This window comes from Corynebacterium zhongnanshanii (assembly GCF_014490575.1).
GTDB classification, from domain to species: domain Bacteria; phylum Actinomycetota; class Actinomycetes; order Mycobacteriales; family Mycobacteriaceae; genus Corynebacterium; species Corynebacterium zhongnanshanii.
This window is the reverse complement of the sequence record NZ_CP061033.1, coordinates 980,156-1,037,826: the sequence shown is the minus strand read 5'-3', so window position 1 is coordinate 1,037,826 and position 57,671 is coordinate 980,156. Positions and strand designations below refer to the sequence as shown.

Sequence of the window (57,671 nt, the reverse complement as noted above, 5' to 3'; positions counted from 1 at the left end):
CGGTGTGATCGTCCAGTTGGGTGGACAGACTCCTCTGGGCTTGGCGCAGCGTCTGGCGGATGCGGGCGTTCCTGTGGTGGGCACGTCTCCTGAGGCCATTAACCTGGCCGAGGATCGTGGTGAGTTCGGCAAGGTGCTGGAGGCTGCGAAGCTTCCTGCTCCGGAGTTCGGTACCGCCACCTCCTTCCAGGAGGCCAAGGATGTCGCCGATCGCATCAGCTACCCCGTGCTGGTTCGTCCGTCCTACGTGCTGGGTGGCCGTGGCATGGAGATTGTCTACGACGAGGCCTCCCTGGAGGACTACATCACGCGTGCCACGGAGATCACCAGCGATCACCCCGTGCTGGTGGACCGTTTCCTGGACTCTGCCATCGAGATCGACGTGGACGCCCTGTGCGATGGGGAAGAGGTCTACCTCGCCGGCGTGATGGAACACATCGAGGAGGCCGGTATCCACTCCGGTGACTCCGCATGTGCCCTGCCACCCATGACCCTGGGTGACGAGGACATCGACAAGGTGCGCAAGTCCACGGCCGCCCTGGCGCATGGCATTGGTGTGAAGGGCCTGATGAACGTCCAGTTCGCCTTGAAGGACGACATTCTGTACGTGATCGAGGCCAACCCTCGTGCCTCCCGCACGGTGCCGTTCGTCTCCAAGGCCACGGGTGTGCCGCTGGCAAAGGCTGCCGCCCGCATCATGCTGGGTGCCACCATCGCGGAGTTGAAGACGGAGGGCATGCTGCCGAAGAACCAGGACGGCGGCTCCCTGCCGATGGGTCACCCGATCGCGGTGAAGGAAGCGGTCATGCCGTTCAACCGCTTCCGCACGGCGGAGGGCAAGGTGCTGGATTCTCTGCTGAGCCCGGAGATGAAGTCCACCGGCGAGGTCATGGGTCTGGATCTGGACTTCGGTTCAGCCTTCGCGAAGTCCCAGCTGGGTGCCTTTGGCACGCTGCCAACCTCCGGCACGGTGTTCGTCTCCGTGGCCAACCGGGACAAGCGCACCCTCATCCTGCCGATCCAGCGTCTGGCGTCCCTCGGATTCAAGATCCTGGCGACGTCCGGTACCGCGAACATGCTGCGCCGCAACGGTGTGGAATGTGAGGTCGTGGCCAAGGTCAGCCAGGCTGCCAACCAGCGCACAGTGGTGGACTGCATTAAGGATGGGGAAGTGGACCTGATCCTGAACACCCCAGCCGGTTCCGCTGGAGCCCGTCACGACGGCTACGACATCCGCGCCGCCGCAGTCACCATGGGCGTTCCATGTGTGACGACGGTTCAGGGCACGGTCGCCGCAGTCCAGGGTATCGAGGCGCTGCAGAGCCACGAGACCAGCCTGCTGCCGATCCAGGATCTGGAGCACTAGACGTGAGTAACCAGGCAACCGCCGCAGCACCGACGTTTGGCCAGCGCTTCCTGGAGCGCGCCGAGCGCTTCGGACCGCTGTGTGTGGGTATGGACCCGCACGCGGGCATCCTTGAGCAGTGGAGCCTTCCGAACACTGTGGAGGGGCTGCGTGCCTTCTCCGAGATCTGTGTGGAGGCGTTTTCGGACCGCGCGTGCGTGGTTAAGCCACAGGTGGCGTTTTATGAGGCCTTCGGCTCTGCTGGATTTGCCGTGCTGGAGGAGTCCATTCGTGCGTTGCGCGAGGCCGGAGTACTCGTGATTGCCGACGCCAAGCGCGGTGACATCGGGACCACCATGGCGGGATACGCCGCGGCGTGGTTGCGGCCGGGTTCCCCGCTGGAGGTGGATGCCGTCACCGTGTCTCCGTACCTTGGTTTCGATTCCTTGCACCCCGTCTTCGAGCTGGCTGAGGAACACGGCAAGGGTGCAATTGTCCTGGCAGCAACCTCTAATCCGGAGGCCCCCTCTCTCCAGGCAGGGGTAGTGGAGGGTATCCGCGGTGAGCGAGTGAGTGTAGCCCAGGACATCGTGGACCGGGCGTCGGACATTAATAGGCACCATGAGCGGGCGGGCAACATCGGCGTGGTGATCGGCGCGACCCTCACCGAAGCACCCGACTTGTCGCAGGTCAACGGCATGATTCTCATGCCCGGCGTGGGTGCACAAGGTGGCACGGTCCAGGACGTCAAACGACTCACCGGCACCAGCTACCCGTTAGTGTCCCCTAACGTGTCTCGATCGGTGCTTCGCACGGGTCCTGACATCGCTGACCTGCGGGTGGCGATCGACACGCAATCTGCCGAGCTGTTGAAATAGCAGGCCACCATAGTGCTAGACTATCTGGAGTTATTTCGCGTCAGCCCCCGGACGCACTGCGCTTCCACGCGAGAAATATCTCCGGGGCCTGCACGTTTAAGGCAACAACTGCCCTTAAGCCGCGAAACCTAACTCGCATAATTAGTACATACCGATTTTGATACAACGGAGGATCCCGTGGCACTTCCCCAGCTGACCCCGGAACAGCGCGCAGAAGCATTGAAGAAGGCAGCAGAGGCACGTAAGGCACGTGCTGAACTGCGTGAGAAGCTCAAGCGCGGTGGAACCGACCTGAAGCAGGTTCTGAAGGACGCTGAGACCGACCCGATCCTGGGCAAGATGAAGGTGTCCGCTCTGCTGGTTTCTCTGCCAAAGGTGGGAAAGGTCAAGGCTGAGGAGATCATGAACCAGCTGGAGATCGCTCCAACCCGCCGTCTGCGTGGCCTGGGTGACCGTCAGCGTCGTGCTCTGCTCGAGCACTTCGGCTTCGAGGCTTAATCTTGAGCGAGTCTCTGAACAACGGATGCGCGGTCGTTCTTGCGGGGCCTGCGGGAGTGGGAAAGTCCACGATCGTGAGCCGGTTGCGCAATGAGGTCCCTGATCTGTTTTTCAGCGTGTCCATGACCACTCGCGATCCGCGCCCCGGCGAGGTGCACGGTAGGGATTACCTGTACGTCACCCGGGAGGAGTTCCAGGGGCATATCGACGCCGGCGAGATGTTGGAATGGGCTGAGATCCATGGCGGATTGCAGCTCTCCGGCACTCCCCGTATCCCTGTGGAGGAGGCGTTGTCCGCGTCCCGCCCGGTGCTCATCGAGGTGGATGTGGTGGGCGCACGCAATGTGAAGAAGCTTCTGCCCGAGGTGCGGACTGTGTTCCTGGCGCCTCCCTCGTGGGAGGTGCTCGTGGAGCGCCTTACCGGCAGAGGTACTGAATCCCAAGAGATCATTGATCGTCGCCTGGAAACAGCTAAGGTGGAGATGGACGCACGTTCAGAGTTTGATCACATTGTGGTCAACGATGATCTCGATAAGACCGTTGCGGATATCACCGCGTTGTTGATGCCGCAGTCTTCGACGCACTAGCAAAGCAATAGAAAAGAAGGAATATCTGTGGAAAACCACGGCACTAATCCGAACGCTATGGTGTTTGACCCACCAGTGGGCATTACCAACCCGCCCATTGATGATCTACTCACCAAGGTGTCCTCGAAGTACGCATTGGCGATTTTCGCTGCTAAGCGTGCGCGCCAGATCAACGACTACTACCAAACTGTCGATGAAGGCGTGTTTGAGTTCGTGGGACCACTGGTGACTCCTGACGTTCACGAGAAGCCACTCTCCATCGCTATGCGTGAGATCAACCGCGATCTTCTGGAGCACACTGAGGGCTAGACTCTCACATTCGCGGCCGTCGCCGGATCATTCCTGATCCGGTGGCGGCCGTTCACATGTGTGTAGGTCCTGGCGGGTATGGTGGGTGATTGTGAATCAAACCTCTGAGCACTCCCACACTTCTTTGTCCGTGATCGTTGGCGTTTCCGGTGGCATTGCTGCCTACAAGGCCGCGCATCTCGTGCGCTTCTTTAAAGAGCAGGGCCACGACGTGCGCGTGATTCCCACGGACGCAGCGCTGAACTTTGTGGGGGCGGCGACCTTCGAGGCGCTCAGCGGTAACCCGGTGGATACGCACGTGTTCGAGGCGGTGGACGAGGTTCAGCACGTCCGGCTGGGCCAGGAGGCGGATCTGATTGTTATTGCGCCGGCCACGGCCGATTGCATGGCGCGTATCGCTCAAGGACGGGCTGACGATTTGCTGACCGCGAGCGTGCTGGTGGCGACGTGCCCGGTGGTGCTGGCGCCGGCGATGCACACGGAGATGTGGCTCAATCCTGCAACGCAGGACAATGTGGCGACCTTGCGGCGTCATGGAAAGATCGTGTTGGAGCCCGCCCACGGGCGTTTGACGGGGGCCGACTCGGGCCCTGGACGGATGCCGGAGCCGGCGCATATCGGTCGCTTGGCCGAGGCGGTGGTGGACAACCCTGAGGTGTTCCGTCGGGATCTGGAGGGCACACGGGTTCTCATCAGTGCTGGAGGTACGCACGAGGCACTGGATCCTGTTCGCTTCCTCGGCAATGCCTCCAGCGGCAAGCAGGGATTTGCGTTGGCGGATGTGGCGGCTCAGCGCGGGGCAGAGGTAACGATCGTTGCCGGGGTGACGGAGGATCTGGATGTTCCATCCGGCGCGGACATCATCAGGGTGCGCAGCGCTCTGGAGATGAAGGAGGCGATGGACGCACGCGCTCAGGATGCCGATGTGGTCATCATGGCCGCTGCGGTGGCTGATTATCGCCCGGCGTCGGTGGCGGAGGCCAAGCTCAAGAAGGGATCAGAAACGGCGCTGGATACGCTGCAGCTGGTGGAGAACCCGGATATTCTGGCCGGATTGGTGCAGGCACGCCACGATGGGCAGATTTCAGCGTCCACGGCAATTGTGGGCTTTGCGGCGGAGACCGGCGATGACTCCGCGTCTCCTCTGGATCATGGGATCGCGAAGTTTCAGCATAAAGGCTGTGACCTGTTGATGTGCAATGCCGTGGGCGATGGCAAGGTGTTTGGGCAGGATCACTCGCAGGGGTGGATCATTTCTCGCGGGGAGGAGGACACGGGGTCCGCTCCTCATGTGGTGGAGGTGGATGCCGGCACGAAGCTCCACGTCGCGGCGCGTATATGGGATGAGATCCACCGACTCACCCGCGCTTAGATGACAAACATAGACAGCTTGGTCTAGTATGAACCTCAATATTGTTTAACCAGGATAGGACACCCCTTGTCTCCACGACTTTTTACCAGTGAATCGGTCACCGAGGGCCACCCGGATAAGATTTGCGACGCCATCAGCGATACCATCTTGGACGCGTTGCTGAGCAAGGACCCCGAATCCCGCGTGGCCGTGGAAACTGTGGTCACCACAGGGCTCGTTCACGTGGTCGGCGAAATCCGCACCACCGCGTACGTAGAAATCCCTCAGCTCGTCCGCGAGACGCTGCGCCGCATCGGCTTCACCAGCTCCGAGGTGGGATTCGACGGCACCACCTGTGGTGTGTCCGTCTCCGTAGGCGAGCAGTCGATGGAGATCGCTGAGGGTGTGGACTCCTCCTGGGAATCCCGCAACGCCGAGGGTGGCGCCGTCGACGATGAGGATATGCTGGGCGCCGGCGACCAGGGCCTGATGTTCGGCTACGCCACCAACGAGACCCCGGAGCTCATGCCGCTGCCGATCTCCCTGGCTCACCGTTTGGCCCAGCGTCTCACCTTCGTACGCAAGCAGGGTATCGTGTTGGATCTTCGCCCCGACGGCAAGACCCAGGTCACCCTGGAGTACGACGAGAACGGCAAGCCCACCCGCATTGACACGATCGTCATCTCCACGCAGCACGACCGGGATGTGAACGCTGATGAGCTCGCCGAGGCGCTGCGCGAACACGTGGTGGACTTCGTGCTGGAGGACTCTGGTGTGAAGGACATCCTGCGCACCGACGACTTCACCCTGCTGGTCAACCCGTCTGGCTCTTTTGTCCTCGGCGGACCTGCCGGCGATGCGGGCCTGACCGGCCGCAAGATCATCGTGGACACCTACGGTGGCATGGCTCGACACGGTGGCGGCGCCTTCTCCGGCAAGGACCCCAGCAAGGTGGACCGCTCCGGTGCCTACGCTATGCGCTGGGTTGCGAAGAACATCGTCGCCGCTGGCCTCGCGGAGCGCGCCGAGGTGCAGGTGGCCTACGCCATTGGCCGTGCACGCCCCGTGGGCCTGTACGTCGAAACCTTCGGCACGGAAACCGTTCCCGTGGAGGACATCCAAACCGCCGTCACCGAGGTCTTTGACCTGCGTCCGCACGCGATTCTGCGCGACCTGGACCTGAAGCGTCCGCTGTACGCACAGACCGCAGCCTACGGCCACTTCGGCCGCACGGACGTGGACCTTCCATGGGAGCGCACGGACCGCGTGGAGGAACTCCAGGCGGCTGTGAAGGCCACCCAGAAGTAGGCGCTGAGAAGCCCCTACCCATGGATGCACCGATAGCCCGAGTTCTGCCGCTAGTGGGCGTGCCCCACCTCGACCGGCTCTTTGACTACTCGGTGCCCGAGAAACTGGACGCGCAGGCCCAGCCGGGCGTGCGTGTCCGCGTGCGCTTTTCTGGCCGCTTGATCGATGCGTTTGTGATTGAACGACGCCGACAGTCCGCGCACACCGGGGCTCTCTCACCCCTGGAGAGAGTCATTTCTCCCCAGGTGGTGTTGCCCACCTACCTGTGGGAGCTGGTCAATACCCTGGCCACCAGAAGTGCCGGAACCCGCGGGGATATACTGCGCTCGTTCATCCCCTCCCGCCACGCCACCGCCGAAAAAGCAGGGCTGTTTCACAATGGCCGGCCCTGGCCGGACCTCGTGGGCTCGCTGGTCAACACGGATGAGCTCACGGAGCACGCACGGCACAATGCTTACGAGGCCGTGGACGCGTTCAGGCATGGGCGCGCCTACCTGGATGCTGTGCTGGCGGGCAAGCCGGCGCGCGCCTCGATGATGGTGCCCCCGGGCCGCTCCATCCCCGAGTTGGTGGGGCACATAACGAGCGCTGTGGCGTGGGTGAGCCGGGCGTCGGTTCTTATTATCGCCCCGAACGGCCGCACCGTGGATCGGGTGACCGAGGCGCTGAAGACGTCCATGTCCGCCGCGCAGGTGACGGAGATGACGGCAGCGCACGGCCCTTCGGCACGCTACCGGCGGTATCTCTCGATTCTTCAGGGGCAGGCGCGCGTGGTGGTGGGCACGCGTGCGGCCGCGCTGGCGCCGCTGAAAGACCTGCGGCTGATCATCGTGCTGGGGGAGTCCGATGATTCTCTGGTGGATCCACGCGCGCCCTATCTGCATGCCCGCGAGATCGCACGCGTGCGCTCCGAGCAGCAAGGTTGCGCGCTGCTGCTGCCGCACGTGCATCGCTCGGCGGAGGTGCAGCAGTGGATGGAGGAGGGCTTCATCCATCCGCTGGAAATGCCGCGGCCGGCACTCGAGGCGTATCTGCCGACGATGAGTGGACTCGCGGAGGATGATCTGGCGGTAGAGCGAGAGCTGCACTCGCCGGGTTCGCGTGTGCCCGGGATCGCGTTTCAAGCCCTCCGTGAGGCACTCGCTGAAGACCACCCAGTGCTGGTGCAGGTGCCGCGCAGGGGTTATGCACCAGGGCTGGCGTGCGCTCGCTGCCGAACCTCCGCGCGCTGCCGGAAGTGCAACGGTCCGCTGGAGTTGCCCAGCAGCACCGGCGACGCGCACAACCACCCGCAGGTGCAGAGCCCGCGGTGCCGGTGGTGCGGCCACACGGCAGGGCACTTCACCTGCACCTCCTGCGGCAATCACACACTGCGCATGACGGTGATCGGCCAGGATCGCACCGCAGAGGAGCTAGGCCGCGCCTTCCCCGGGGTTCCCGTGATCACCTCCGGCGGGAACACTATCCATCCCACCGTCCCGGATTCCCGGGGCCTGGTCATCGCCACCCCGGGCTCCGAGCCGATGGTGGACGGGGGCCTGTACGGCGCAGCACTGCTCATGGACCCCTGGATCACGTTGAACCGCGCGGACCTGAGGGCACAGGAGCACGCGCTGCGACAATGGCTGGAGGCTGCCGCCCTGGTGCACAGCGCCGAGCAGGGCGGACACGTGGTGATCGTGGCAGATGCTCATCTGCTTCCGGTGCGCGATCTGTTGACCTGGAATCCGGCCGCAGCTGCGCGGCGCGAGCTGCAGTCCCGCGCGGAGGCTGCCCTGCCGCCGGCGGTGTCCGTGGCGGCGATTGACGGCACGTCCTCGTCCATCGAGGGGCTTCTGGATTCCTGGGAGCGTCCCGAGAGCGTGGAGTTGCTGGGCCCGGTGGAGCTGCCCGAGGGCATCCGCCTACCCGCCGGCCTGGAGCCGCACCGCGCGTCCGAGGCGCGTCGCATGATCGCGCGCATTCCCCGCGCGGAGATGGACTCCTTCGGCGCCAGTTTGAAGACCGCGCAATCGGTGCGGTCCAGCCAGTCGCGGTCGGTGGGCTCCGGACCGCTACGCGTTGTGATTGATCCCGTGCGCATCGGCTAGGCTGTTGGGCATGACTGTCCTTCAGATGCGCTATTTCGGTGACCCTGTCCTGCGAACCGTCGCCGACGAGATTCCGGCTGACCAGGTGGGCGACCAGACGCTCCGCACGCTGGTCGACGACATGTTGGAAACGATGGATGCCTACGGCGGCGTGGGGCTGGCGGCCAACCAGGTGGGCATCACCCGTCGTGTGTTCGTGTACGACTGCGAGGGCGATCGCGGGCACATCATCAACCCCGAATGGGAGGCACTGGGGGAGGAGACTCAGACGGGCCCGGAGGGGTGCCTGTCCGTGCCGGGCGTGGGCGGGGAGGTGACCCGTGCGCAGCGCGTGCGGGTCACTGGCGTGACGGTGGATGGCGAGCCGGTGGATCGCGAGGTCACGGATCTGCTGGCGCGGTGCGTGCAGCATGAAACGGACCACCTCGATGGGATCATGTTCCTGCAGCATCTCAGCAGCGAGCAGCGCAAGGAGGCCATGAAGGCCATCCGCACGTCCGAGTGGTTTAAGTAGGCCGCTTGTGAAAATCATCTTTGCTGGAACCCCTGAACCCGCCGCCGTGGTTCTTGAGCATCTGCTGACCCGTCCTGATATCGAGGTGCTCGCCGTGGTGACTCAACCCGACGCCCAGCGCGGGCGAGGACGCTCTCTCTACCCCTCGAAGGTTGCCGAGGTTGCCGCGGCTCATGAGCTTCCCACCTATAAGTGGAGCACCCTGAAGGCGGACACCCCGGACGGCCAGGATGCGCGCGCATCCCTCGAAGCCTTGGCGGAGCAGGGAGCCACGGCCGCGGCAGTCGTTGCCTACGGCAACCTCATTCCCAGAGATCTGTTGGATGTGTTCCAGCATGGCTGGATCAACCTACACTATTCTCTTCTTCCTCGGTGGCGCGGCGCGGCGCCGGTGCAAGCAGCGATCGCGGAGGGGGACGCGACGACGGGGGCGTCGACCTTCCGGATTGCCGCGGGCATGGACACAGGTCCCATGATTGACGCGGTGACGGAGCCCATCGGCATGGAGGACACAGCCGATGACCTGCTGACGCGGCTGACGTATGCGGGCCGAGAGCTGCTGGCGCAGACGCTCAGCGCGTTGGAGGACGGGACGGCCGAGCTCACGCCTCAGGAGGATGCGCAGGCCACGCATGCATCGAAGATCTCCAGCGCGGATGCTCAGATCGATTGGGGGCGTGCAGCGCACGTCATTCAGCGCGTGGCGCGCGCCCACACCCCTGCGCCGGGGGCGTGGACCGTGCTGAAGGGGCAGCGTGTCAAGATCGGCATGATGCTGCCTGTACCGGAGGATCAGGGTGTTTCGTTAAGGCCGGGTGAGTTGCACGCATCCAAAACAGAGCTGTTAGTAGGCACCGGGGAGGGCCTGCTGAAGATCACTCGCATTCAGCCTCCGGGCAAGAAGATGATGAACGCCGCGGATTGGGCGCGCGGCCAACAGGAGCTGTTGAGCAGCGGTGCCTGCTTCGAGCGTCGCGATGGAGAGGAACGGTAAGTCATGGCAGGTTTTCGCTCACGTAGCGAGTCCCAGCGGTCGCAGAAGTCTCAGAAGTCCCAGCCACGGCGAGGACAGGACGGCGGCCGCGCGAAGGGATACCAGCAGCGTCGTCCCCAGGAGCGTCAGGAAAAGCCGAAGCTCCGCGGTAGTGGGGACGCCGTCCGCGATGTTGCACTCAGCGTGCTGCGCCAGGTGACGGAGGAGGACGCATACGCCAACCTGGTGGCCCCTCAGGCCATTCGCCGCGCGGGGCTGAAGGGCCGGGACGCGGCCTTCGCCACGGAGCTGATCTACGGAAGCCTGCGTGCGACGGGTCTGCTGGATGCCGTGATTGCACTGGCCGCCGGCCGCGAAGTGGAGAAGATCGACTCCATGGCCTTGGACATTCTGAGGCTCGGTACCTACCAGATCTTGAGAACCCGCGTGGAGGACCATGCGGCGGTGGATACGTCGGTGAATCTGGCGAAGGCCTTCGGCGCCCAGCGTGCCAGCGGCTTCATCAATGGTGTGTTGCGTACCGTAACCCGCACGCCCGCGGAAGACTGGGTGGCGCGCGTGGCCGGTGGCTCCAACATTGCGGATGTCTCGCTGCGTCATGCCCACCCGGCGTGGATCGGCGAGGTATTCAACGAGTCGCTGGGCGGAAGCTCCACCAGCATCGCGCCCGATCTGGAGGAGGCTCTGACGGCTGACGACGCGCGCCCGATCGTTCATCTGGCTGCCCGACCGGGCTTGATGAGCGCCGAGGAGCTGGCGTTAGTCTCCGGCGGTACGGAGGGACGGTTTTCTCCCTACGCGGTCTATGTGGACGACGGCGCCCCGCGCGACCTGGATCCCATCAAGGAGAAGCTGGCCAGCGTGCAGGACGAGGGCTCGCAGCTGATTGCACTCACGCTGGTGCGTGCGGCACTGGATAAGCAGGACTCCGGCCGCTGGCTGGACCTGTGCGCTGGCCCTGGTGGAAAGACTGCGTTCATTGGGTCCTGGGCCGTGGGTGAGGAGGCCGCAGTGGATGCCGTGGAGATCACGCCGCACCGCGCCACGCTCATTTCCCAGGCTCTGGATGCGGACATGCCGGTGACCGTGCATGTGGGCGATGGCCGCACGCTCCAGGACATCGACAGCCTGGACTATCCCGATGGGGGCTTTGACCGCATCCTGGTCGATGCGCCGTGCTCCGGCTTGGGTGCGCTGCGCCGCCGTCCGGAGGCTCGTTGGCGGAAGACTCCCCGCGATGTGCCGCAGCTGGTGGCCCTGCAAAGGGAGCTGCTCACGGCCGCGTATGAGGCCGTCGCTCCCGGAGGGGTGGTGGTGTATTCCACCTGCTCGCCGCACCGGGCGGAAACCAGTGATGTGGTGCGCTTCGTGGCGCACAAGACGGGCGCCCGGATCGAGGATGCACGCCAGGCCCTCCCGGAGCTCAAGGACACCACGACCACCGCTGCGGGCGGCGAGGATCAGTTCATCCAGCTGTGGCCGCATCGGCATGGCACCGATGCGATGTTCATCGCTGTGCTGACAAAGCCGGTCGAACAGTAGGCTCATCGAACAGTAGGGTAGAGGTATGACTCAACAGACGGTAATCGCCCCATCCATTCTGGCCGCGGACTTCGGCAAGCTTGTCGAGGAGATTCAGCGCGTCCCCGAGGCGGACTGGCTTCACATCGACGTGATGGATGGCCACTTTGTGCCGAACCTGTCCTTCGGGTTACCTGTCGCGAAATCCCTGGTGGGGCACACTGAGCAGCATCTGGACGTCCACTTGATGATCGAGGATCCGGAGCGCTGGGCGCCCGATTACGCGCAGGATTTCCACTCCGTCACCTTCCATCTGGAGGCTGTGAAGGATATCGACGCCGCGCGCGATCTGGCCGCTGCACTCCGAGATGCCGGCACGATGGCTGGCGTGTCGATCAAGCCGAATACTCCCGTGGAGCCTCTCTTGGATCACCTGGATGCCTTCGACATTATCTTGGTGATGTCCGTGGAGCCGGGCTTCGGAGGCCAATCCTTCATGCCCGAGGTGCTCTCGAAGGTTCAGCAGCTGCGAAGCCGCATTGACCAGGAGGGGCTGTCCACGCTTATTGAGATCGACGGCGGAATCGGCGTGGACACCGCCGCCCAGTCTGCGGCCGCCGGTGTGGACGTCTATGTGGCGGGCTCGTCGGTGTTCGGTGCCGAAAACCCTGCGGCTCAGGTGGAGGCGATCCGCCAGGCCGCAGAATCCGCGTCGATCCCTACAGCGAACTAGCAGTGGGAGTGCACAACCTTCCCACGATGGAGCTGTTTCGCGAGGCGGACAGAATCTCCAGGCAGGTCATGGGCAACACCAGCCCGAACCCTCCGGTCGGGGCGCTTATCCTCGACCCGGAGGGCACCATCATCGGCCGCGGCGCAACGCAGCCTGCCGGTGGCGCGCATGCCGAGGTCATGGCGGTGAGAGATGCGCTGCGCAGCCGCCGATCGCTCACAGGCTGCCGAGCGGTCGTCACGCTGGAGCCGTGCAATCATACGGGGCGCACAGGGCCGTGCAGTGAGATGCTGCGTGAGCACGGTGTGTCTCGGGTGGATTTTCTGTTCGCCGATCCGCACAAGCCCGCCAGTGGGGGCGCGGCAACTCTACGCGAGGCCGGCGTGACCGTCGAGGGGCCCTACCTGGATTTCCCCCTGAAAACTCCTCATGACCAGCCCGTGTGGGCGCTCGAAGCATGGCTCACGTCCGTGCTGCTGGGCAGGCCGCACGTGACGCTCAAGTGGGCAAGCACCGTGGATGGCCACATTGCCGCCCGCGATGGAAGCAGTCAGTGGATCACCGGCGAGGTGGCGCGCCACCAGGTGCACGAGGATCGGTCGCACCGCGATGCGATTGTGGTGGGGACAGGCACGGTCCGTGCGGATAATCCGCGCTTAAACGCCCGGACACCCGACGGCTCTGCGTACCCCGTGGAGCATCAGCCACTGCGCGTGGTCGTGGGACGCACGCCGGTGCCCTCCAGCGCGGCCATCGTCGGCTCGGATGATCACTTTCTTCAGATCGCCTCCCACGATGTGCACGACGTCCTGGCGCAGCTTCACTCCCGTGGCGTGGTGTCCGTTCTGGTTGAAGGCGGAGGCACCCTCTTGAGCGCTTTTATGGAGGCCGGGTGCGTGGATGAAATCCATGCCTATCTAGCGCCGGCGATCCTGGGCGGTGGGCAAGGGATTTTTGGGCACGCCCACAACTCCTTGGGCCGCTCCATGGACGATATTGTCCGTTTTATCCCCCGGCAGATGGAGCGCTTGGGGGAGGGAGTGCACTCCGATTATCGGTGGACCATGACCCGGCCCTGGGAATCCTCGCGCGCATAAACACACACCATAAGAAGAATTACGACACACCAACAGTACGACGAAAAAGAGGCCTCATGTTCACAGGAATTGTTGAAGAAGTAGGACACATCGAACGCATCATTCTCAAGGACAACTCGGCACAGATCCGCATTAGTGCGTCGCGAGTGGTCGAGGACGCCCGCCGCGGAGACTCGATCGCCGTCAACGGCGTGTGCTTAACAGTCACCGATATCAACGCGCACGGCTTTGCCGCTGACGTCATGCAAGTGACGCTAGATTATTCCACGCTGGGTACGCTCGCGCAGGGGGATCCCGTGAACCTGGAACGGGCGATGAGCGCTGCGGGACGCTTCGGCGGCCACGTGGTCCAAGGCCACGTGGACGGCACGGCCACCTTGATGGAGCGCACGCCAGGCGAGGATTGGGAGATCTTCCGCTTCACTCTCGACAACGCTGCACTGGCTCCATACATCGCCCACAAGGGGTCCATCGCCATCAACGGAACCTCGTTGACGGTCGCCGAGCTGACGGACCTCGACGATGGAGGCGTGGAGTTCCAGGTGTCCCTCATTCCCACTACTTTGGAGGACACGATGCTTGGCCACCTACGCGCGGGCGATAAAGTGAATATCGAATGCGATGTGATCGCCAAGTACGTGGAGCGATTCAGCACCGTTAAGAACAACTCCTCCCAAAGGAACTAAGGACTTCATGTCAGAGAAAGAACAGATCCAGCTGGACACCGTGGAACGGGCCATCGCCGATATTGCAGCGGGCAAAGCTGTGGTTGTGGTGGATGACGAGGATCGGGAAAACGAAGGCGATTTGATCTTCGCTGCGGAGTTGGCAACTCCTGAACTTGTGGCTTTTATGGTTCGCCATAGTTCGGGTTATATCTGCGTGGGAATGCCGCATAATGAGTGCGACCGTTTGGGCCTTCCTCCGATGGTGGCGCGCAACGAGGACGTCCGAGGCACCGCTTACACGGTGACGGTCGATGCTGCCGAGGGGATCACCACCGGCATTAGCGCGACGGACCGTGCACACACCTTGAGGGCTTTGGCCGATCCCGCATCCTCGGCCGCCACGTTTAACCGGCCTGGACACGTGGTTCCTCTGCGGGCCCGCGACGGGGGTGTGCTGGTGCGGCCGGGACACACCGAAGCCAGCGTGGACTTGGCGGTCGCTGCCGGTTTGAAGCCTGCCGGAGCTCTCTGCGAAATCGTGAGTGAGGAAAACCCCACGGACATGGCTCGCCTGCCGGAGCTGCGCCGTTTCGCGGATAAGCACGACCTGGCACTCATCAGCATTGAGCAGCTCATCGAGTGGAAGCGCGGCCACACACCCACGGTAGTGCGCAACGTCGCCGCCCGCCTCCCAACCACGTACGGCACCTTCACGGGCGTGGGCTACACCTCCACGGTCAATGGGGTTGAGCACCTGGCGATCGTCTCCGGTGATGTTGAGGGCAAGAAGAATGTACCCGTGCGTGTGCACTCCGAGTGCCTCACGGGTGACATTTTGGGCTCCCGCCGGTGCGACTGCGGGGAGCAGCTGGATTTCGCGCTGCACCACATTGCCTCCAACGGTCCGGGCGTGGTGATTTACATGCGCGGACAGGAGGGCCGCGGGATTGGCCTGGTCCCTAAATTGCGCGCCTATGTGCTTCAGGACCAGGGCTTCGATACCGTCGATGCGAATCTGGAGCAGGGATTACCCGCCGACGCCCGCGAATATAGCGCCGCGGCGCAGATTCTGGATGATTTAGGTGTGGAGTCGATCCAGCTCATTACGAATAATCCCGATAAGGTGACCGATTTGGAAAAGTATGGTGTGACCATCGAGGGAAGAATCCCCGTGGAATTACCTGCTAATTCGGACAATATTGTGTACCTGCGCACAAAACGCGATCGGATGGGGCACCATATTCACCTCACCGATCCTCAATCGACCCCAGAGAAGGAGCACTAACCATGGCCCACGATGGAGTGGCACAGATTGCCGTAAACCCTGGCGAGGCTGCGGGCCTGAAGGTAGCGGTTATTAGTGCGTCCTGGAACGCGGAGATCACCGATAAGCTGCACACCCGCGCCGTGGAGACTGCCACCGCTGCCGGCGCCACCGTGTCTGAGTGGCGCGTGGCGGGTGCGCTGGAACTTCCGGTGGCCGTGGCTGCGGCCTGTTCTTCTTTCGACGCCGTGGTCGCCACAGGATGTGTGATCGAAGGGGAGACTGAGCATTTCCGTGTGGTGTGCGACGCCGTGACCTACGGCCTCACGCGCGTGGCCCTGGATCACAGCACGCCCGTGGGCAACGGTGTGCTCACGGTCTCCACGGTGGAGCAGGCCTTGGGTCGCAGCGGAATTGAGGGAGCGTCCGAGGACAAGGGCGCGGATTCCGCCACGGCGGCGATCCACACAGCCTTGGTGTTACGCGCGATTGCCGCGGGCGAGTAGGGTAGTCACCGTGAGTGAAACAGTCGGTCCATCTCAGTCCCAGAAGAACCCCGCGGCTGCAGGCTCTGCCTCCGCGCTGCATGGTTCCTCAGCCAACGCTGAGCGTAAGTCCTCAGCCGTTGCTGAGCGCGCATCGTCCGCCGTGGATGAATCCTGGGAGCTCGAGTTCTCCTCGCCCTTCTTGAAGCGCCTGGCGTGGATCTTAGTGCTCGTGATCATGGCCGTTCACGTGTTCATGGCAGTTGTGGTGAACATCGGCAACACCGGCGTGACGGTGACCGTGAGCGACCAACTGGCGTTCATCGGCATTGGACTGGTGCTGTGCGTGGTGGCTCTGAGCTTGCTGCGCCCCCGCGTGCGCGCGAATCGCCATGGGGTAGAGGTCCGCAATATCGTCAACGCACAGTTTTACACGTGGGACATCATCTATGGATTGTCCTTCCCGACGACCGCGAAGATGGCTCGCCTGGAGCTCCCCGACTTTGAGTTTGTGCCGATGATGGCCCTCAACATTTATGACAAGCAGATCATCGCCGATCGGGTGGAGGCGTTCCGCCGGATCGAAGACAAGTACATGCCGGACGAAGACTAACCTGTGACTGCACACTCTGCTCCTTATCGCCCGGCGCCCGGAACCATTCCGACGGAACCGGGCGTTTACACGTTTCGGGATTCCCACGACCGTGTGATCTACGTGGGCAAGGCCAAGAACCTTCGCGCGCGCCTGTCCAACTACTTCCAGGATTACGACCGTCTCCACCCGCGGACGCGCACGATGGTCCAGTCGGCGTCTCAGGTGCGCTGGACCGTGGTCGCCAGCGAGCTGGAGGCACTTAACCTGGAGTACACGTGGATCAAGCGCTTTAATCCGCGCTTCAACGTGATGTACCGGGACGACAAGTCCTACCCGATGCTGGCGGTCAGCGTGCGCGAGGAGTTCCCCCGCGCCTATGTGTACCGCGGGCCTCGCCGTAAAGGCATTCGCTACTTCGGCCCGTACCCGAAGGCCTGGGCCATTCGGGAGACCCTGGAGTCTCTGACCAAGGTGTTCCCCGTGCGCACCTGCACGAAGACTGTCTTCAACCGGCACCAGGCGATGGGGCGGCCCTGTCTGCTGGGCTATATCGATAAGTGCAGCGCACCCTGCGTGGGCAACATCAGCGCTGAGGACCACCGCGCTCAAGTGAACCAGTTCATGAGTTTCCTGTCCGGCAACACCGATCGCGTCACGCGCAGAGTCCGCCGGGATATGGAGCAGGCTGCGGAGGAGCTGGATTTCGAACGTGCAGCGTCCTTACGCGACCAGCTGCAGGCCATGGATAAGGCGATGGAGAAGCAGGCGGTGGTGTTCTCCGATTCCACGGACGCGGACCTCATCGCCTTTGTCACGGATGAGCTGGAGGCCTCCGTTCAGATCTTTCACGTGCGCGGCGGCCGTATCCACGGCCAGCGCGGCTGGGTGGTCGAGAAGCAAGAGACCAGCAACGAGGCGTTGCTGGCGCAGTTTATTCACCAGTTTTATGGCGACGAAGCCGCCTTCGCCGAGGCCACGGAGGCGGCAGTCGCCGGTGCCGACAGCCCCGCCTCGGACGCTCCCCGGGCGCAGTCGGAAGGGCCGCTCGAACAGACCCCCCTGCGCTACGAGCACATTCCTCGGGAGGTGCTGGTGCAATACCAGCCGGAGCAGGCCGACGAACTCACCGAGTGGCTCTCCAGCCTCCGCGGCTCACAGGTGACGGTGCGGGTGCCCCAACGTGGGGATAAGAAGGCCTTGCTCACCACCGCGGAAACCAATGCTCAGCAGGCCTTGGCTCACCACAAGCTGAAGCGGTCCGGAGATCTGACGGCCCGCTCCGCCGCCCTACAGGAGCTGCAGGAGGCTCTGTGGATGGAGACCTCGCCGCTGCGCATCGAATGTATCGACATTTCCCACATTCAGGGCACGGATGTGGTCGCCTCGCTGGTGGTGTTCGAAGATGGACTGCCAAAGAAGAGCGACTACCGCCGCTACAAGATTCGCGACGCCGCCGGCGACGGTCACTCCGACGATGTCGCCTCCATCGCCGAGGTGGTCCGGCGCCGCTTCGCCCGCCACCATGCAGACTCCACCTCCGTGCCGCTCGGAGACGAAGCCGGCGATCTGCTGGAGGGCGAGGAGGAGCTAGGCCCGGCGTCGGGGGATAATACGGATGAACAAGCGGCGCGTAAGTTCGCCTACCCACCCCAATTGTTCATCGTCGATGGCGGCCAGCCTCAGGTCAACGCCGCCGCGGCAGTGCTGGAGGAGCTGGGAGTCATGGACGTGTTCCTGGTGGGCATCGCCAAGCGCCTGGAGGAGCTGTGGGTGCCGGGGGAGGAGTATCCGGTCATCGTGGCCCGCAATTCGCAGGCGCTCTACCTGGTGCAGCAGATTCGCGACGAGGCACACCGCTTTGCCATCACGTTCCATCGCCAGCAGCGTTCCGCCAGAATGCGCCGCAGTGTGCTGGACGATATTCCTGGCCTCGGCCCGCAACGCCGGGCACAACTGGTCAAGGCTTTTGGCTCGGTCGCCAAGGTGAAATCCGCGAGTGTAGACGATATTTGTGCTGTGCCCGGGTTCGGCCCGGCGCTGGCGACCGCGATTGTGGAGGCGTTGCAGGATACGGGCGCCCCCAGCGCGGAGAAAACGGCACCTTCGGACACGGAGATCACGTAGGATTGTCGCTATGCAGGCTGCCGAACGATCCTCCGACAATTCATCGCCGTCACTGATTGTACTGACCGGCATTTCCGGTGCGGGAAAGAAGGCCGCCGCCGCAGTGCTGGAGGACATGGGCTGGTACGTTGCGGATAATCTGCCGCCTGAGTTGATCCTGCGCATGGTGGAGATGACCTGCGAAGATGATTCGCCCATCGAGCGATTGGCGATTTCCACCGACGTCCGTTCCCTGGCGTTCGCGGGCTCCCTCAACGGGGTGCTGAGCACCCTGCAACGGGCGGGTAAGCGCCCCACGGTGCTGTACCTCGATGCCTCCGACGAGACCCTCATTTCCCGCTACGAGGCGCTGCGCCGCACGCACCCCTTGCAGGAAGAGGGCACGTTGCAGGACGGCATCAACCAGGAGAGGGCGATCCTGGCGGATCTGCGTAAGAATGCGGACATCGTGCTGGACACCTCCACCCTCAATGTTCACGAGTTGCGCCGCACTATCGAAGAGCTCTTTACCGGGGATTGCCGCGCGCAATTCCGGATCAATATTCAATCCTTCGGGTTTAAGCATGGGCCTCCAAAAGATATTGACATGCTGCTCGACGCGCGTTTCTTGGCGAACCCTTATTGGATTCCCGAGCTCAAGGGATTCCGCGGAACTGACCAGCAGGTCAAGGATTATGTTCTGGGTCAGCCGGATTCCACCGCATTTCTGGATGCCGCGGAAAACATGGTCATGGCAACAATTCCCGGGTTTATCCACGAGGGCAAAAAGTTCCTCAGCCTGGGTGTAGGCTGCACCGGCGGTCACCACCGTAGCGTGGCCCTGGCCGAGGAGCTGCAGCGCCGCTTCGACCTGCAGGGGTTGACGGCGCGGGTGTCTCACCGAGATCTGGCGAAGTAGGTTCCCATGACTGATCTCAACCACCCAGCCCCTCGAATCCCACGCATTGCTTCCCTGGGCGGCGGGCACGGCCTGTTCAATACCTTGCGCGCCGCACGCATCGTGGCCGATCACGTGAGCGCCATCGTTACCGTTGCCGACGACGGCGGCTCCTCGGGACGCATGAGGCGCGAGTTTGACTGCCTTCCCCCGGGCGATCTGCGCATGGCTCTGGCAGCCTTGGCCCAGGACACGGAGCGTGGGCTGCTGTGGCAGAACACGATCCAGCACCGCTTTGGTGGCAAGGGCGCACTGAAGGGGCACGCCGTGGGCAACTTCCTCATCACGGGTCTTGCCCAGGTGATGGGGGACGAGCTGGCGGCCCTCGACGAAATCGGGGACCTCTTCGGTGTGCACGGGCGCGTCATCCCCATGTGTCCGATTCCACTGGATCTGGAGGCCGCGGTGGCCGATATTGAAGAGGACCCGCAGGAGATCGTGAGCGTGCGGGGGCAGGTGGCCGTGGCGTCGACGGTGGGACAGGTGCGGCGTGTCCGGCTCATTCCCGACAAGCCCGACGCCTCGCCAGCCGCGGTGGAGGCAATCACGAACGCCGACCTGGTGACGATGGGGCCCGGATCCTGGTTTTCCAGCGTGATTCCGCACGTCCTGGTACCGCAACTCGTGGAGGCGATGAATGGCTCGGACGCGCCGAAAGTCTTGCTGCTTAACCTGGTGCCGGAGATCGGGGAGATGTCCGGCATGTCCATGGAGCACCACCTGCACATGCTGCACCAGCATGCCCACGACCTGAGTATGGATATCGTCATTGCAGATCCGTCCAGCGTCCCGAACGCGCGGGATAAACGGCAGCTGCGCAACGCCGCGGAGAAGCTGGGGGCGCGGATCCTCTTCCGCGACGTGCGTGAAGACGATGGCCGCGGCCGCTGGACCGATACGCACAAAGCTGACAAGGTGGCGACTGTGTTCCAAGAAATCTTCTGTGCGCAATCGGCCGGAACGCTGAAGGAACTTCCGGAATCACTCTAAACAGGTGTGCGGGCTGCCGGTTCTCCACATGAGTGACACGGCAGCCCCGACCACGTCAATTTGTATAGTGGTCACTAGTGTGTGACTACCAACGGTGAAAGGACAACCCGATGGCCCTGACAGGGGAAGTGAAGGCTGAGATAGCTGCCGTCCACGTGACGCAACCGGACGTCATGGTGGCGGAAGTTGCCAGCTTATTGCGCTACTGCGGAGCTTTGCACGTCGTGGGCCGCCGCCTTGTGGTCGAGGCCGAGGTGGACTCCCTCTGCACCGCCCAACGCGTCATGGACCAAGTGGAGACCCTCTTTCACCTGCGCGCGGAGATGCAAACCATCGGCGCCGGAAACTTGAGGCGCAATCAGCGCTTCATCATCAAGTGGTCGGAGGGCGGCACGGAGCTCGCCCGCCGTACGCATCTGATCGACCGCGCGGGGCGGCCGGTGCGGGGATTGCCGCGCTTCATCATTGGCGGTACCACCGATCAATGTGTGGCTGCCTGGCGTGGCGCGTTCCTGGCTCATGGTTCCCTCACCGAACCGGGGCGCTCCAGTGCCTTGGAGGTGTCCACCCCCGGCAACGAGGCCGCGCTGGCGTTGGTGGGCTGTGCTCGCCGTGTGGACATCACCGCAAAGACGAAGGAGGCCCGGGGGATCCACCGCGTGGTGATTCGTGATGGTGATTCCATCTCCACCTTGCTGTCCCTGATGGGGGCGGAGAACTCGCGGGCTCAGTGGGAGGAGCAGCGCAAGCACCGTGAGAATCGTGCGGACGCGAACCGCTTGGCCAATTTTGACGACGCCAACCTTCGCCGCTCCGCCCGCGCCGCGGTGATGGCTGCGGCGCGCGTGGAACGCGCCCTCGAGATCCTGGGCAATGACGTGCCGTCGCACCTGGCGGAGGCCGGCCACCTGCGCGTGCGTTATCGCCAGGCGTCCTTGGAGGAGCTGGGTCAGAAGGCCGAGCCGCCCATGACGAAGGACGCGGTGGCGGGCCGTATTCGGCGTTTGCTGTCCACAGCCGATAAGCGGGCCGAGGAGCTGGGCATCGAAGATACCCACCACGCCGTGAAGCCGGAGATGCTGGACAACCTGGACTAGCCTCCTGCGCTCGCCCCGGCACAGTGGGCATTTCCCGCGTATCCTCGGGGGTAGTAAACATATCCCCACAACAACGAGGAGTCCCCACTGTGACTATCAAGGTTGGCATCAACGGCTTCGGCCGCATCGGCCGCAACTTCTTCCGCGCCATTCGCGATTATGGCGCGGATATTGACGTTGTGGGTGTGAATGACCTCACCGACAACGCAACACTGGCTGCGCTCCTGGAACGCGACTCAGTGCTGGGCCCGTTGAACGCCACCGTCGAGCACGATGACGAGTCCATCACCGTGGACGGCAAGCGCATCACCGTCACTGAAGAGGAGGACCCGGCCAACCTGAAGTGGGGCGAGCTGGGTGCCGACATCGTGATCGAATGCACCGGCCGCTACACCAACGCCCAGGATGCGAAGGCTCACCTCGAGGCCGGAGCCAAGAAGGTCATCATCTCCGCACCGGCGAAGAATGAAGACGCTACCTTCGTCATGGGTGTCAACCACGAGTCCTACGACCCAGAGAACCACCACATCATCTCCAACGCCTCCTGCACCACCAACTGCCTGGCGCCGCTGGCCAAGGTCCTCAACGATGAGTTCGGGATCGTCAAGGGACTTATGACCACCGTCCACGCCTACACCGGCGACCAGCGCCTCCACGACGCACCGCACCGCGACCTTCGCCGCGCACGCGCCGCCGCGGTGAACATCGTGCCTACCTCCACGGGTGCAGCCAAGGCCGTGTCCCTCGTGCTTCCTGAGCTGAAGGGCAAGCTGGATGGCTACGCCGTGCGCGTGCCGGTCATCACCGGTTCGATGACGGACCTGACCATCGAAACGGAAAAGCCCGTCACCGTCGAGACCGTGAACGCCGCGCTGAAGAAGGCTGCTGAGGGCCCGCTGAAGGGCATCGCGTCCTACTCCGACGACGCGCCACTGGTCTCCACGGACATCGTCACCGACCCACACTCGTCCATCTTTGACTCCGGCCTGACCAAGGTCATCGGCAACCAGGTGAAGGTAGTCTCCTGGTACGACAACGAGTGGGGCTACTCCTGCCGCCTGGTCGACCTGGCCACCTACGTTGGCGAACGCCTCTAAGCAACGAGACGACTACCCCCTTATGGACTCCACCCGCGAGGCAATCACGCACCACGGGTGGATGTCACTGTTTAATGGCACTGATACAGACCAAGAAATGGAGAACAACCACATGACTGTGAAGACAGTTCAGGACCTCATCAACGAAGGCGTGGAAGGCCGTCACGTCTTGGTCCGCGCGGACCTCAACGTTCCGTTGTCCGAGGGCACCATCACCGACCCCGGCCGCATTGATGCCTCGATCCCCACCCTGCGTGCGCTGCTGGACGCCGGTGCCCGCGTCATCGTCGCGGCACACCTGGGCCGCCCGAAGGGCGAAGTTCGCCCCGAACTCTCCCTGGAACCCGTGGCCGAGGCTTTGGCGGAGCGCCTTGATCAGTGGGTACCGTTGGCGTCGGATGTCACGGGCGAGGACGCCCATGAGCGGGCGAACGGACTCAACGACGGCGACATTCTGCTGCTGGAAAACGTTCGTTTCGATGCCCGCGAGACCTCCAAGGACGACGCCGAGCGCGAAGCTTTCGCCGCGGAGCTGGCGGCGCTGACCGCCGACAACGGCGCCTTCGTGTCCGATGGATTCGGTGTGGTGCACCGCGCGCAAGCCTCCGTGTACGACGTGGCCAAGAAGCTTCCGCACTACGCCGGCGGCCTCGTGGAGGCTGAGCTGAACGTGCTGAAGAAGGTCTCCGAGGCCCCTGAGAATCCCTATGTTGTGGTGCTGGGCGGCTCCAAGGTCTCCGACAAGCTGGGCGTGATCGAGGCGCTGGCGCCGAAGGTCGATCACCTCATCATCGGTGGCGGCATGTGCTTCACCTTCCTGGCGGCCAAGGGCTACTCCGTCGGTGGTTCGCTGCTGCAGGAAGACATGATTGATACCTGCAAGGACCTCCTGGAACGTTTCGGCGACGTCATTGCGCTGCCCGTGGACGTGGAGGTCGCGGAAACCTTCAGCAAGGACGCCGCTCACCGCACCGTGGACCTGAACTCCATCCCAGAGGGCTGGATGGGACTGGACATCGGACCGGAGTCCGCCGCTGCCTTCGGCAAGATCCTGGCCTCTGCGAAGACTGTGTTCTGGAACGGCCCCATGGGCGTATTCGAGTTCGAGAACTTCGCCGCCGGCACCAAGGGCGTTGCTCAATCCATTATCGACGCCACCGCGGCCGGTGCGTTCTCCGTCGTGGGCGGTGGAGACTCGGCCGCCGCAGTGCGCACCCTGGGTCTGGACGAGGAGGGCTTCAGCCACATCTCCACCGGAGGTGGCGCGTCCCTGGAGTTCCTCGAGGGCAAGCAGCTGCCGGGTGTGGAAGTTCTGGAGGACTAGTCATGGCCGCAGCACGTAAGCCGTTCATCGCCGGTAACTGGAAGATGAACTTAAATCACCTTGAGGCTCTGCAGGTTGTTCAGAAGTTCGACTTTGCCCTGCCGAAGGACTACTACGAGTACGTGGACGTGGCGTTTATCCCACCGTTTACCGATATTCGCTCTGTGCAGACCCTGGTGGACGGGGACAAGCTGCTGCTCACCTATGGCGCGCAGGATGTGAGCGTGCACGAGTCCGGCGCTTACACCGGCGAGGTGTCCGCGGCGATGCTCGCGAAGCTGGGATGCTCCTGGGTTGTGGTGGGCCACTCCGAGCGCCGTGAATACCACGGGGAAAGCAATGAGCTTGTCGCTCGCAAGGCCACCGCCGCGCTGAAGCACAACATGAGCCCCATCGTGTGCGTGGGTGAGCCACTGGGTGTGCGTGAGGCAGGGGGGCACGTCGAGTATGTGGTAACGCAAACCCGCGAATCCCTGAAGGGACTGTCGGCCGAGGATCTGGCCCGTACGGTCATCGCGTACGAACCCGTGTGGGCCATCGGAACGGGAAAAGTTGCCTCCGCCGCGGATGCGCAGGAAGTGTGCCACGCGATCCGTGGGCTTCTGGAGGAGCTGACCTCTGCGGAGACGGCGCAGTCCATCCGGATTCTCTACGGCGGTTCCGTCAAGGCCGATTCCATCGGCGAGCTGATCGCCCAGCCTGACGTGGATGGTGGCCTGGTCGGTGGGGCAAGCCTCGACGGCGCTGACTTTGCTCGCCTCGTTGCAGGAGCTGCGAGGCGCTAGCCTTCGACGGCGAAAAGGCAGCGCGTCACGTTGCTTTCCCCCGACTCGGCGGGTAGATTTGTGCTGTTATCTTTAGACTTATAGACGCGAAGAAAAGGGAAGACATTGATCCTCGCCTTGCAGATCATTCTGGTCATCACCAGCCTCTTGCTGGGCCTGTCCGTGCTGCTGCACAAGGGACAGGGCGGTGGCCTGTCTAGCCTCTTCGGTGGTGGCATGCAGACCAACTTGTCCGGTTCCACCGTTGCTGAAAAGAACCTGGATCGTTTGACGGTCGGCACCGCTGTGGTGTGGCTGATCGCCATCATGGCGCTGGGCTTGGTCCTCCACTACGGATAAGACGCCCTCCAGTACGGAGAAGCCCTCCTCCGTGAAGTCATCACCTCACGATTGATTAGGGCTGTGCCTCCTGGTCCACCCACAACACCGTGGACTGGCGCCCAGTGGCCAACGCAGCTGGCCACTGGGCGCCATTTCCACCTTCTGCCACCTGAACGGCAGCCTCGCGTTTCGCCGCTCCGGCAACGAGTAGCCACACGTGGTCCGCGTCGTTGACCGCGTCGATGGACAGACTCACACGGTTGGCCGGAGGCTTCGGGCAGTCTCGTACTGGCACCACACAATCCTTCGGCTGCAGGAGCTCGTCGGTGTGGGGGAACAGCGAATTGATGTGCCCCTCGGGACCCATGCCCAGCAGGTGCACATCGAACCCGTCCGGCGCATGTTCCCGAATCAGCTGCGCATAGGACTCAGCCGCACGATCCAGCCCCTCACCGGCATAATCATCCTCAGGCGATGGGGCTGCGTAGCGGAAGATATTGAACTCGGGCACGTCGACGTGCGCCAGCAAGGCCTCCTGCGCCTGGGTATCGTTGCGCTCGGGATCACCCTCGGGAAGGTAGCGCTCATCACCGAAGAATACATTCACCCGATTCCACTCAATAGCCTGAATGGGGAAGGACTCCGCCTGCTGGCGCGCCGCCGCGTCGAGGGCAGCAATCTGGCGCAGCGTCTCCACACCAGCACCACCGCCGGTGAGCACCACGTTCACCATGTTCTTCGTGTTCTGTAGCGCGCACACCGTCGCCACAAACTCCCGGGCTGCGGCCTGAGCCAGTGCCGTCTGGTTCTCATAGACACGAATGGTGACATCCGAGTTAGTCATTAGCGATGCGATCCTTCAAAGTCGTCGGTGGTATCAGAAGCAGGCACTCCCGCAGCCGCCGCACGGTTCATGGAGTGACCCGGACGGTGCACCCTCACGAGGCGGCGCAGTGCCCGCCCGTAGGTTTCATCCGGATCCAGGTGGCGCAGCTCCTCTGCCAGGCAGTCGGCCAGCACACGTCGGGACAACGTCACCAAGCTCGTTTTGCCCGCCACCGTCAACGAGGCAGTGGACGCATCCACAATCTCCACGATGGACTCCCCGGACGGGCGGTACAGCACCGTCTTTTGAATACCCAGGGTCATCTCTCCGTGGTCGTCGCACGGGATCGCGTCCGCATCCGTGGTGATGCGAGACACGGGCACATCCAGCCGGTCAGCGAGCCAGCCTGCGGCGATATCCACCGACGGATCAAGGGCGGGCCCATGCACCTCCGCGGAAAGGATCTCCTCGTGCGGAGGACGATCCACCATCGAGGCCAGCACGGCACGCCACAACGTAATGCGAGACCAGACCAAGTCCGTGTCGCCCGGGGAATAGGTGAGCCGGCGTCGATAAAAAGGATCAGGATCACCCTCCACACACGCATCGGTGATGCGGCGCTGGGCGATGGCACCAATCGGATCCGCGGCAGGATTGCGCGGCGCCTTACCTGGCCACCATGCCACGATCGGTGTGTCCGGTAGCAGCAGGGGAGTCACCACCGACGCGCAGTGCTTCGCCAGGGCGCCGTGGAGATGCATCACGATCACCTCGGAGGCGCCGGCGTCGCCACCCATGCGGATCTGGCAATCCAGGGTGTTGTTGTCCGCGTCGCCATGGGAGACCAGCAGGATCACGCGGGAGGGGTGCTCTCGTGAGGCGTCGTGCAGGGTATCTAAAATGGCGTCGATGTCGTCCTCGCCACTGGCCACCACGATCAGCGTCAGCACGCGGCCGATGGTTAACTCGCCCCATTCTTCACGCACGTCACGCAGCTTCTTGCTGAGGGCCTGAGTGGTGGTATCGGGAAGATCAATAATCATCCTTGCATCCTTTATTTCTTCCTAGGGTGTCCACAAAAGTTCTCGGCACTGCTCGCTATGGACGGCGCCATTCGCGGCCATTTCTTCTCATCATCTCGTCGGCCCCCTGAGGACCCCACGTACCCGCTGGGTAGTCCTCCGGACGGCCGCTCTCGGCCCAATACTCCAGGATCGGATCCAGGATCTTCCAGGACAGCTCCACTTCCTCGTTGGTGGGGAAGAGGGACGCCTCGTCCAGCAGGGCGTCCAGGATCAGGCGCTCGTAAGCCTCCGGGGATTCCTCCGTGAAGGCCTCCGAGTAGGAAAAGTCCATGTTCACATCGCGAACTTCCATAGTGGATCCGGGGACCTTCGATCCGAAGCGCACCAGCACACCCTCATCCGGTTGCACGCGGATGACCAGCATGTTGTTGCTCAAGGAGTTGATCTGTCCGGGCCCGAAGGGCAAGTGAGGAGCCTGCTTGAATACCAAGGCGATCTCCGTGACGCGGCGCCCCAGCCGCTTTCCGGTGCGGAGGTAGAAGGGGACGCCCGCCCAGCGTCGAGAATTAATTTCAAAGGTGGCCGCGGCATAGGTCTCCGTGGTGGACTCGGGATCGAAGCCATCCTCCTGGCGGAGCCCCTTGACCTCCTCCGAGCCCTGCCAGCCCGAGGTGTACTGGCCACGCGCGGTGGTTTGCGCGAAGGGCCCCACAGGCCTGGTGGCGCGCAGCACCTTGATCTTCTCCACCTGCAGCTCAGCCGGGTGGAAGGTCACGGGTTCTTCCATCGCGATCAACGCCAGCAACTGCAAGAGGTGGTTCTGGATCACGTCGCGGGCGGCGCCGATGCCGTCGTAATATCCGGCGCGGCCACCCAGGCCGATGTCCTCAGCCATCGTGATCTGGACGTGATCCACGTAGTGGCTGTTGAACAACGGATCGAACAGCTGGTTCGCAAAGCGCATGGCCAGGATGTTCTGCACGGTTTCCTTGCCCAGGTAGTGATCGATGCGGAACACGCTGGACTCGGGGAACACATCGTTGACAATCTTGTTGAGCTCGCGAGCTGATTCCTCGTCGTGGCCGAAGGGCTTTTCGATGACCACGCGGCGCCATCCACCATCCGACGTGTCCGCCATGCCGGAGCGTTCCAGCTGGTGGCACACCTGCGGGAAGTGGTCCGGCGGGACAGAGAGGTAGTAGGCCCAGTTGCCGGCGGTGCCGCGTTCCTCGTCGATCTCGCGGGTCTTGGCCGCCAGTTCGTCGAAGGCGGAGTCCGTGGTGAAGTCGCCCGTGACGAAGAAGATTCCTTCGGCGAGGCGCTTCCACACGGCCTCGCGCCACGGGGTGCGGGCTCGTTCCTTGACCGCGGCCGCGACCTGTCCTTCGAACTCCTCCTTGGACCAGTCGCGTCGTCCATAACCGATGAGGGAGAATCCCGCGGGAAGCAGTCCACGGTTGGCCAGGTCGTACACGGCCGGCAACAGCTTCTTGCGTGCGAGGTCTCCGGTAACTCCGAAAATCACGAGTCCCGATGGTCCCGCGATGCGCGGTAGGCGCTTGTCCAGCCTGTCGCGCAGGGGGTTCGTCCACTGGTCGGCGTGGTCATTAGTCATGAACGATGCTGTCCTCTTAGGGTCGATAGTGGTTGGGGAGTGGTGCTGGGGAACGACGCGGCGCCGTAATGCTAGCGCAGTTGCTCATCCAACGCCGCGAGCAAGTCCTGCCAGGATGCCACGAACTTGTCCACGCCCTCAGTCTCCAGCACGGTCCACACGTCGGCGAGGTCGATGCCAAGGTCCGAGAGCTTGCTGAACACCTCGTGGGACGCCTCGGCAGTGCCGCTGAGCGTATCGCCCGTGACCTCACCGTGGTCGATCGTGGCATCCAGAGTGGCCTCCGGCATGGTATTCACCGTGTACGGCCCGGCCAAGTCAGTGACGTACACCGTGTCAGGCAAGGATGGATCCTTGACCGACGTCGACGCCCACAGTGGTCTCTGCGTCCGGCCTCCCGCCGCGCGAAGCTCCTCCCAGTCCGGGTTGTTGAGCAGCGCGTCCTCAAAGGCTGCATAGGCCAGGCGGGCGTTGGCCACGGCGGCCGTGCCCTTGAGTGCCAGGGCCTCGTCGGTGCCGATGGCCTCCAGACGCTTGTCGATTTCCGTATCCACTCGGGAGACGAAGAAGGACGCGACGGAGTGGATCGTGGAAATATCGTGACCATTGTCCCGGGCTGCCGCGATGCCCTCGATGAAGGCCTGCATGACCTGGCGGTAGCGCGCAACGGAGAAGATCAGCGTGACGTTCACGCTGATGCCTTCCGCCAGGACATCGGTGATGGCGGGGAGGCACTCTTCCGTGGCCGGGATCTTAATCATCAGGTTGGGGCGATCCACCTTGTGGGCCAGCTCCTTGGCCTGTGCCACGGTGGCTTCGCGGTCCTTGGCGAGGCGGGGATCAACCTCCAAGGAGACCCGGCCGTCCACACCGTCGGTGTCCCGGAAGACCGGTGCGAATATGTCGCAGGCGGCCCGAACGTCATCGATGGCCATATCGAAGACGGCGGAATCCGCTCCCACACCGGCGTCGGACAGTTCCTTCAGCTGGGCATCATAAGCGTTGCCGCTGGTCATAGCGGTGGCGAAGATAGCGGGGTTGGTGGTCACACCCACCACGCCCTTGGTGTCGATCACCTCTGCGAGGTTGCCGGTCTTAATGCGGTCTCGGGAAAGGTCGTCCAGCCATACGGACGTTCCCGCCGCAAACAATGCCGCGATGGTCTGTGGTGCTGCCATTACTGGTCACCTCCAGCTTGCTTGAGGGAGTCCTTCGCCGCGGCGACCACAGCGTCCGCGGTGATACCGAATTCGCGGTATAGCGTCTGGTAGTCCGCGGAGGCACCGAAGTGCTCCAGGGAGATGTTGCGGCCGTGCAGGCCGGTGAAGCGGTGCCACGGCATCGCGATGCCGGCCTCCACGGATACGCGTGCTGTGACGTCGCTCGGCAGGACGGACTCGATGTAGTCTGCGTCCTGCTCCAGGAACCACTCCATGACGGGAACGGATACCACCCGCGTGCCGATGCCTTCATTCTCCAGAGCCTGCGCGGCCTCCACGGCCAGCTGGACCTCGGAGCCGGTGGCCAGAAGGATCACCTGAGGCGTGTCCGTGGAGGATTCCACCAGGACATACGCTCCCTTGGAGACGCCCTCGGCGGCCTTGTCCTTCGTACCGTCCAGCACGGGAACATTCTGACGAGTGAGGATCAAAGCCTTCGGACCGGCTGGCGACTTCAGGGCTGCAGCCCATGCCGCTGCCGTCTCGTTCGCATCGGCAGGGCGCAGCACAGCGAGGTTCGGGATCGCGCGTAACGCGGCCAGGTGCTCGACAGGCTGGTGGGTCGGGCCGTCCTCACCCAGACCGATGGAGTCGTGCGTCCACACGTGGTACACGTCAGTCTCCATCAGCGCGCCCAGGCGCACGGCGCCTCGGGCGTAGTCAGAGAACTGCAGGAAGGTAGCGCCGTACGGGCGGGTCAGGCCGTGCAGGGCAATACCATTCAAAATGGCGGCCATGCCGTGCTCACGAATACCGAAGTGCAAGTTACGGCCTGCCGGATCCGTGGTCCATGCGTTGGTGGTGATGGATTCAGGACCAAAGGACTTCTCGCCCTTGATGATCGTGTTCGTGGATCCCGCCAGGTCCGCGGAGCCGCCCCAGAGCTCAGGCAGGGTCTTACCGAGAGCCTGCAGGGCAGCCTCGGAGGCCTTGCGTGTTGCCACGGACTCACCAGCGTCCCAGGTGGGAAGTTCGGCGTCGAAATCAGACGGCAATTCCCGGGCGGTCAGACGGTCCAGCAGGGCCTTCTTCTCAGGGTTGGCCGTGGCCCACTCGTCGAAGGACTGGTTCCACTGCGCATGCGCCTGGGCCCCGCGCTCCACGAGCTTGCGGGTGTGCTCCACAACCTCATCCTCGACGGGGAATGGCTCATCGGGGAATCCCAGCTCCTTCTTGATGCCGGTGATCTCCTCTGCGCCCAGGGCTGCACCGTGGGAGCCGCCGGTGTTCATCTTGGTGGGTGCGGGGTAGGCGATCACCGAACGCATACGGATGAAGGTAGGCCGGGTGGTGTCCTTCTTGGCCTGCTCCACGGCGTCCAGGATGCCTTCCACGTCCTCGCCGGTAACCTCGAGGGTCTGCCAGCCGTAGGCCTCGTAGCGCTTGGAGACGTCCTCGGTGAAGGCAATGGTGGTGTCATCCTCGATGGAGATGCCGTTGTCATCCCAGAACACAATCAAATTGCCGAGCTGCTGGGTGCCCGCCAGGGAGGAAGCCTCGCCGGTCACGCCCTCCTGCACATCACCATCAGAGGCGATGACGTAAATGTAGTGGTCAAAAGGAGACTCACCAGCAGGCGCGTCCGGATCCAACAACCCGCGCTCGCGGCGGGACGCCATCGCCATACCCACGGCGGAGGCCAGACCCTGGCCCAGCGGCCCGGTGGTGATCTCCACGCCGTCCGTGTGGCCCACCTCTGGGTGGCCCGGGGTCTTGGAGCCCCAGGTGCGCAGTGCCTTCAGGTCCTCCAACTCAAGGCCGAATCCTCCGAGGTACAGCTGGATGTATTGGGTCAGGGAGGAGTGTCCCACGGACAGGACGAAGCGGTCGCGGCCTACCCACTGGGTGTCCTGCGGGTCGTGGCGCAGCACGCGCTGGTAGAGGGTGTACGCCAGGGGAGCGAGGCTCATGGCCGTTCCTGGGTGGCCGGATCCACAGTTCTCGACGGCGTCAGCGGCCAAAACGCGTGCCAGGTCCACGGCACGGGTGTCTGTGTCAGTCCACTCAGCTGGGTAATTACGGACGGTAAGGGCGGACAGTTCCGGAGACAGAGTCACGAATGAAGCCTTTCTTATGCTGCAATTCTTATGCAATTGCGCGCCACGTTTTTTACAGATAAAACCTATCCTAACCCCGAATAGTCACATCTGTCCGAAACGCCTGTGTTGTTTTCGTGTTCAGCCTCAACTCGGGTAGCGTAGAACAGACGTGTGAAATCGTGTATTGGAGGCGAGGCAAGCGGTGAATCAGATCGCTGACAGAGTTAAGGCCTATGTTGCTTTGACCAAGCCTAGGGTTATCGAACTACTCTTGGTAGCGACCATTCCCGCTATGCTGCAGGCCGCACGCGGCGATATACACCTGGGCCTTATTCTGCTGACTCTGATCGGTGGATGGATGGGTGCCGCAGCCGCCAATACCTTCAACATGGTTGCGGACTACGACATCGATCAGGTGATGCGCCGTACCCGACGCCGCCCGATCGCCAAGGACTCCGTCACCGTAGGGCAGGCCCGGGTGTTCGCGTGGGCCATGTTGATTCTGTCCGTCCTGTGGCTGGGATTCCTCTGCAATTCCTGGCTCGCCGCGTTCTTCATTGTTCTTACCAACTGGTTCTACATCTTTGTCTACACGAAGTGGCTGAAGCGCCGGACCTGGCAGAACGTCATTTGGGGCGGCGCCGCCGGCTGTATGCCGGTGATTGTTGGCTGGGCTGCCACCACCGATAACACTGTGGGTGCGCTAAATGCCGGCTGGACCTCCTGGTCCCAGGCGATCATCCTGTTCATGATCATCTTTTTCTGGACCCCACCTCACACCTGGGCGCTGGGAATGCGCTACCGCGAGGACTACGAGGCTGCGGGTGTGCCGATGATGCCCGTGGTCAAGCCGCCGCTGGAGGTGACGCGCCAGATTCTGCTGTACACCTGGGCTACGGTCATCACGTCGTTGCTGCTGGTTCCGGCAGCGGGCTGGATTTATGCGGTCGCGGCGGTGGCCTCCGGTGCGTGGTTCATCATTATGGCGCACCGCCTGCACTCTGGCGTGAAGGCCGGTACGCCGGTGAAGCCCATGAAGTTGTTCTTCCTGTCGAACAACTACCTGTCCGTGCTTTTCGTGGCTCTGTCCGTGGACGCCGTGTTGGGCTGGGACACGGTCTGGCAGCTGCTCGGCTTCTAGCCCGTCTCGACCGCTCGCGCGGTTCGGCGTCTAGCAACGTTGAGTGTCTAGCGCTATTCGGCGCGGGCGGCGTCACCCTCCACAGAACCGGTTTCTTCTGCGGAACCGCCCGTCCAGCGGAACTTCTGGGCCCAGAACAGGCCCGCCAGAGCTGTCACGATGCCGGTTCCAATGACGTGCAGCGGCACGGTCCAGCGCGGCACTCCCAGCTGGTACTGCATGATGCCAATTCCGCCCTGAACAATGATGGCGGCGACTACCCACCATGCGGTGCGGCGCACCTGGCGCGTGGTCTTCGTCGCGAACAACCCAGCGATGAGGCTGGCCGTGAGGCCCAGGTACAGATACATGAAGTGAGCGTGCACCTGCGCCATTTCAAACAGAGGAATCTGCAGGCGGTGTTCCGGCAAGATTGCCGCATCACCTGCGTGCGGGCCCGCAGAGGTGGTCATCGTTCCCGTGACCAGGTTGATGGCCAGGGCCAGCACGGACAGGTCCATGGCGATGCGCAGCGGCTTGGCCATGAGGTTGGTCTTGGTGCCATCGTCGGGCTCCGTCACACGAATCACGAGCTTGGCGGCGAAGAACACTAGAATCATCGATGGTAGGAAGTGGGCCATCACCATCCACCAGGCAAGGTCCAGGTGAACCGTGATTCCACCGATCACGGCCTGCAGGATCACTCCGATTCCCTGGAAGAACGCCAGGTGCAGAATCTGAGTACGACGGGCGGCACGCAGGACCGACGTAAAGGCAAGCACACAGGCCAGAGCCACCACGAAGGTAAGCATGCGGTTGCCGAACTCAATGAGCTGGTGAATCCACGGAGCGCTTCCCGAGACGGGAACAAAGGAACCCGGGTGGCATTGGGGCCAGGTGTCACAGCCCAAGCCGGAGCCGGTAATACGCACCAACGAACCGGTAAACGTGATGCCGGTCTGGGCGATCAGCATGATCAGCGCATAGATGAACTGCCGCTTCATGGGAGGCACGCTTGAGCGTCGGTTAAAAATCGACGCATCCACGCGATACCAGCCACGGTAGATAGGCAGCATGATGCGGTCGAAGCCTGTGGCTGAGTCCTGGCGCTTGCGCAGCGTGTCGGGGATGAGGTCAGTGTTCATGGAAGGTGCACCTTAAAAGAAGTTGTTAGGGGCTGTGCGGGTGACTGTGTGCGTGAGTTCATCGAGTTAGTCCGAGTTCATGGTGAAGGAGAACGTCTTGAGCGCCAGGCCGGCCCCCAGCACACCCCATCCGGCCAGAATCACGAAGGCCAGGATGTTGAACGCGCCGTCGGTGAACGCATCCTGCAGCCCTTCCATGAGCGCCACGGAGGGGATGAGCATAAGGAAGCGCGTGGCGGACTCGCTGAGTTCCGTGGCCATCGTGACGTACGCGGCAGCGCCCATGAAGATGAACCAGATAGTGTTGCCCAGCGCCAGAACCATCTCGGAGCTCAATGTTCCGCCGAGGAACAATCCCAGGCTAGTGAACGCCGCCACTCCCACCACACCGATGATGACAGCCGCTGGCAGGCCGGGCAGACTCATGTGCCACCCCAGCAGCAGTGCCACAGCCGTCAGAATGACCACTTGCACGGCTACAACGGCCAGCACGGCCACAACCTTTCCGCTGATCAGCGCCCACTTGGGAACGCCAGAGGCACCGATGCGTTTCAGCGCGCCGTAGCGTCGGTCAAAAGCCACGGCAATGGCTTGTCCCGTAAAGCCTGCACCCATCAGCGCCACGGCCATGCTCATCGGAAAGACGCGGTGGACCGGATCCTCCATATCCACGATGGGCAGCAGCGACAGCCCGATCAACACGCCTAAGGGAATGATCATGGACAACAACTGCTGCTCGCCGTGCCGGAGGAAGAGCAAGGACTCCACCTTGGCCTGGGAGGCAACAATTGTCCTTTTCGACGCCATGGCCGGCTCAGGGGTAAATGTGCCGGGGGAAAATCGCTCGCTCACTGAATTCTTCCTTACTCTTGGCGGTCTGTCTCGGTGTACTCTGTGCGGCCTGTCGCGGTATGGCTGGTCATCGATCTCGCCGTGTCAGTCCTGCGTCTCATTGCCGGATCTCTCGTCCCGTCATGGACAAGAACACGTCCTCCAGAGAACGCCGGTCCACGCTCAGGCTGCGGATCAGCACGCCTTGGCTCTCGATGGCCTGGGCCAGGGCCGTGACGTGGGCAGGGGAGACCGGCCCCGGCGTGGTGAACTCGTAATGCAGGGGCTTGATCTCCTCGATGGAGGCCGGCGAGACCTGAGCGTTGAGGGCAGTTTCATCCAGTTCCTGATCCACAACGACGGTCAGACTCTGGCTCTGGGAAGTTCCTGCCGTCATCTCGGCTGGAGTACCAAAGGCGACCAGGCTACCTCGGTCGATGATGGCCACGTGATCGGCCAGAGCCTCGGCCTCGTCCATGAGGTGCGTGGTCAGCACCACGGCCACACCGTCGCGGCGCAGCGCGCGGATCAACTCCCAGACCGCGATGCGCGATTGTGCATCTAACCCCGCGGTCGGTTCATCTAAGAAAACCAGCTCTGGGCGGCCCACCAGGGCGCAGGCCAAACTAAGGCGCTGCTGCTGGCCACCACTGAGGCGACGGTAGGGGGTCTTCACGTGCCGCTCCAGTCCCACAGTGTGGAGCAGCCATTCGGTATCCAGGGGGTTTCTAGAGTAGCTTGCCACCAGGTTCAGCATCTCGCCCACGTGGATGCCTGGATACGCGCCACCGCCCTGCAGCATCACACCGATGCGGCGGCGCACCTCGTCCGTCTGGGCATGGGGATCCAAACCAAATACGGTCACGCTTCCGCTGGTGGGTTTCTGAAAGCCTTCGCACATTTCCACCGTGGTGGTTTTTCCTGCGCCGTTGGGACCAAGCAGGGCAACAACTTCACCGGCATGGACAGTCAGCGAGAGATCGTTAACTGCGGTATGAGACCCGAAGGCTTTCACCACATGATTCAACTCCAGGACTGGCTGCTGGCTCCGTGTGTCGCTGTTTTCTTTCACAATTCTCCACCTTAGTTTGTGCCCCTCACACCCTGAACTTCAGCTAGCGTGATCCACCGCACAATTATTGTTGTTGCTTCGCCTGCCCCTGTGCCTCCCGCACTCGCTGAAGGTGCTGAATGCGGGTACTGGCCAGTGCCTGCCGTAGCTCCGGATGACTGCGTGCAATCAGCCAGAACACCCCTAATAGCACAGCCAATACGAACACAGACATCGCATAGATATACACCACCGTCAGGGGCGGCAGACCCAACCCACGGGGCAGAATGGCGAAGCTAAAGGCCGTGGAATACAGCACGGTCGCTTGCTGGAATGCCCGCCGATTCGCCCACGCGGCCAGGGGCATGATGGCCCACAGGAGATACCAGGGCTGCACCACGGGGAAGAAGAAAATCATCACGAGCGTGGACACGCCGAAGGCACCCAGCGGGTGAATACGGCTCTTAAACGCCGCCCACAACATGCGCGCCAGCCACACTGCAGCAACACCCGCGCCCAAAGCTCTGAAGAGAAACAGTGAGGCATTCAGGTGATCGCCCAAACCCAAATACATCGCGAGGATGTTGCTGGCCAGCCCCGTCAAGGTGGTCAGCGACATCCAACTGACGATCTCTGCCGCCCCGCCCTGGGAGGTGATCCATCCGAAGCCCGTTCCCGTCACGAGCGACAAGGTGATCGACGTCAGCGCCGCCACCACTGCCGCAAAGACGGCAGCCCGAAGCAGATCAATAATCCGACCACCTCGCCACAGCGCAACCGCCACGCCCGCAAAACCCAAAGCGACGAACGCGGTCACCTTCACCAAGCCCGCCATCGACATCAAGATGAAACCTGCGAGCACCAACGCTCGGCGTCGGGATGAACGATCCTGATCCTGCAGCCCCGTCAGCACCAGCTCGAAGCCCATCAACAGCAAGCCCATCATCGCCGACTCATTGTGGATGCCACCCACCAGGTGCAGGATCGCCAGGGGGTTCAACACGCCCACCCACAGCGCCGTCTGTGGGGCCACTCCGCAGCGACGCGCCAAGCGGGACAACGCCCATGCGGACATCCATAAGCCCGCGATGGACACCACACGGTGGCACAAAATCCCCAGCACGATGGAATCGTTGGTCACAAGGCTGATCACTGCGCCATACGTCATCGCCACCGGGCCATACGGGGACGGGGAGTGCGACCACATGAGAGGCACCGACCGCGCTAACTCGTTGTGTACGCCCAGCAGATCCACCGGCCCTCCGGAATACGGGTCAATGCCCTGCGCGGTGATCGACCCTTGAGCCAGATAAGAATAGATGTCCTGGGTGAACATCGGTGCCGTGAACAGAATGGGGAAGGTCCAGCACACGAAAATCCGCCAGAGCGTGCGCGGTGGAAGATACAGCATCACGCGGTGGCGGCGCGGCAGTGTAAACCGAGCCAACAGGAACCATCCCAGCACCAACAGGGCGATACCCACGAAGCACATGACGGTAGTGGTGTGCAGCATGCGGGCCAGAATCCCCACCAGTGGGATTTCCCAATAAGGATTGCCGATCACCGGAAACGCCCCGGCGCCCAGACCACCGACAGCCAGCAGGACCGAGCCAATCGTTCCCACCAGGGTGGCGATGTGGAGGCGGCGCCGGGACACTGAATCCCACTCCACATACTCAGGGAACTGGTGGGCCTCCACACCCATATGCTTGTGATCGGTGAGCTCGTCGTCGTCCAGCGAAGTCTCCAGGTGGAGCCGGGAGAAACGGGACCCGGCTGCACCGAGGCGCGGCATCAGCGCGGCGCAGGAGCGAAAGAAACCGTGCGCTGAGGGCTCCGGGGAAGACGTCATGGCTATTGAGCCTACCCGCGCGTTGCCCAAAAGCGATGTTGTTTCGCGATGTGTGTCCCTATATTTCAGGCTTACCTTAGTAGACAATTACTCAGATTTACGACACACTCGTGTTGTCTAATCCTTTTTGCGGAGTACGATCGAGGAACGAAGGAGGCCCCATGAGCACCACTCAACACAGTGAAGCCGATACGCGCCACCGCATCCTCATGCACGTACTTAGGCACGGCCCCGTCAGCGCCACCGACATCAGTGACGAGTTCGGACTCAGCGCCGCTGGCGTGAGGCGACACTTGGACAATATTGTCGCCCAAGGCCTTGCCGAGACCGTCACCGGACCCAAATCCGGGCAACGCGGACGTCCCGCAAAACTCTTTCGCCTGACCGATAAGGGCCGGGCGAAATTCGGACATGATTACGACACCTTGGCTGTACTTGCTCTTCGCGCGTTGCGAAACGCCGGGGGAGAAGAGGCAGTTGAAAACTTTGCTCACGAACGCATCATCGAACTTCTGGGATCTGCAGAAGAGATGGAAGGGGCTCCTTCCTCCGATGATGTGGTCGCCCGGGCACGGTTCATCGCAGAGCGGCTGACGGAAAAGGGCTACGCCGCCACTGTTAACGACGCTGCGACTGGCGTACAGATTTGTCGCCATCACTGCCCAATCCAAGATGTTGCGCACGAGTTCCCCGAGCTCTGCGCGGCTGAACACCGGGTGGTTGCGGAACTGCTCGGTCAACACACCCAACCTTTGGCTACAATCGCCGACGGTAACGGTATTTGCACCACTCACATTCCGCTTACGACCATTTCCCCTTCCCCCAAGAAGGAAAGCTAACAAGAACTTATGACACAAGCTGCACAAACCCCACAACCGCAGACTGATGAAGAGATCATCAACTCCATCGGCGCCTATGGTTATGGCTGGCACGATTCCGACGAGGCCGGAGCGTCCGCTCGACGTGGCCTCAACGAAGAGGTCGTGCGAGACATCTCCGCCAAGAAGGACGAACCGGAGTGGATGCGCGAGCGCCGCCTGAAGGCCTTGGAGATCTTCGACAAGAAGCCCATGCCTACCTGGGGCGCCGACCTGTCCGGCATTGATTTCGACAACATCAAGTACTTCGTGCGCTCCACGGAAAAGCAGGCCCAGACCTGGGAAGACCTTCCAGAGGACATCAAGAACACCTACGACAAGCTGGGCATTCCTGAGGCTGAGCGCCAGCGCCTGGTCGCAGGTGTGGCGGCACAGTACGAATCTGAGGTTGTCTACCACCAGATCCGCGAGGACCTGGAGAGCCAGGGCGTGATCTTCGTGGATACGGACACGGGACTGCGCGACTACCCCGAGCTCTTCGAGGAGTACTTCGGCACGGTAATCCCCGCCGGCGATAACAAGTTTTCTGCTCTGAACACTGCCGTGTGGTCCGGCGGTTCCTTCATCTACGTGCCTAAGGGCGTGCACGTGGACATCCCGCTGCAGGCATACTTCCGCATCAACACGGAGAACATGGGTCAGTTCGAGCGCACCCTCATCATCGTGGACGAGGATGCGTACGTGCACTACGTCGAGGGTTGCACCGCTCCGATCTACAAGACGGATTCCCTGCACTCCGCCGTGGTGGAGATCATCGTGAAGAAGGGTGGACGCTGCCGCTACACCACCATCCAGAACTGGTCGAACAACGTCTACAACCTGGTGACCAAGCGCACCAAGTGCGAAGAGGGCGCAACCATGGAATGGGTCGATGGAAACATCGGCTCCAAGGTCACCATGAAGTACCCTGCCGTGTGGATGACCGGCCCGCAGGCTAAGGGCGAGGTTCTGTCCGTCGCTTTTGCTGGCGAGGGCCAGTTCCAGGACACCGGAGCGAAGATGGTGCACATGGCGCCACACACCAGCTCCAATATCGTGTCCAAGTCCGTGGCGCGCGCCGGTGGACGCGCGGCTTACCGCGGCCTGGTGCAGATCAACAAGGACGCGCACCACTCCAAGTCCAACGTGGAGTGTGACGCCCTGCTGGTGGATTCCATTTCCCGGTCGGACACCTACCCATACAACGACATTCGCAATGACCATGTCACGCTGGGTCACGAGGCCAAAGTCTCCCAGGTGTCTGAGGATCAGCTGTTCTACCTCATGTCCCGTGGATTGCCAGAAGAAGAAGCCATGGCCATGATTGTGCGCGGTTTCGTGGAGCCCATCGCGAAGGAATTGCCGATGGAGTACGCGCTCGAGTTGAACCGCCTGATTGAACTGCAGATGGAAGGATCGGTGGGCTAAACCTATGTCAACACCTCTTAACGAAACTGAAGCAACGATCACCCCTGTCGCTGCTGGCACGGACCACCAGACCAAGGGTGACCGCTTTACGTCCTTTTCTTCCGCAGATTTCGACATTCCGAAGGGACGCGACGAGGACTGGCGTTTCACCCCCTTGCGCAAGTTGCGTGGTCTCCACGATGGCTCGGCGTCGCAAGGCAAGCGGGCGTCGGTCTCTGTGACGGGCGTGACTGACGACGTCAGCGTTGAGGAATTGGATATGTCCGACGCCAAGCTCGGTCGGGCGGGAGCCCCCGTCGATCGTGCGGCGGCTCAGGCGTGGGAGAACACGCCGAAGGCCGATTACGTGCGCGTGGCATCCAACGCGGTGCTCTCTGAGCCCGTCGTGGTGACGATTGAGGGGCCGGGGGAGGACACCGTGTCCTATGGTTCCTTGGTCATCGAGGTGGAGGCTCACGCTGAGGCCGTGGTGTTTGTGCACTACACGGGCTCCGGCGCACACTCTGACAACCTCGAGTTCGTCATCGGCGACGGCGCGCAGCTGACCACCGTGGTGCTGGAGGATTGGGCTCCTGACGCAGTGCACCTGTCCAACTCCCACCTCCAGGTGGGCCGGGACGCCACCGTGCGTCACTACTACGCAGCCTTCGGCGGCCAGGTCGTGCGCTCCGTTCCACACGTGCGCTACACCGGCCCCGGTGGCGACGCCGAGATGCTGGGCCTGTACTTCGCAGACTCCGGTCAGTACTTCGAGCAGCGCCTGCTGGTGGACCACTCGATCAAGAACTGCCGCTCCAACGTGCTCTACAAGGGCGCTTTGCAGTCCACGGGCGAGGACGACAAGTCCGAGGCCCGGACCGCGTGGATTGGCGACGTGTTGATCCGTCCTGAGGCGACGGGCACGGACACCTACGAGAGGAACAACAACCTGCTGCTGTCCCCTGGTGCTCGAGCTGACGCGGTTCCGAACCTGGAGATCCAGACCGGTGAGATTGTGGGCGCGGGACACGCCGCGACGGTAGGTCGCTTCGATGATGAGCACATGTTCTACCTGCAGTCGCGCGGTATTTCCGCTGCCGAGGCCAAGATGCTGATTGTCCGCGGATTCTTCACCGATGTGATCAAGCGCATCCCGATTGAATCCATCCGAGAGGACCTCGAGCAGAAGGTGGAGCGCGAATTGGCCTCCACCGTCCTGTAGAGCCAGCGCCTTCACACACTGACGTCCTTGAAGAACACTGTTCCTGCACCAGTTCGCCCCACGCGAACACCATTTTGAAAGAAAGCGAACGAGTACACGCAATGAGCACTCTTGAGATTAAGAACCTGCACGCACAGGTGGTTCCCGCCGATGAGAATGAGCAGCCCAAGCCCATTCTGCACGGCGTAAACCTGACCATTAACTCCGGCGAAACCCACGCCATCATGGGCCCAAACGGCTCCGGTAAGTCCACCTTGTCCTACGCCATCGCAGGACACCCACGCTACGAAATCACCGAGGGCGAGGTCCTCCTGGACGGCGAGAACCTCCTGGACATGGAGGTGGACGAGCGTGCCCGCGCCGGCCTGTTCCTGGCTATGCAGTACCCGGTTGAGGTTCCGGGTGTGTCCATGGCTAACTTCCTGCGCTCGGCAGCCACCTCCGTGCGCGGCGAGGCTCCGAAGATCCGCGAGTGGGTCAAGGAAGCACGCACCGCGATGGATGAGCTGTCCATCGATCCTTCCTTCTCCGAGCGTTCCGTCAACGAAGGCTTCTCCGGTGGTGAAAAGAAGCGCCACGAGGTTCTTCAGCTGGGACTGCTGAAGCCAAAATTTGCGATCCTGGATGAGACGGACTCCGGTCTGGATGTCGACGCCTTGCGCGTGGTCTCCGAGGGAATCAACCGCTACAAGGAGCGCGAGAACGGTGGTGTGCTGATGATTACGCACTACCAGCGCATTTTGAACTACGTGAAGCCTGACTTCGTGCACGTTTTTGCCAAGGGCAAGATCGTTCAGTCCGGTGGTCCGGAATTGGCTGAGCAGCTCGAGGCCGAGGGCTACGAGAAGTTCATCTAAAGCACGCATACGTCGACAGAGATTTATAAGGACACATGTCACACCTAAACACGGAGAAGATCCGCGAGGATTTTCCCATCTTGAGCCGCACCGTCCGTGACGGCCACTCCTTGGTGTACCTGGACTCCGGCGCCACAGCCCAACGCCCTGTCCAGGTGCTCGATGCTGAGCGTGCCTTCCTGACGACACACAATGCTCCCGTTCATCGCGGTGCCTACCAAATCGCGGAAGAGGCAACGGATGCTTATGAAGACGCGCGCGAGGCCATCGCGGACTTCGTGGGCGCCGAATGGAACGAGCTTGCCTTCACGAAAAACGCCACCGAGGCGCTCAACGAGGTGGCCTTCGTTCTGGGCGATCCACGCTCGGGCGACCTGGCTGTGGGGCCGGAAGATGAGATCGTGGTCTCCGAAATTGAGCACCACGCAAACCTTGTGCCATGGCAGGAGCTCGCCCGGCGCACCGGCGCAACTCTTCGCTGGTATTCAGCCACGGAGGATGGCCGCATCGACCTGGACTCTCTGGAGCTTTCTCCTAAGACGAAGGTGGTTGCGCTCACGCACCAGTCGAATGTGACGGGTGCGGTGCTGGACGTTCGCGAGGCTGTCTCGCGGGCGCACGCAGTCGGCGCAGTGTTTGTGCTGGATGCCTGCCAATCCGTGCCACATATGCCCGTGGACTTCCATGACCTGGATGTTGATTTCGCGGCCTTCTCCGGGCACAAGATGCTCGGCCCGAATGGTGTGGGCGTGTTGTACGGCAAGAAGGAACACCTGAATGTGCTGCCTCCATTTTTAACCGGCGGGTCGATGATCGAGAAGGTCACGATGGAGGGAACCACATTCACGGAAGCTCCTCAGCGCTTTGAGGCGGGAACCCAGATGACCAGCCAGGTAGTGGGCCTGGGGGCCGCGGTGAATTACCTGTCTGAGGTGGGCATGGACAACGTTCATGACCACGAGCTGGAACTCACGGACTATGCTCTGCAGAAGCTTCAAGAGATCGAGGGCTTGAGGATCATCGGTCCCACCACAACGGAATCCCGCGGCAGCGCGGTGAGCTTCGTGGTGGACGGGATTCACCCTCATGATCTGGGCCAGGTTCTGGACGATCACGGTGTGAGCATTCGTGTGGGCCACCACTGCGCGTGGCCTGTGCACACGTGCATGGGTGTGCAGGCCACGGCACGTGCAAGCTTCTACCTCTACAACACCACGGATGAGGTGGATCGTTTGGCGGAGGCTATCCGTTCGGCTCAGGTCTTTTTCGGCACGGTGGAACAGTAGTAGTGGGGCTTAAGGTAGTTTTATGAAATTGGAATCGATGTACCAAGAGGTCATCCTTGACCACTACAAGCACCCGCAGCACGCGGGGTTGCGTGATCCTTTCGACGCCGAAGTGCACCACGTAAACACGTCATGTGGCGATGAACTGACGCTGCGTGTCACGCTGTCCGAGGACGGCTCCACCGTGACCGATGTGTCCTACGACGCCATCGGGTGCTCCATCAGCCAGGCCTCCACCTCCGTGATGGCCGAGGAGATCGTGGGCAAGCCCGTCCGGGAGGCCTTCGAGAAGCTCGCCGAGTTTGAGCGCATGATCACCTCCCGCGGCAAGGTGGACGGCGACGATGAAATAATCGGCGACGGTGTTGCGTTTTCTGGAGTGTCGAAGTATCCGGCTCGTGTGAAGTGCGCGCTGCTGGGATGGAAGGCTTTCGAGGCTGCCGCGTACGACGCAGGTGCGAAACCGCAAGCAGGCGACGATGCCGAGACAGCAGAATAGAACTCTCACGAAAAACACAATCGACGAGGTAAAACCATGACTGAGCAGGACAACCCCAACCCATCCTCCCCAGAGATGGACCCCAACCCCTTAGAGGCTGTTCCCGAAGGGCCGAAGGAGCGCCCGGCGGAGATGGCTATTCTTGCCGGGAAGGTGGAGGAGTACCTCATGGATGTGATTGACCCGGAGCTGGGGATCAACGTGGTTGATCTTGGACTGGTGTATGACATCTGGGTTGAGGACGGTCACCGTGCCGTGGTCAACATGACCTTGACGTCTCCGGCCTGCCCGCTTCAGGACATGATCGAGGATCAGGCTAACTCCGCGGTGCTGGGCAACGTGGATGAGATCAGCGAGCTGCAGATCAACTGGGTGTGGACCCCGGCGTGGGGCCCTCAGATGATTAACGACGAAGGCCGCGAGCAGCTGCGCTACCTCGGCTTCTCGGTGTAACGCCGCGAGGCCTGGCACTGCCTGCGGCCCCGGCGCAGGGTGTGCCCCAGAATCCGCCACGGGCTCCTCCACAACGGTTGGAGGAACGCGTGGCGGATTCCTGTATGTTTCCGCAGTGTCCACATGGTCCTGGCAACCCCAAGACCATTGTGTCCTTCGAGGTAGGCCACCTGATGCTGCGTCTCAAGCCGGAAGAAGTGCTGGAAAAAGTCCTGGAGTGTGTCACCCTCTGCACGCATGATGAGCTCGGCACCGAGGTTTCGCAGCCAGAATGCCAGCTCCTTATTGGCCTGCGCAGCTACCCAGCGCCGCCACGACTGGCGTATGCCCAGGATCTCATCCAGCAGCGTATCCGCCCACGCGGCGGAATGTGCCACAGAATAGCCCGTCGCGGGGTTAATCAAGCCCGCGCGAGCGCCGAAACATACGCTGCCGTCTCGCGCCTGCGCTCGTGTGCCCATGGGGATGCACACGTGTTCCTCCCGCAGCACCGCGCTGTCGAACGCGTCCCGGGCGACCACGCCTTGAGCGTCCAGCCGGTCCCTCAGCTGCTCCCGCAGTTGCGCCACCACTCGGTGATACTCTTCCGCCGACGGGCGCAGCCGATGCGCCAACAGAGTTTCCTCAAACAGCGTCCCATCAGGCAAGTTCTGCACGTAGAGGAAGGACGGCAGTTCCCCCGAGGGGCTCCAATCCATGAACGTAGGCTCGGCGGCTTTATCCATCACCACGCCCACGGCAATCTGAAACGCCGCGTTGTCTCGTGGGGCACCGGTGCAGTCCACCACAGGCAGTGCAGAAGATGCCGCCGATACAGAAGACAGTTGCCGAATACCCTCCGCGTCCACGCTCTCGGTGTGCACCACCGCAACCTGGCGCACCGCTTCCACCACAGCCGCGTTATCCAGGATCCGATAGTGAAAATCCGGGCTGACCGTCTCGCGAGCCACGACCCTTAACTCATAGGGGGCCGAGAGATAGGGGAGAAGCCAGGAGGGGAGATGCTGGGCGTCGAGTATCCCATACGTGGCAGGCCATACCCGCAGCCCTCGTGGATCATGGATATGGGGGCGGAGTCCCCGGTGCGCGGCGCGCAGAGCAAGGAACGCACCCGCGGGGCCGGCGCCAAGGATATGAAGATCGTCCACCCGACCGAGTGTAACCAATCCTCGAATGCCACCAACCACCGCTTCGGCAGACAGGTAGCGCCACCGTGCGTGGAGGCTGCTAAGCTGACTCTTTGTGATTGTGACCAATGACCTCGAAGTACGTGTTGGAGCCCGAACCCTCCTGAACGCCCCAGGGCAAATGCTGCGGGTGCAGCCGGGTGACCGCATCGGCTTGGTTGGTCGCAATGGCGCGGGCAAAACCACCACTATGCGCATCCTTGCGGGGGAGGGCGAGCCCTATGGTGGTTCCGTCACCCGCTCCGGCGAACTGGGTTACCTGCCGCAGGACTCCAAGGAGGGCGATATTGAGCAGACCGCGCGCGACCGTGTGCTCTCCGCCCGCGGGCTGGATCAGATCCGCAACCAGATGGAACGTCAACAGGAGTTGATGGAGTTCAGCGAATCCGAGACGAAGCGGGATGCGGCGATTCGGAAGTACTCCCGCCTGGAGGAGCGCTACCAGGCGCTGGGTGGCTACGAGGCGGACAGTGAAGCCGCTCGCATCTGCGACGCTCTCGGTCTTCCGGAACGCGTGCTGGATCAACAGCTGAAAACGCTCTCCGGTGGTCAGCGCCGCCGTGTGGAGCTAGCGCAGATTCTCTTCGCAGCGACGTCCGGATCGGGCCGTTCCCAAACCACGTTGCTGCTGGACGAGCCAACTAACCACCTGGATGCCGACTCCATCACGTGGCTGCGTGGATTCCTGTCGAAGCACGAGGGCGGCTTGATCATGATCTCCCACGACGTGGAGCTGCTGGAGGACGTCTGCAATAAAATCTGGTTCCTGGACGCCGTGCGCGGCGAGGCCGACGTGTACAACATGGGCTGGAAGAAATATCTCGACGCCCGCGCGACCGACGAAGCCCGCCGTCGACGCGAACGTGCGAATGCAGAAAAGAAGGCCAGTGCGCTGCGACAGCAGGCGGATAAGCTCGGCGCCAAGGCCACGAAGGCGAAGGCTGCCAAGCAGATGGCAGCCCGCGCCGACCGGATGATGGACAGTCTGGACGAGGTACGCGTAGAGGACCGGGTGGCGTCCATCTCCTTCCCAGAGCCGGCGCCGTGCGGCAAGACCCCCATGAACGCCAAGGGACTGACGAAGATGTACGGCTCCCTGGAGGTATTCGCGGGCGTTGACCTGGCCATTGACAAGGGCAGCCGCGTGGTGGTGCTGGGGTTCAACGGCGCTGGTAAGACCACGCTGTTGAAGCTCCTCGCCGGAGTGGAGAGAACCGATGGCGAGGGCGGCATTGTCAGCGGCTACGGGTTGAAGGTGGGCTACTTCGCCCAGGAGCACGACACGATTGATGGGGAGAAGTCCGTGTGGCAAAACGCCATCGAGGCCTGCCCGGACGCCGGCGAGCAGGACCTGCGCGGCCTGCTCGGCGCGTTCATGTTCTCCGGGGAGCAGTTGGATCAGCCGGCGGGCACGCTGTCCGGTGGTGAAAAGACCCGTTTGGCATTGGCGACGCTGGTGAGCTCCCGAGCAAATGTCCTGCTCCTGGACGAGCCGACGAACAACCTGGATCCCCAGTCGCGCGAGCAGGTGCTCGATGCGCTGCGTACCTACACGGGAGCGGTGGTGCTGGTGACCCACGACCCCGGTGCTGTGAAGGCCTTGGAGCCAGAGCGCGTCATCGTCCTTCCCGATGGCACCGAGGATCTGTGGAACGACGAGTACATGGAGATCGTGGAGCTGGCCTAACGGGAAGCTCGAGCTGCGGCGCGCTCCCTACAGAAGTCAGCGAAGTGCTTCAACAAGCTGTTGGAGACCGACGTATCGTGCCCCTTGAAGGCGGCGTACGTGGCCGCGAGCTTCTGAGGATCCACGTAGCCATCCTCTTCGTAGAAACTCAGACGGCGCGTAATCGCATCCCCATCCATCTCGGGGTGGAATTGGCTGGCCCACATGGTGTCTCCCAGACGGTACATCTGGGTGGGGCACTGGGGGCTTGTGGCCAGCAGGGTAGCGTTCGGTGGCAGCTCCACCACAGAGTCCTTGTGCCCGGTCATCACGCGAAACGGCGAGGTGATCCGGGACGTGAGGGGGTCGCGGCGGCCGGCGTCGGTCAAAAAGGCGGTGGACACCCCTGGGGTCTCGGAATAGGACGCATTGACCTTCCCGCCCAGGTAATGCGCGACCATCGCGGTGCCGTAGCAGGCGGCGAAGATGGGAATGCCCTCCTCGCCGGCCTCGACCTGCGAGGTGATGAAGTCCACCAGCTTGCGGGAGACCGCGTCCTGCCAGTGCTCATCATAGGGATCGGTGATGGTGAAGGGGGAGCCACCGATAAACACGCCGGTCACGCCGGTCATGTCGCCCAGGGTTGCCTCTGGGGTGTCGAGGGCGCGCTGTTCCAATTCGTGTTCGGAGAGTTGGGCGAAGCGGAGGAAGTCCTGGTATTCGGCGGCGAGGACCTCTTCGCCGCGGCGAGGACACAATAGTACGAACGTCACACACTCAGCATAACAGACCGCTTGGTCTATTTACTAGATTTCAGCCGGGCCACGGCCGTGTGCTTTGCGTGAAGGAGAACCGTTGACGCAGGCTCAGCGCACCCCGGCGTGCGTCAACCCCGCACAGATCTGCTGACGCGTCAGTCCCGTCGCAATGGTCGCCGTGTGTTCCTCGTGGCCATCAATCCACCGCGCAACAGTCCATCCATTGAACGCCTCAGGCTCCAACAGATCCAACGGGGTAGGAGCCGTGTGCAGATCCAACGGCACACCGTTCCTATCCGCAGGCGCGGAGAAGGGCGCAGAATCGAATTGGAATAACTCCTCGCCCTCCGCCGAACAGACCTGCACCCGAGCCTGGAAATAATAGCGCGTGTCCTGATCCAGAGCCTTCGTCCCCTGGTGATGGGACATGTGGGACACCCACACGGCCCCCACGCGGGCGGGCGCGAAGCGCACCCAGCCGTTGTCCCAGGCGCGCTCTACCAACGCCACGCGGCGTCGGTAGGCGCGATGACTCACCGCCACACCCGCCAGCAGTGCTACCGCGATGACCCCCACGGCAACGGCCAGGAGCACGTTCCCGGCCAAGCCCACCGCAACGGCCCAGATCACGCAGCCAGCCGCGCCCAGCAGGCATAAACCTCGGCCCACACCCACACCGGCGACGGGACGCGGTACGGGCAACTGTCCGTGACTCGCCAAGGCCTCGGTGAAGCCGGTCTGACGGGGATCCGTGCTCTCGCCCTCGCGGGGAGAAGAGATGCTCGCAAGGACACTCGGCTGCGCCAACGCCTCCTCAGCCTGCCCGTGAGTGGTACTGGCGTGCGCGTAGTCAAAAACCTTCATTAGTTCCTGAAGCCGTGAACCGGCGCTGGAATGAAGCCTCCACGGTCAATAAACTTCTGATTGCCCACGGAGTTCAGCGTGATGATCGGGGCGTACCCCAGCAGACCACCGAAGTCCACCTCGTCGCCCACGCCCTTACCCGGCACAGGGATGACCCGCACAGCGGTGGTCTTGTGGTTCATCACACCGATAGCCGCCTCGTCGGCAATCATGCCGGAAATCGTGGCTGCAGGCGTATCACCGGGAACGGCAATCATGTCAAAGCCCACCGAGCAAATGGCCGTCATGGCCTCCAACTTGTCGATGGAAATGGAGCCGGAACGGACGGCGTCGATCATTCCCTTATCCTCAGACACAGGGATGAAGGAGCCCGATAGACCACCCACACGCGAGCAGGCCATGAGCCCGCCCTTCTTCACCGCGTCGTTGAGCAGCGCCAGCGCCGCCGTGGTTCCGTGCGTACCCACCTGGTCCAGGCCCATGTGTTCCAGAATGTGAGCCACGGAATCGCCCAGCTCGGCGGTAGGGGCCAGGGACAGGTCCACAATGCCGAAGTTGACTCCCAGACGCTCCGCGGCCATTACGCCCACGAGCTGGCCGGTTCGGGTGATCTTAAAGGCTGCGCGCTTGATTTCCTCGGCAACCTGGTTGAGGGTGGCACCCTCCAGGGATCCCACGGCGCGATCCACCACACCGGGGCCGGACACGCCCACGTTAATCACCACGTCTTGCTCTTCCAGGCCATGGTAGGCGCCCGCCATAAACGGATTATCGGACACGGAATTGGCGAAGATCACCAATTTAGCGCACGCGATGGCGGCCTCATCCTTCGTCATCTCCGCACATTCCTTAATGACGTGACCCAAGCGGCCAATGGCATTCATATTGATGCCGGCGCGGGAGGTTGCCACATTGACGGATCCACAGACAACGTCGGTGGTGGACAGTGCCTCGGGTAGGGAATTAATGAGCCGCTTTTCGCCGGCCGTGGCGCCCTTCTCCACCAGCGCGGAATAGCCTCCGATGAAGTTCACTCCCACTTCATTGGCCGCGCGATTGAGCGCCTGGGCGATGAGCACGGGGTTGCCCTCCACCGCCGTCGCCAACACGCCCACGGGGGTCACGCTAATGCGCTTATTGACGATCGGGATGCCTAGTTCTCGCTCAATCTCTTCACACACGGGAACCAGGTTTCGAGCCGTGGATACCACGTGGTCATAGACGGCCTCCGCGGTGTCCTCCATCGTGGCGCGAATGCACGGCACAAGGTTAATGCCCATGGTCACCGTGCGGATATCCAGGCGATAGCGTTCAATCATCTCGATAGTTTCGAGAATATTCATGCTATTGCCGTCGCCAAACGCGGACATTGTGGAGGGGGAGGAGAGGCCAGAGCTGGAAGATTCAGAATAGGAGGAGGAAGAGCGGGAAGTCACAGACAGGGATTCCTTTATCGAGGAGAGGTCACGGGACACGTTCGGTGGCAACTGAGCGCTAGATTTGATGCATCGCGCTGAAAATAGCTTCAGATTGCACCCGGATGACCAGCTTTTCCTGGTCCTCGACTGCCTTCATGGCATCTTGAATATCGGAAATTCCGTGAACGTCATCGTCGAACTGTACGTGCAGGATCATGGTGAAGTACTTGTCCATGATGGTCTGGGAGACATTGAGGATATTGACGTCCAGCTCTGCGCACTTTGCAGAAACAGCAGCAATGATGCCGGTGTGGTCCAATCCGGTGACAGTCATAATTGCAATCATGGGATCTATCGTAACCCGGCGCCGTGCCCCATGCGCGTTAGGGGAGCCCCGTGGTGTGAGACATGCATAAAGGCCCCCGGTTATCCGGGGGCCTTTATGCATGCAGAGCACTTACGCTGTACACGCAGAGCGCCTACGCTATGCGCACACGGCGCCTACGCGCGGAGCATGTTCTCCACATAGTCCAGCGTGGCCGGCACATCAGTGGAGCCTTGGCCTTGGGCCAGGCGAGCCAACACGCCTTCCAGCACGGTTTCCAGCAGCTGCGCCATGGTCTCCACGGAAACGTCTGTGCGCAACTGGCCACTGTGCTGTTGTTCCCTCAAGCGTTCCCGAACGGTGGTTCTTAAGGACACTTGATCCAATTCCCATTTGGCAGAGAAACACGGATCCATATTCACGCGGCGAATAATCTCCACGCGCATGCCCCACCAGTCATTCAGTTTTTCATCAGTCATCATGACGCGAATGGCGCCAATCAGTCCTTCGCTTGCAGCAATATCCGCCATGCGCTTCATGTCATCGTGGGCTACTGCTAAGAACAATGCGTCCTTATTCCCATAGTGGTGAAAAATAGCACCGCGGGATTTCCCGGTTGCTTCTTCCAGCCGCGCGACGGTGGCCCCGTCGTATCCATAGGTCGCAAAGCAATGCCGAGCTCCGCTGAGGATTTCGGATTTCTTTTCCGCTAAGTCCACATCACTTACTTTTGGCATGATCTTCTAGAACTTTCTGCCATGGTGATAGTTAACAGTCGCAGGATGGTGCAACAAAGGCGGCGGGGTTGAGAAATCGTCTCAACGCGCGCCGCCTTCATCGTGGTGGCTTCCCTTAGAGCGGGGAAGCCTCATCCTGTGAGCTCCGTGAGCGCTGGTGGATGACTACTGAGCCATCATGTTGCGCAGCACGAACTGCAGGATGCCGCCGTTGCGGTAGTAGTCAGCCTCACCAGGGGTGTCGATGCGGGTGACTGCATCGAACTCAACGGTCTCGCCGGACTCCTTGGTTGCGATAACCTTCACGGTCTTTGGAGTGGTTCCGTTGTTCAGCTCCTCGATGCCCTTGATGTCAAAGGTCTCGGTGCCGTCGATGCCCAGGGACTTCCAGGACTCGCCAGCAGGGAACTGCAGTGGAACAACGCCCATACCGATCAGGTTGGAGCGGTGGATACGCTCGAAGGACTCTGCGATAACAGCCTTCACGCCGAGCAGCAGGGTACCCTTCGCAGCCCAGTCACGGGAAGAACCGGTTCCGTACTCCTTACCACCCAGAACAACCAGTGGGGTGTTCTGCGCTGCGTAGTTCTGTGCAGCGTCGTAGATGTAGGCCTGTGGGCCGCCTTCCTGGGTGAAGTCGCGGGTGTAACCACCGGAGATGCCGTCCAGCAGCTGGTTCTGCAGGCGGATGTTCGCGAAGGTACCGCGCACCATGACCTCGTGGTTACCACGGCGAGCACCCAAGGAGTTGTAGTCCTTGCGCTCCACGCCGTTGGCGTCCAGGTACTGTGCCGCAGGGGTTCCTGGCTTGATGGTGGAAGCAGGGGAGATGTGGTCGGTGGTGACCGAGTCGCCCAGCAGTGCCAGAACGCGTGCGCCAGCGATGTCGTTGACTGGTTCTGGCTCCTTGCTCATGCCATCGAAGTATGGAGCCTTGCGGATGTAGGTGGACTTCTCGTCCCAGGCGAAGGTCTTGCCGGTTGGGGTCTCCAGACCCTGCCAGCGCTCGTCGCCCTTGAAGACGTCCGCGTAGTCGGCGGTGTACAGCTCCTTGGTGATGGAGGAGGCGATGGTCTCCTCGATCTCCTGGGTGGTTGGCCAGATGTCGCGCAGGAAGACGTCGTTGCCGTCCTGGTCCTGACCCAGTGGCTGGGTCTCGAAGTCGAAGTCCATCGTTCCGGCGATTGCGTAGGCAATAACCAGGATTGGGGACGCCAGGTAGTTCATCTTGACGTCTGGGTTGATGCGGCCTTCGAAGTTACGGTTACCGGACAGCACAGCGGTGGCAGCCAGGTCGCCCTCGTTGATGCCTGCGGAGATCTCCTCTGGCAGCGGGCCGGAGTTACCGATGCAGGTGGTGCAGCCGTAGCCGACCAGGTAGAAGCCCATAGCCTCGAGGTCCTTCCACAGACCGGAAGCCTCGTAGTAGCCGTTGACAACCTGGGAGCCAGGGGCCATGGAGGTCTTCACCCATGGAGCGGACTTCAGGCCCTTGGCAGCAGCGTTGCGTGCCAGCAGACCTGCACCGATCATCACGGATGGGTTGGAGGTGTTGGTGCAGGAGGTGATGGATGCGATGGCAACCATACCGTGGTCCAGCTCGATGTCCTCGCCGTTGTAGTTCACAACGGTTGGGTTGGATGGGCGGCCGTCTGCACCGCGTGCTGCGGATGGCAGGTTGCCCTTAGCGTCCGCTGCGGATGCTGGGGTCTGCTCCACGCCACCTTCGGAGTCCATGTCGGTGGCAGCCTCGGTGTCCACAACGTCGATGTAGTTGTGGAGGTCTTTGCGGAACTGAGCCTTGGCGTCGGACAGTTCGATACGGTCCTGTGGGCGCTTTGGACCAGCGATGGATGGAACGACTGTGGACAGGTCCAGCTCGAGGTACTCGGAGTACTCGACCTCGGCCTCTGGGTCCAGCCACATGCCCTGCTCCTTGGCGTAGGCCTCAACGCGGTCCAGGGTCTCCTGGTCGCGGCCGGTCAGCTCAAGGTACTTGATGGTCTCTTCGTCGATCGGGAACATGGCGGCGGTGGAGCCGAACTCTGGGGACATGTTACCGATGGTTGCGCGGTTAGCCAGTGGCAGTTCGGCGACACCCTTGCCGTAGAACTCAACGAACTTGCCGACCACGCCGTGCTGACGCAGCATGTCGGTGATGGTCAGAACGACGTCGGTGGAGGTCACACCGGTCTGGATCTCGCCGGTCAGCTTGAAGCCAACAACGCGAGGGATGAGCATGGAGATTGGCTGGCCCAGCATTGCTGCCTCGGCCTCGATGCCACCAACACCCCAGCCCAGGATGCCCAGGCCGTTTTCCATGGTGGTGTGGGAGTCGGTACCCACACAGGTGTCTGGGTATGCCACGCCGTTGTTGTCGAAAACGGAGCGTGCCAGGTACTCGATATTGACCTGGTGGACGATACCGGTTCCTGGAGGAACAACGCGGAAGTTCTCGAAGGCGCCGGTGCCCCAACGCAGGAACTTGTAGCGCTCGTCGTTGCGCTGGTACTCGATGGCAACGTTCTTCTCGAAGGCCTCAGAGTCACCGAAGTTCTCGATGATCACGGAGTGGTCGATCACCATCTCTGCTGGGTTCAGCGGGTTGACCTGGTCTGCGTCGCCGCCGAGCGCGACCACTGCGTCGCGGATGGTGGCGAGGTCGACGATACAAGCAACACCGGTGAAGTCCTGCATGATTACGCGTGCAGGGGTGAACTGGATCTCGATGCTTGGCTCAGCGGTTGGATCCCAGTTGGCGATTGCTTCGATGTGCTCGCGAGTGATGTTCTTGCCATCCTCGTTGCGCAGCAGGTTCTCGCCCAGAACCTTCAGGGAGTATGGCAGCTTCTCCATGCCGGGCACTGCGGACAGGCGGAAGATGTCGTAGGTCTTCTCGCCAACCTCTAGTGGGCCCTTGGCATCAAAGGAGTTAACGCTTTCAGTCATAGGTAGCTCCTGAGTCTCTTCTCTTAGTCGTTCGTGTCGCCACCGCGAAAGCATCGAGGGTATCGGTGCTTTGTGGTCCGAGTTCGTCAAGGACGTTGGGCGCGGGTGCCAACTACTACAGTGTAGGCAGAAGTCGTCGCGCGACGTCGACTCAGAGTTTAACAGTACGGTCGTTATGCTGCCGAATTGGTGGGCTACCAGCGTGTCACGAACCCCCCTAAACTAGTGAGGCTGGTAAAAACCTGGGTAGCCCGTCGCTGCACACCAGTGAATTACTTCTATTTTTGGAGCTATAGATGTCCTTAGACGCCACGTCTTTTGGGTCTTTGGGAACCGTTGACCTCCCCGCGATAGCCAACGTCCTGCGCACCGGTGACGTCTATGTCTCCTCCGATCTTTTTGGACCCGACGCCGAAGCCTCCGTCACAACGCTGTCCGACAATATTCAGGCATCTATTGATTCAACGCTGGCAGATCCCGCAATGAAGGAAGCCCTTGGGGTAGTCAAGGTGGTTGTGGTGAGCCGGAGTGAGCAGAACGGACAATTCGCACGCGATATCGGGCAGGCACTACTGGACAACACGGATGCGGACACCGTGGTGGTGGATACCCAAGCTGGCCGCCATAACGACACAGTGTCTACCTCCATTTCGCGAGCTCGGATTGAGAAGAACCTGCCGAAGCTCTCAGGCGAACAGTCAGCCGAATCTATCGAGAGCTACCTTCATGCCATCGCAGAGCCTGAATCAACCCTTGCCGTCAATTCCCTAACCTTGACTGCAGTGATCGTCACAGTTCTGATTTCTACCTGGGCCGTGCTCATCACTTTCCCGCACGTAAAGAAGCGATCAGAGATATCCCGTCATCGCCGGTAATTCCGCAGCAAAAATAACTATCTTTCCCGTCAAGCACACAGGCTTGACGGGTCTCATTTTTCCATTGAGAGTTATGGGGCTACTTGAGGGTTTCGCAACACACCACGCCGCCACTTTCTAAAATGTGACGAGTATCACAATTCTTATATAACGATCTGGTAACGCCCTGGTCAAGTCAGCAGTCGCGACTCATGTGACTAATGTGAAGCATGGTGTAAGCGGGAAAAGAGTTCACAGGATTGACCAGAGTGTCCTAGGGTTCTTGCTGTCAGTCTGAGTTACGGATTTGACCCACTGTGATTCACATGAGGAATCGCATGCCACACCGTGAAGAGCGCAAGAGTCTCTTTCGGGACCGGTACTAGCCGCATGGGGAAGTGCGATTAGCCGGACCGGGGAGACGCGCGTGCCACATGCGGTACGGCGGCACCACCTCATCAGTGCGTCACACGAAGAGTTCTACAGGAGTTTTACGTGAGCACACGGCAGATCCAACGCCGCGCGACTACCGCAAAGATCGGGCGGAGCAGTCGCGCACTCTTGGCGTTCACTGCAACCGCAGGCGTCACCTTCCATGCGACTACGTTCCCTACCGCCCTGGCAGACGATCAGGCATCCGTCGAGTCTTACCTCGCCGACCTTGTTGGTCAGGTAACCGACGCTGAGAGTCAAGTGTCTGAACTTGAAGGAAAGATCGGGGGACTGCGCGAGTCCAGTAACAAGGCCCGCGTTGACCTCGCTCAGGCGCAGGATGAGGCCCAGAAGGCCCAGGACGCGGTGAACTCAGCTCGCGAACGCCTGGACAAGAGTGACAAGGACGTCACGGATGCCCAGAGCAAGCTGGACGAGATCGCTCGATCCGCCTACGCACAGGGCGGCGACGCCCTGGCGGTGAACCTGGCCGCTGGCGGTTCCGATGCCGTTGCTGACACTCTTGATCGCAGCTCGTTTATCAAGTTGGCCACGGAGAAGCAGCAGTCCGAGGTTGATCGCCTCGACCTTGCTCGTACCCAAACCGCCAACGAAGAATCCACGTTGCGTGCATCCCGATCCACTGCGGACAGTGCCTTGTCCTCCGCAGTCGATGCATACAACCAGGCGAACGAAGCTCTTCAGCAGTCCATGAACACCTTGGCCGAACTTCAGCAGCGCTATCAGCAGCTGAAGGTTGACCGCGAGAAGGCAGAGGCTCGTCTCCGCGCTGCGCGCAGCGCTGTCGATACCTTGGCTAACTCCAACCCAGAGGCGTCGAGCTTTGATAAGCGCCGCGCCGCCGAGGAAGCGGTCAGCAAGGCCGATAACGACATCAGCGCTATCGACGCAGCCAAGGATGAGGACGAGGCAGAGGCTCAGACTGAGGAGACTCAGGCCGCAGAAGACACCCAAGCCGCGGAGGATTCTCAGGCGGTTGAGGGCGACGCGTCCGACGCTGACAGCGACATGGACTCCAACTCCGCCGATGTCACCCCCTGGGCGGGTACCGCCAAGGGCGGGAAAAAGAAGAAGGCCACGTCATCCGTCAAAATTCCTGATGTATCCGGAATCCAAACCACGTTTGAAGGCTCCTCCTCCGGTGACTCGCAGCGCCAACAGGCTATTAACGGCCTGGTGAAGGCGGGCGAGGCCGCTGTGCTGGCAGGCTTCACAGCCTACGCCGGTAAGGGTGATGAGAAGACCGCCGCCCAGGCAGCCATCAAGGAAGGCCGCCGGGTCGCCGGTGAGCAGTACGACGCAGCCATGGCGAACCAAGCCAACGCCACCACCACTGGTGGCGGTACTACGACGACCACCACGGACAGCGCTACGGCAACCGCAACCACGGGAACGACGGATTCGACCACCGGTGGCACGACCGACACCATGGACTCGACCACGGGTACCACTGGAACCACGGACTCGGACTCCACTACCACCGGCGCTACGGGCACCACCGGCACCAACGGAACCGCGACCACTCAGAGCACCAAGCCCGCTGACTCCAGCGTGGACACCTCCGGGGATGCCGCAGCAAAGATCGAACGCGTCATCGCACGCGCCAACTCCCAGCTGGGCGTGAGCTACGCCTGGGGTGGCGGCGGACCGAACGGCCCAACACTCGGCATCCGCGACGGTGGAGTAGCAGACGCCCACGGCGACTACGCCAAGGTAGGCTTCGACTGCTCCGGCCTCATGATGTACGCCTTCGCAGCCGTGGGCATCCAGCTGTCCCACTACTCCGGATACCAATACACCGCCGGTCGGCAGGTGCCGGTCTCTGAGGCAAAGCGTGGAGACATGCTCTTCTGGGGACCAGGCGGCAGCCAGCACGTGGCGCTCTACCTCGGTAACGGACAGATGATCGAGGCACCACAGTCCGGCTCCACGGTGCAGGTGTCCAACGTCCGCTGGAGCGGGATCCAGCCCATGGCCGTGCGCTTGATCGAGTGACGCGCTAGCGCGGGCACCTCGCGCTGAAGGCTGCTAGCGCACCAGCTCCCGCAGGGCATAGTCCACGGCGACCATCCGCGCCACACGGACAGCTTTCATCATCGGCAGGAGGTGCGGATCCAGATCCGCGCCTCCTGCCGATCGTGTGCTCAGGTCAATAATCGCCGCCACTGTGTCCGCCCTCGCCATCAGGCGCTGGCTCCGCGTGGGAACCCCCGGTGGGACACCAGGCAGACCAAAGGCATCGG

The 57,671-nt window shown here is 62.1% G+C and carries 53 protein-coding genes (2 of these 53 running past the window's edge); 36 read left to right on the top strand and 17 right to left on the bottom strand.

What is annotated here, in order from left to right:
* From carB to secG, 25 genes are all read left to right on the top strand, one after another.
* Positions 1 to 1,366: the 3' end of a carbamoyl-phosphate synthase large subunit gene (gene carB / locus IAU67_RS04655; protein WP_151841563.1), read on the top strand. Its footprint begins 1,955 nt before the window's first position; the window shows 1,366 of its 3,321 coding nt (coding positions 1,956-3,321); its start codon lies off the left edge, out of view; the stop codon is at positions 1,364 to 1,366.
* Between the two features lie 2 nt (positions 1,367 to 1,368).
* Positions 1,369 to 2,223 (top strand): orotidine-5'-phosphate decarboxylase, encoded by an 855-nt coding sequence (pyrF, locus tag IAU67_RS04650; RefSeq protein ID WP_225723440.1) that lies wholly within the window; start codon positions 1,369 to 1,371, stop codon positions 2,221 to 2,223.
* A 177-nt stretch (positions 2,224 to 2,400) separates the two neighbouring features.
* The gene (gene mihF, locus IAU67_RS04645) at positions 2,401 to 2,721 is read left to right on the top strand and encodes an integration host factor, actinobacterial type (RefSeq protein WP_151841561.1); all 321 of its coding nucleotides are present in this window, start codon (positions 2,401 to 2,403) and stop codon (positions 2,719 to 2,721) included.
* A 2-nt stretch (positions 2,722 to 2,723) separates the two neighbouring features.
* Entirely contained in the window at positions 2,724 to 3,308 is a 585-nt protein-coding gene (gene gmk, locus IAU67_RS04640) for a guanylate kinase (protein WP_151841560.1), read from the top strand.
* Between the two features lie 57 nt (positions 3,309 to 3,365).
* Positions 3,366 to 3,617 carry a DNA-directed RNA polymerase subunit omega gene (rpoZ, locus tag IAU67_RS04635; RefSeq protein ID WP_151842376.1) on the top strand — a complete coding sequence of 84 codons (252 nt, stop codon included), beginning with the start codon at positions 3,366 to 3,368 and terminating at the stop codon, positions 3,615 to 3,617.
* A 91-nt stretch (positions 3,618 to 3,708) separates the two neighbouring features.
* Positions 3,709 to 4,989: a bifunctional phosphopantothenoylcysteine decarboxylase/phosphopantothenate--cysteine ligase CoaBC gene (gene coaBC / locus IAU67_RS04630; protein ID WP_225723439.1), complete on the top strand. Its 1,281-nt coding sequence runs from the start codon at positions 3,709 to 3,711 to the stop codon at positions 4,987 to 4,989.
* A gap of 66 nt (positions 4,990 to 5,055) precedes the next feature.
* Complete coding sequence (gene metK, locus IAU67_RS04625; RefSeq protein ID WP_151841558.1) at positions 5,056 to 6,276, top strand: methionine adenosyltransferase; 1,221 nt, start codon at positions 5,056 to 5,058, stop codon at positions 6,274 to 6,276.
* A 20-nt stretch (positions 6,277 to 6,296) separates the two neighbouring features.
* Positions 6,297 to 8,366 (top strand): primosomal protein N', encoded by a 2,070-nt coding sequence (locus tag IAU67_RS04620; RefSeq protein WP_151841557.1) that lies wholly within the window; start codon positions 6,297 to 6,299, stop codon positions 8,364 to 8,366.
* Positions 8,367 to 8,376: 10 nt separating this feature from the next.
* On the top strand, positions 8,377 to 8,880 hold the full coding sequence (gene def, locus IAU67_RS04615; RefSeq protein ID WP_151841556.1) for a peptide deformylase: 504 nt from the start codon (positions 8,377 to 8,379) through the stop codon (positions 8,878 to 8,880).
* Positions 8,881 to 8,887: 7 nt separating this feature from the next.
* Positions 8,888 to 9,874, top strand: a complete 987-nt coding sequence (fmt, locus tag IAU67_RS04610; protein ID WP_151841555.1) for a methionyl-tRNA formyltransferase — start codon at positions 8,888 to 8,890, stop codon at positions 9,872 to 9,874.
* 3 nt (positions 9,875 to 9,877) lie between these two features.
* The gene (locus IAU67_RS04605) at positions 9,878 to 11,416 is read left to right on the top strand and encodes an RsmB/NOP family class I SAM-dependent RNA methyltransferase (protein WP_151841554.1); all 1,539 of its coding nucleotides are present in this window, start codon (positions 9,878 to 9,880) and stop codon (positions 11,414 to 11,416) included.
* A gap of 25 nt (positions 11,417 to 11,441) precedes the next feature.
* Positions 11,442 to 12,128 (top strand): ribulose-phosphate 3-epimerase, encoded by a 687-nt coding sequence (gene rpe, locus IAU67_RS04600; RefSeq protein ID WP_151841553.1) that lies wholly within the window; start codon positions 11,442 to 11,444, stop codon positions 12,126 to 12,128.
* 26 nt (positions 12,129 to 12,154) lie between these two features.
* Positions 12,155 to 13,225, top strand: a complete 1,071-nt coding sequence (gene ribD, locus IAU67_RS04595; RefSeq protein WP_151841552.1) for a bifunctional diaminohydroxyphosphoribosylaminopyrimidine deaminase/5-amino-6-(5-phosphoribosylamino)uracil reductase RibD — start codon at positions 12,155 to 12,157, stop codon at positions 13,223 to 13,225.
* A gap of 56 nt (positions 13,226 to 13,281) precedes the next feature.
* Positions 13,282 to 13,911 carry a riboflavin synthase gene (locus tag IAU67_RS04590; protein ID WP_151841551.1) on the top strand — a complete coding sequence of 210 codons (630 nt, stop codon included), beginning with the start codon at positions 13,282 to 13,284 and terminating at the stop codon, positions 13,909 to 13,911.
* Between the two features lie 7 nt (positions 13,912 to 13,918).
* Positions 13,919 to 15,178 (top strand): bifunctional 3,4-dihydroxy-2-butanone-4-phosphate synthase/GTP cyclohydrolase II, encoded by a 1,260-nt coding sequence (locus IAU67_RS04585; protein WP_151841550.1) that lies wholly within the window; start codon positions 13,919 to 13,921, stop codon positions 15,176 to 15,178.
* Between the two features lie 2 nt (positions 15,179 to 15,180).
* Positions 15,181 to 15,663: a 6,7-dimethyl-8-ribityllumazine synthase gene (ribH, locus tag IAU67_RS04580; protein WP_151841549.1), complete on the top strand. Its 483-nt coding sequence runs from the start codon at positions 15,181 to 15,183 to the stop codon at positions 15,661 to 15,663.
* 142 nt (positions 15,664 to 15,805) lie between these two features.
* The gene (locus IAU67_RS04575; RefSeq protein WP_225733040.1) at positions 15,806 to 16,255 is read left to right on the top strand and encodes a PH domain-containing protein; all 450 of its coding nucleotides are present in this window, start codon (positions 15,806 to 15,808) and stop codon (positions 16,253 to 16,255) included.
* Positions 16,256 to 16,258: 3 nt separating this feature from the next.
* On the top strand, positions 16,259 to 18,361 hold the full coding sequence (gene uvrC, locus IAU67_RS04570) for an excinuclease ABC subunit UvrC (protein ID WP_151841548.1): 2,103 nt from the start codon (positions 16,259 to 16,261) through the stop codon (positions 18,359 to 18,361).
* Between the two features lie 10 nt (positions 18,362 to 18,371).
* Complete coding sequence (rapZ, locus tag IAU67_RS04565) at positions 18,372 to 19,259, top strand: RNase adapter RapZ (protein ID WP_151841547.1); 888 nt, start codon at positions 18,372 to 18,374, stop codon at positions 19,257 to 19,259.
* Between the two features lie 6 nt (positions 19,260 to 19,265).
* Positions 19,266 to 20,288, top strand: coding sequence for a gluconeogenesis factor YvcK family protein (locus tag IAU67_RS04560; protein ID WP_151841546.1), 1,023 nt, complete (start codon positions 19,266 to 19,268; stop codon positions 20,286 to 20,288).
* A 110-nt stretch (positions 20,289 to 20,398) separates the two neighbouring features.
* Positions 20,399 to 21,385, top strand: coding sequence for a DNA-binding protein WhiA (whiA, locus tag IAU67_RS04555; protein ID WP_151841545.1), 987 nt, complete (start codon positions 20,399 to 20,401; stop codon positions 21,383 to 21,385).
* Positions 21,386 to 21,474: 89 nt separating this feature from the next.
* Positions 21,475 to 22,482 carry a type I glyceraldehyde-3-phosphate dehydrogenase gene (gene gap / locus IAU67_RS04550; RefSeq protein ID WP_151841544.1) on the top strand — a complete coding sequence of 336 codons (1,008 nt, stop codon included), beginning with the start codon at positions 21,475 to 21,477 and terminating at the stop codon, positions 22,480 to 22,482.
* Between the two features lie 112 nt (positions 22,483 to 22,594).
* Entirely contained in the window at positions 22,595 to 23,806 is a 1,212-nt protein-coding gene (locus IAU67_RS04545; protein ID WP_151841543.1) for a phosphoglycerate kinase, read from the top strand.
* A 2-nt stretch (positions 23,807 to 23,808) separates the two neighbouring features.
* Positions 23,809 to 24,591 (top strand): triose-phosphate isomerase, encoded by a 783-nt coding sequence (gene tpiA / locus IAU67_RS04540; RefSeq protein WP_151841542.1) that lies wholly within the window; start codon positions 23,809 to 23,811, stop codon positions 24,589 to 24,591.
* A 105-nt stretch (positions 24,592 to 24,696) separates the two neighbouring features.
* Positions 24,697 to 24,930, top strand: coding sequence for a preprotein translocase subunit SecG (gene secG / locus IAU67_RS04535; RefSeq protein ID WP_151841541.1), 234 nt, complete (start codon positions 24,697 to 24,699; stop codon positions 24,928 to 24,930).
* 55 nt (positions 24,931 to 24,985) lie between these two features.
* Here secG and pgl read toward each other — a convergent pair whose 3' ends face one another.
* From pgl to tkt, 5 genes are all read right to left on the bottom strand, one after another.
* Positions 24,986 to 25,756 (bottom strand): 6-phosphogluconolactonase, encoded by a 771-nt coding sequence (gene pgl / locus IAU67_RS04530; protein ID WP_151841540.1) that lies wholly within the window; start codon positions 25,754 to 25,756, stop codon positions 24,986 to 24,988.
* Complete coding sequence (locus IAU67_RS04525; RefSeq protein WP_151841539.1) at positions 25,756 to 26,781, bottom strand: glucose-6-phosphate dehydrogenase assembly protein OpcA; 1,026 nt, start codon at positions 26,779 to 26,781, stop codon at positions 25,756 to 25,758. Before IAU67_RS04525 ends, pgl begins: the two co-directional genes overlap by 1 nt.
* A gap of 55 nt (positions 26,782 to 26,836) precedes the next feature.
* A complete protein-coding gene (gene zwf / locus IAU67_RS04520; RefSeq protein ID WP_151841538.1) occupies positions 26,837 to 28,378 on the bottom strand; it encodes a glucose-6-phosphate dehydrogenase in 1,542 nt (513 codons plus the stop codon).
* A gap of 71 nt (positions 28,379 to 28,449) precedes the next feature.
* Complete coding sequence (gene tal / locus IAU67_RS04515) at positions 28,450 to 29,556, bottom strand: transaldolase (protein WP_151841537.1); 1,107 nt, start codon at positions 29,554 to 29,556, stop codon at positions 28,450 to 28,452.
* Positions 29,556 to 31,655 carry a transketolase gene (tkt, locus tag IAU67_RS04510; protein WP_151841536.1) on the bottom strand — a complete coding sequence of 700 codons (2,100 nt, stop codon included), beginning with the start codon at positions 31,653 to 31,655 and terminating at the stop codon, positions 29,556 to 29,558. Before tkt ends, tal begins: the two co-directional genes overlap by 1 nt.
* A 184-nt stretch (positions 31,656 to 31,839) precedes the next feature.
* Between tkt and IAU67_RS04505 the strand changes: the two genes are divergently transcribed.
* On the top strand, positions 31,840 to 32,778 hold the full coding sequence (locus tag IAU67_RS04505; protein WP_151841535.1) for a heme o synthase: 939 nt from the start codon (positions 31,840 to 31,842) through the stop codon (positions 32,776 to 32,778).
* 53 nt (positions 32,779 to 32,831) lie between these two features.
* On the opposite strand, the gene IAU67_RS04500 is transcribed toward IAU67_RS04505, so the two are convergent.
* From IAU67_RS04500 to mptB, 4 genes are all read right to left on the bottom strand, one after another.
* Positions 32,832 to 33,902, bottom strand: coding sequence for a COX15/CtaA family protein (locus tag IAU67_RS04500; protein WP_370451912.1), 1,071 nt, complete (start codon positions 33,900 to 33,902; stop codon positions 32,832 to 32,834).
* Positions 33,903 to 33,968: 66 nt separating this feature from the next.
* Positions 33,969 to 34,709, bottom strand: coding sequence for an ABC transporter permease (locus IAU67_RS04495; protein WP_151842373.1), 741 nt, complete (start codon positions 34,707 to 34,709; stop codon positions 33,969 to 33,971).
* Positions 34,710 to 34,851: 142 nt separating this feature from the next.
* Entirely contained in the window at positions 34,852 to 35,805 is a 954-nt protein-coding gene (locus tag IAU67_RS04490; RefSeq protein ID WP_225723438.1) for an ABC transporter ATP-binding protein, read from the bottom strand.
* Between the two features lie 64 nt (positions 35,806 to 35,869).
* Positions 35,870 to 37,636, bottom strand: coding sequence for a polyprenol phosphomannose-dependent alpha 1,6 mannosyltransferase MptB (mptB, locus tag IAU67_RS04485; protein ID WP_187767964.1), 1,767 nt, complete (start codon positions 37,634 to 37,636; stop codon positions 35,870 to 35,872).
* 161 nt (positions 37,637 to 37,797) lie between these two features.
* Here mptB and IAU67_RS04480 point away from each other — a divergent pair, with 161 nt between their 5' ends.
* The 7 genes from IAU67_RS04480 (at position 37,798) to IAU67_RS04450 (ending at position 44,217) form a co-directional block, all read left to right on the top strand.
* The gene (locus IAU67_RS04480; protein ID WP_151841534.1) at positions 37,798 to 38,475 is read left to right on the top strand and encodes a helix-turn-helix transcriptional regulator; all 678 of its coding nucleotides are present in this window, start codon (positions 37,798 to 37,800) and stop codon (positions 38,473 to 38,475) included.
* A gap of 9 nt (positions 38,476 to 38,484) precedes the next feature.
* The gene (sufB, locus tag IAU67_RS04475; RefSeq protein ID WP_151841533.1) at positions 38,485 to 39,921 is read left to right on the top strand and encodes a Fe-S cluster assembly protein SufB; all 1,437 of its coding nucleotides are present in this window, start codon (positions 38,485 to 38,487) and stop codon (positions 39,919 to 39,921) included.
* A 4-nt stretch (positions 39,922 to 39,925) separates the two neighbouring features.
* Positions 39,926 to 41,122, top strand: coding sequence for a Fe-S cluster assembly protein SufD (gene sufD / locus IAU67_RS04470; protein WP_151841532.1), 1,197 nt, complete (start codon positions 39,926 to 39,928; stop codon positions 41,120 to 41,122).
* 101 nt (positions 41,123 to 41,223) lie between these two features.
* The gene (gene sufC / locus IAU67_RS04465; protein WP_151841531.1) at positions 41,224 to 41,979 is read left to right on the top strand and encodes a Fe-S cluster assembly ATPase SufC; all 756 of its coding nucleotides are present in this window, start codon (positions 41,224 to 41,226) and stop codon (positions 41,977 to 41,979) included.
* 35 nt (positions 41,980 to 42,014) lie between these two features.
* Positions 42,015 to 43,265 carry a cysteine desulfurase gene (locus tag IAU67_RS04460; RefSeq protein WP_151841530.1) on the top strand — a complete coding sequence of 417 codons (1,251 nt, stop codon included), beginning with the start codon at positions 42,015 to 42,017 and terminating at the stop codon, positions 43,263 to 43,265.
* A 22-nt stretch (positions 43,266 to 43,287) separates the two neighbouring features.
* Positions 43,288 to 43,764, top strand: a complete 477-nt coding sequence (gene sufU / locus IAU67_RS04455) for a Fe-S cluster assembly sulfur transfer protein SufU (protein WP_151841529.1) — start codon at positions 43,288 to 43,290, stop codon at positions 43,762 to 43,764.
* Positions 43,765 to 43,800: 36 nt separating this feature from the next.
* Positions 43,801 to 44,217, top strand: a complete 417-nt coding sequence (locus IAU67_RS04450) for a metal-sulfur cluster assembly factor (protein ID WP_151841528.1) — start codon at positions 43,801 to 43,803, stop codon at positions 44,215 to 44,217.
* On the opposite strand, the gene IAU67_RS04445 is transcribed toward IAU67_RS04450, so the two are convergent.
* On the bottom strand, positions 44,196 to 45,365 hold the full coding sequence (locus tag IAU67_RS04445; protein ID WP_151841527.1) for a lycopene cyclase family protein: 1,170 nt from the start codon (positions 45,363 to 45,365) through the stop codon (positions 44,196 to 44,198). The genes IAU67_RS04450 and IAU67_RS04445 overlap by 22 nt on opposite strands.
* A 94-nt stretch (positions 45,366 to 45,459) precedes the next feature.
* Here IAU67_RS04445 and IAU67_RS04440 point away from each other — a divergent pair, with 94 nt between their 5' ends.
* Positions 45,460 to 47,091 (top strand): ABC-F family ATP-binding cassette domain-containing protein, encoded by a 1,632-nt coding sequence (locus IAU67_RS04440; protein WP_151841526.1) that lies wholly within the window; start codon positions 45,460 to 45,462, stop codon positions 47,089 to 47,091.
* On the opposite strand, the gene IAU67_RS04435 is transcribed toward IAU67_RS04440, so the two are convergent.
* The 6 genes from IAU67_RS04435 to acnA form a co-directional block, all read right to left on the bottom strand.
* Complete coding sequence (locus IAU67_RS04435) at positions 47,088 to 47,843, bottom strand: glutamine amidotransferase-related protein (RefSeq protein WP_151841525.1); 756 nt, start codon at positions 47,841 to 47,843, stop codon at positions 47,088 to 47,090. The genes IAU67_RS04440 and IAU67_RS04435 overlap by 4 nt on opposite strands.
* A 93-nt stretch (positions 47,844 to 47,936) precedes the next feature.
* Complete coding sequence (locus IAU67_RS04430) at positions 47,937 to 48,692, bottom strand: hypothetical protein (RefSeq protein ID WP_151841524.1); 756 nt, start codon at positions 48,690 to 48,692, stop codon at positions 47,937 to 47,939.
* On the bottom strand, positions 48,692 to 50,062 hold the full coding sequence (locus tag IAU67_RS04425; protein WP_151842371.1) for a PFL family protein: 1,371 nt from the start codon (positions 50,060 to 50,062) through the stop codon (positions 48,692 to 48,694). The genes IAU67_RS04430 and IAU67_RS04425 overlap by 1 nt, the downstream gene beginning before the upstream one ends.
* Before the next feature lie 124 nt (positions 50,063 to 50,186).
* The gene (locus IAU67_RS04420) at positions 50,187 to 50,456 is read right to left on the bottom strand and encodes an ACT domain-containing protein (RefSeq protein ID WP_151841523.1); all 270 of its coding nucleotides are present in this window, start codon (positions 50,454 to 50,456) and stop codon (positions 50,187 to 50,189) included.
* Between the two features lie 155 nt (positions 50,457 to 50,611).
* Positions 50,612 to 51,172, bottom strand: coding sequence for a TetR/AcrR family transcriptional regulator (locus tag IAU67_RS04415; RefSeq protein ID WP_151841522.1), 561 nt, complete (start codon positions 51,170 to 51,172; stop codon positions 50,612 to 50,614).
* Between the two features lie 165 nt (positions 51,173 to 51,337).
* Positions 51,338 to 54,121, bottom strand: a complete 2,784-nt coding sequence (acnA, locus tag IAU67_RS04410; protein WP_151841521.1) for an aconitate hydratase AcnA — start codon at positions 54,119 to 54,121, stop codon at positions 51,338 to 51,340.
* Between the two features lie 296 nt (positions 54,122 to 54,417).
* On the opposite strand from acnA, the gene IAU67_RS04405 reads away from it, so the two are divergent.
* Both IAU67_RS04405 and IAU67_RS10040 read left to right on the top strand, forming a co-directional pair.
* The gene (locus IAU67_RS04405) at positions 54,418 to 54,996 is read left to right on the top strand and encodes an Rv1476 family membrane protein (RefSeq protein ID WP_151841520.1); all 579 of its coding nucleotides are present in this window, start codon (positions 54,418 to 54,420) and stop codon (positions 54,994 to 54,996) included.
* A gap of 474 nt (positions 54,997 to 55,470) precedes the next feature.
* On the top strand, positions 55,471 to 57,423 hold the full coding sequence (locus tag IAU67_RS10040) for a DIP1281 family NlpC/P60 protein (RefSeq protein ID WP_280527185.1): 1,953 nt from the start codon (positions 55,471 to 55,473) through the stop codon (positions 57,421 to 57,423).
* Positions 57,424 to 57,456: 33 nt separating this feature from the next.
* Here the strand turns inward: IAU67_RS10040 and IAU67_RS04395 are convergent, their stop codons facing one another.
* Positions 57,457 to 57,671: the final stretch of a hypothetical protein gene (locus IAU67_RS04395; protein ID WP_483400392.1), read on the bottom strand. 712 nt of this gene lie beyond the right edge of the window; 215 of the gene's 927 nt are visible here — the last part of the coding sequence; its start codon lies beyond the right edge, outside the window; the stop codon is at positions 57,457 to 57,459.

Bases quoted from the DNA above. Each gene is read 5' to 3' on its own strand.
- ribH (WP_151841549.1), top strand. From the start codon at position 15,181: ATGGCCCACGATGGAGTGGCACAGATTGCCGTAAACCCTGGCGAGGCT.
- pgl (WP_151841540.1), bottom strand. From the start codon at position 25,756: ATGACTAACTCGGATGTCACCATTCGTGTCTATGAGAACCAGACGGCA.
- IAU67_RS04545 (WP_151841543.1), top strand. From the start codon at position 22,595: ATGACTGTGAAGACAGTTCAGGACCTCATCAACGAAGGCGTGGAAGGC.
- tpiA (WP_151841542.1), top strand. From the start codon at position 23,809: ATGGCCGCAGCACGTAAGCCGTTCATCGCCGGTAACTGGAAGATGAAC.
- def (WP_151841556.1), top strand. From the start codon at position 8,377: ATGACTGTCCTTCAGATGCGCTATTTCGGTGACCCTGTCCTGCGAACC.
- IAU67_RS04450 (WP_151841528.1), top strand. From the start codon at position 43,801: ATGACTGAGCAGGACAACCCCAACCCATCCTCCCCAGAGATGGACCCC.
- IAU67_RS04415 (WP_151841522.1), bottom strand. From the start codon at position 51,172: ATGCCAAAAGTAAGTGATGTGGACTTAGCGGAAAAGAAATCCGAAATC.
- rapZ (WP_151841547.1), top strand. From the start codon at position 18,372: ATGCAGGCTGCCGAACGATCCTCCGACAATTCATCGCCGTCACTGATT.
- rpe (WP_151841553.1), top strand. From the start codon at position 11,442: ATGACTCAACAGACGGTAATCGCCCCATCCATTCTGGCCGCGGACTTC.
- sufD (WP_151841532.1), top strand. From the start codon at position 39,926: ATGTCAACACCTCTTAACGAAACTGAAGCAACGATCACCCCTGTCGCT.
- ribD (WP_151841552.1), top strand. From the start codon at position 12,155: ATGGAGCTGTTTCGCGAGGCGGACAGAATCTCCAGGCAGGTCATGGGC.
- IAU67_RS04560 (WP_151841546.1), top strand. From the start codon at position 19,266: ATGACTGATCTCAACCACCCAGCCCCTCGAATCCCACGCATTGCTTCC.
- sufC (WP_151841531.1), top strand. From the start codon at position 41,224: ATGAGCACTCTTGAGATTAAGAACCTGCACGCACAGGTGGTTCCCGCC.
- whiA (WP_151841545.1), top strand. From the start codon at position 20,399: ATGGCCCTGACAGGGGAAGTGAAGGCTGAGATAGCTGCCGTCCACGTG.
- IAU67_RS04500 (WP_370451912.1), bottom strand. From the start codon at position 33,902: ATGAACACTGACCTCATCCCCGACACGCTGCGCAAGCGCCAGGACTCA.
- mptB (WP_187767964.1), bottom strand. From the start codon at position 37,636: ATGACGTCTTCCCCGGAGCCCTCAGCGCACGGTTTCTTTCGCTCCTGC.
- IAU67_RS04430 (WP_151841524.1), bottom strand. From the start codon at position 48,692: ATGAAGGTTTTTGACTACGCGCACGCCAGTACCACTCACGGGCAGGCT.
- sufU (WP_151841529.1), top strand. From the start codon at position 43,288: ATGAAATTGGAATCGATGTACCAAGAGGTCATCCTTGACCACTACAAG.
- acnA (WP_151841521.1), bottom strand. From the start codon at position 54,121: ATGACTGAAAGCGTTAACTCCTTTGATGCCAAGGGCCCACTAGAGGTT.
- tal (WP_151841537.1), bottom strand. From the start codon at position 29,556: ATGGCAGCACCACAGACCATCGCGGCATTGTTTGCGGCGGGAACGTCC.
- rpoZ (WP_151842376.1), top strand. From the start codon at position 3,366: ATGGTGTTTGACCCACCAGTGGGCATTACCAACCCGCCCATTGATGAT.
- IAU67_RS04405 (WP_151841520.1), top strand. From the start codon at position 54,418: ATGTCCTTAGACGCCACGTCTTTTGGGTCTTTGGGAACCGTTGACCTC.
- IAU67_RS04590 (WP_151841551.1), top strand. From the start codon at position 13,282: ATGTTCACAGGAATTGTTGAAGAAGTAGGACACATCGAACGCATCATT.
- IAU67_RS04620 (WP_151841557.1), top strand. From the start codon at position 6,297: ATGGATGCACCGATAGCCCGAGTTCTGCCGCTAGTGGGCGTGCCCCAC.
- IAU67_RS04585 (WP_151841550.1), top strand. From the start codon at position 13,919: ATGTCAGAGAAAGAACAGATCCAGCTGGACACCGTGGAACGGGCCATC.
- IAU67_RS04480 (WP_151841534.1), top strand. From the start codon at position 37,798: ATGAGCACCACTCAACACAGTGAAGCCGATACGCGCCACCGCATCCTC.
- IAU67_RS04425 (WP_151842371.1), bottom strand. From the start codon at position 50,062: ATGTCCGCGTTTGGCGACGGCAATAGCATGAATATTCTCGAAACTATC.
- sufB (WP_151841533.1), top strand. From the start codon at position 38,485: ATGACACAAGCTGCACAAACCCCACAACCGCAGACTGATGAAGAGATC.
- IAU67_RS04460 (WP_151841530.1), top strand. From the start codon at position 42,015: ATGTCACACCTAAACACGGAGAAGATCCGCGAGGATTTTCCCATCTTG.
- IAU67_RS04525 (WP_151841539.1), bottom strand. From the start codon at position 26,781: ATGATTATTGATCTTCCCGATACCACCACTCAGGCCCTCAGCAAGAAG.
- IAU67_RS04605 (WP_151841554.1), top strand. From the start codon at position 9,878: ATGGCAGGTTTTCGCTCACGTAGCGAGTCCCAGCGGTCGCAGAAGTCT.
- IAU67_RS04420 (WP_151841523.1), bottom strand. From the start codon at position 50,456: ATGATTGCAATTATGACTGTCACCGGATTGGACCACACCGGCATCATT.
- zwf (WP_151841538.1), bottom strand. From the start codon at position 28,378: ATGACTAATGACCACGCCGACCAGTGGACGAACCCCCTGCGCGACAGG.
- IAU67_RS04495 (WP_151842373.1), bottom strand. From the start codon at position 34,709: ATGGCGTCGAAAAGGACAATTGTTGCCTCCCAGGCCAAGGTGGAGTCC.